The 55,475-nt window shown below is 71.9% G+C and carries 51 protein-coding genes and 1 riboswitch; of the genes, 35 read left to right on the forward strand and 16 right to left on the reverse strand.

Features of this window, described 5'->3' with window-relative positions; genetic code table 11:
• The first annotated feature begins 321 nt into the window (after nucleotides 1-321).
• The 5 genes from ACH4LD_RS04660 (at nucleotide 322) to ACH4LD_RS04680 (ending at nucleotide 4,929) form a co-directional block, all read left to right on the forward strand.
• Nucleotides 322-888, forward strand: coding sequence for a DUF1453 domain-containing protein (locus ACH4LD_RS04660; protein WP_398054537.1), 567 nt, complete (start codon nucleotides 322-324; stop codon nucleotides 886-888).
• The gene (locus ACH4LD_RS04665; protein ID WP_398054536.1) at nucleotides 885-2,036 is read left to right on the forward strand and encodes a sensor histidine kinase; all 1,152 of its coding nucleotides are present in this window, start codon (nucleotides 885-887) and stop codon (nucleotides 2,034-2,036) included. The genes ACH4LD_RS04660 and ACH4LD_RS04665 overlap by 4 nt, the downstream gene beginning before the upstream one ends.
• Nucleotides 2,033-2,722, forward strand: a complete 690-nt coding sequence (locus ACH4LD_RS04670) for a response regulator (RefSeq protein WP_398054535.1) — start codon at nucleotides 2,033-2,035, stop codon at nucleotides 2,720-2,722. Before ACH4LD_RS04665 ends, ACH4LD_RS04670 begins: the two co-directional genes overlap by 4 nt.
• Nucleotides 2,723-2,791: 69 nt before the next feature.
• Nucleotides 2,792-3,340 (forward strand): DUF485 domain-containing protein, encoded by a 549-nt coding sequence (locus ACH4LD_RS04675; RefSeq protein WP_398054534.1) that lies wholly within the window; start codon nucleotides 2,792-2,794, stop codon nucleotides 3,338-3,340.
• Nucleotides 3,337-4,929 (forward strand): cation acetate symporter, encoded by a 1,593-nt coding sequence (locus ACH4LD_RS04680; protein WP_398054533.1) that lies wholly within the window; start codon nucleotides 3,337-3,339, stop codon nucleotides 4,927-4,929. Before ACH4LD_RS04675 ends, ACH4LD_RS04680 begins: the two co-directional genes overlap by 4 nt.
• Nucleotides 4,930-5,122: 193 nt before the next feature.
• Here the strand turns inward: ACH4LD_RS04680 and ACH4LD_RS04685 are convergent, their stop codons facing one another.
• On the reverse strand, nucleotides 5,123-5,815 hold the full coding sequence (locus ACH4LD_RS04685; RefSeq protein ID WP_103815941.1) for a response regulator: 693 nt from the start codon (nucleotides 5,813-5,815) through the stop codon (nucleotides 5,123-5,125).
• A 159-nt stretch (nucleotides 5,816-5,974) separates the two neighbouring features.
• On the opposite strand from ACH4LD_RS04685, the gene ACH4LD_RS04690 reads away from it, so the two are divergent.
• The 3 genes from ACH4LD_RS04690 to ACH4LD_RS04700 all read left to right on the forward strand — a co-directional run bounded on the left by ACH4LD_RS04690 (nucleotide 5,975) and on the right by ACH4LD_RS04700 (nucleotide 8,764).
• A complete protein-coding gene (locus tag ACH4LD_RS04690) occupies nucleotides 5,975-6,790 on the forward strand; it encodes an ABC transporter ATP-binding protein (RefSeq protein WP_014675484.1) in 816 nt (271 codons plus the stop codon).
• The gene (locus ACH4LD_RS04695) at nucleotides 6,780-7,643 is read left to right on the forward strand and encodes an ABC transporter permease (protein WP_398054532.1); all 864 of its coding nucleotides are present in this window, start codon (nucleotides 6,780-6,782) and stop codon (nucleotides 7,641-7,643) included. The genes ACH4LD_RS04690 and ACH4LD_RS04695 overlap by 11 nt, the downstream gene beginning before the upstream one ends.
• A gap of 62 nt (nucleotides 7,644-7,705) precedes the next feature.
• Nucleotides 7,706-8,764 carry an ABC transporter substrate-binding protein gene (locus ACH4LD_RS04700; RefSeq protein ID WP_398054531.1) on the forward strand — a complete coding sequence of 353 codons (1,059 nt, stop codon included), beginning with the start codon at nucleotides 7,706-7,708 and terminating at the stop codon, nucleotides 8,762-8,764.
• Nucleotides 8,765-8,791: 27 nt separating this feature from the next.
• Here the strand turns inward: ACH4LD_RS04700 and ACH4LD_RS04705 are convergent, their stop codons facing one another.
• The 4 genes from ACH4LD_RS04705 to ACH4LD_RS04720 all read right to left on the reverse strand — a co-directional run bounded on the left by ACH4LD_RS04705 (nucleotide 8,792) and on the right by ACH4LD_RS04720 (nucleotide 13,565).
• Entirely contained in the window at nucleotides 8,792-9,472 is a 681-nt protein-coding gene (locus ACH4LD_RS04705; RefSeq protein WP_132783339.1) for a response regulator, read from the reverse strand.
• Nucleotides 9,469-11,148, reverse strand: coding sequence for an ATP-binding protein (locus ACH4LD_RS04710; protein ID WP_398054530.1), 1,680 nt, complete (start codon nucleotides 11,146-11,148; stop codon nucleotides 9,469-9,471). Before ACH4LD_RS04710 ends, ACH4LD_RS04705 begins: the two co-directional genes overlap by 4 nt.
• Before the next feature lie 164 nt (nucleotides 11,149-11,312).
• Nucleotides 11,313-12,254, reverse strand: a complete 942-nt coding sequence (locus ACH4LD_RS04715) for a sucrase ferredoxin (protein WP_398054529.1) — start codon at nucleotides 12,252-12,254, stop codon at nucleotides 11,313-11,315.
• Nucleotides 12,255-12,308: 54 nt separating this feature from the next.
• A complete protein-coding gene (locus ACH4LD_RS04720; protein WP_398054528.1) occupies nucleotides 12,309-13,565 on the reverse strand; it encodes a citrate synthase in 1,257 nt (418 codons plus the stop codon).
• 125 nt (nucleotides 13,566-13,690) lie between these two features.
• Between ACH4LD_RS04720 and ACH4LD_RS04725 the strand changes: the two genes are divergently transcribed.
• The gene (locus ACH4LD_RS04725) at nucleotides 13,691-14,857 is read left to right on the forward strand and encodes a citrate synthase (protein WP_398054527.1); all 1,167 of its coding nucleotides are present in this window, start codon (nucleotides 13,691-13,693) and stop codon (nucleotides 14,855-14,857) included.
• A 306-nt stretch (nucleotides 14,858-15,163) separates the two neighbouring features.
• Nucleotides 15,164-16,288 carry a CobW family GTP-binding protein gene (locus ACH4LD_RS04730; protein ID WP_398054526.1) on the forward strand — a complete coding sequence of 375 codons (1,125 nt, stop codon included), beginning with the start codon at nucleotides 15,164-15,166 and terminating at the stop codon, nucleotides 16,286-16,288.
• Between the two features lie 40 nt (nucleotides 16,289-16,328).
• On the opposite strand, the gene ACH4LD_RS04735 is transcribed toward ACH4LD_RS04730, so the two are convergent.
• Nucleotides 16,329-18,788, reverse strand: coding sequence for a DNA topoisomerase (ATP-hydrolyzing) subunit A (locus tag ACH4LD_RS04735; protein WP_398054525.1), 2,460 nt, complete (start codon nucleotides 18,786-18,788; stop codon nucleotides 16,329-16,331).
• A gap of 259 nt (nucleotides 18,789-19,047) precedes the next feature.
• Here ACH4LD_RS04735 and ACH4LD_RS04740 point away from each other — a divergent pair, with 259 nt between their 5' ends.
• The 4 genes from ACH4LD_RS04740 (at nucleotide 19,048) to ACH4LD_RS04755 (ending at nucleotide 23,887) form a co-directional block, all read left to right on the forward strand.
• Nucleotides 19,048-20,451 carry a M16 family metallopeptidase gene (locus tag ACH4LD_RS04740; RefSeq protein WP_398054524.1) on the forward strand — a complete coding sequence of 468 codons (1,404 nt, stop codon included), beginning with the start codon at nucleotides 19,048-19,050 and terminating at the stop codon, nucleotides 20,449-20,451.
• Complete coding sequence (locus ACH4LD_RS04745; RefSeq protein ID WP_398054523.1) at nucleotides 20,448-21,836, forward strand: M16 family metallopeptidase; 1,389 nt, start codon at nucleotides 20,448-20,450, stop codon at nucleotides 21,834-21,836. Before ACH4LD_RS04740 ends, ACH4LD_RS04745 begins: the two co-directional genes overlap by 4 nt.
• Before the next feature lie 236 nt (nucleotides 21,837-22,072).
• Nucleotides 22,073-22,234, forward strand: a riboswitch (cyclic di-AMP (ydaO/yuaA leader).
• Between the two features lie 12 nt (nucleotides 22,235-22,246).
• A complete protein-coding gene (locus tag ACH4LD_RS04750; protein WP_398054522.1) occupies nucleotides 22,247-23,002 on the forward strand; it encodes a M23 family metallopeptidase in 756 nt (251 codons plus the stop codon).
• A gap of 198 nt (nucleotides 23,003-23,200) precedes the next feature.
• The gene (locus ACH4LD_RS04755) at nucleotides 23,201-23,887 is read left to right on the forward strand and encodes a GntR family transcriptional regulator (protein ID WP_398054521.1); all 687 of its coding nucleotides are present in this window, start codon (nucleotides 23,201-23,203) and stop codon (nucleotides 23,885-23,887) included.
• A gap of 204 nt (nucleotides 23,888-24,091) precedes the next feature.
• Here the strand turns inward: ACH4LD_RS04755 and ACH4LD_RS04760 are convergent, their stop codons facing one another.
• Nucleotides 24,092-24,373: an HPr family phosphocarrier protein gene (locus ACH4LD_RS04760; protein ID WP_014675499.1), complete on the reverse strand. Its 282-nt coding sequence runs from the start codon at nucleotides 24,371-24,373 to the stop codon at nucleotides 24,092-24,094.
• Nucleotides 24,374-24,549: 176 nt separating this feature from the next.
• On the opposite strand from ACH4LD_RS04760, the gene ACH4LD_RS04765 reads away from it, so the two are divergent.
• The 4 genes from ACH4LD_RS04765 to ACH4LD_RS04780 all read left to right on the forward strand — a co-directional run bounded on the left by ACH4LD_RS04765 (nucleotide 24,550) and on the right by ACH4LD_RS04780 (nucleotide 30,284).
• The gene (locus ACH4LD_RS04765; protein WP_398054520.1) at nucleotides 24,550-27,360 is read left to right on the forward strand and encodes a GNAT family N-acetyltransferase; all 2,811 of its coding nucleotides are present in this window, start codon (nucleotides 24,550-24,552) and stop codon (nucleotides 27,358-27,360) included.
• A 425-nt stretch (nucleotides 27,361-27,785) separates the two neighbouring features.
• A complete protein-coding gene (locus tag ACH4LD_RS04770; RefSeq protein ID WP_030647492.1) occupies nucleotides 27,786-28,382 on the forward strand; it encodes a DUF5998 family protein in 597 nt (198 codons plus the stop codon).
• A complete protein-coding gene (locus tag ACH4LD_RS04775) occupies nucleotides 28,382-29,578 on the forward strand; it encodes an alkaline phosphatase family protein (RefSeq protein ID WP_398054519.1) in 1,197 nt (398 codons plus the stop codon). Before ACH4LD_RS04770 ends, ACH4LD_RS04775 begins: the two co-directional genes overlap by 1 nt.
• Before the next feature lie 46 nt (nucleotides 29,579-29,624).
• Complete coding sequence (locus ACH4LD_RS04780; RefSeq protein WP_398054518.1) at nucleotides 29,625-30,284, forward strand: thymidine kinase; 660 nt, start codon at nucleotides 29,625-29,627, stop codon at nucleotides 30,282-30,284.
• 4 nt (nucleotides 30,285-30,288) lie between these two features.
• On the opposite strand, the gene ACH4LD_RS04785 is transcribed toward ACH4LD_RS04780, so the two are convergent.
• Nucleotides 30,289-31,080 carry a VOC family protein gene (locus ACH4LD_RS04785; protein WP_398054517.1) on the reverse strand — a complete coding sequence of 264 codons (792 nt, stop codon included), beginning with the start codon at nucleotides 31,078-31,080 and terminating at the stop codon, nucleotides 30,289-30,291.
• Between the two features lie 238 nt (nucleotides 31,081-31,318).
• On the opposite strand from ACH4LD_RS04785, the gene ACH4LD_RS04790 reads away from it, so the two are divergent.
• On the forward strand, nucleotides 31,319-32,170 hold the full coding sequence (locus ACH4LD_RS04790) for a sulfurtransferase (RefSeq protein WP_398054516.1): 852 nt from the start codon (nucleotides 31,319-31,321) through the stop codon (nucleotides 32,168-32,170).
• Between the two features lie 57 nt (nucleotides 32,171-32,227).
• On the opposite strand, the gene sepH is transcribed toward ACH4LD_RS04790, so the two are convergent.
• On the reverse strand, nucleotides 32,228-33,268 hold the full coding sequence (sepH, locus tag ACH4LD_RS04795) for a septation protein SepH (RefSeq protein ID WP_398054515.1): 1,041 nt from the start codon (nucleotides 33,266-33,268) through the stop codon (nucleotides 32,228-32,230).
• 500 nt (nucleotides 33,269-33,768) lie between these two features.
• Between sepH and ACH4LD_RS04800 the strand changes: the two genes are divergently transcribed.
• Complete coding sequence (locus ACH4LD_RS04800; RefSeq protein WP_398054514.1) at nucleotides 33,769-34,548, forward strand: hypothetical protein; 780 nt, start codon at nucleotides 33,769-33,771, stop codon at nucleotides 34,546-34,548.
• Here the strand turns inward: ACH4LD_RS04800 and ACH4LD_RS04805 are convergent.
• Nucleotides 34,472-35,791 (reverse strand): D-arabinono-1,4-lactone oxidase, encoded by a 1,320-nt coding sequence (locus ACH4LD_RS04805; RefSeq protein ID WP_398054513.1) that lies wholly within the window; start codon nucleotides 35,789-35,791, stop codon nucleotides 34,472-34,474. The genes ACH4LD_RS04800 and ACH4LD_RS04805 overlap by 77 nt on opposite strands.
• Nucleotides 35,751-36,989, reverse strand: coding sequence for an MFS transporter (locus ACH4LD_RS04810; protein ID WP_398054512.1), 1,239 nt, complete (start codon nucleotides 36,987-36,989; stop codon nucleotides 35,751-35,753). The genes ACH4LD_RS04805 and ACH4LD_RS04810 overlap by 41 nt, the downstream gene beginning before the upstream one ends.
• Nucleotides 36,990-37,161: 172 nt before the next feature.
• Here ACH4LD_RS04810 and ACH4LD_RS04815 point away from each other — a divergent pair, with 172 nt between their 5' ends.
• Nucleotides 37,162-38,289: a ferrochelatase gene (locus ACH4LD_RS04815; RefSeq protein ID WP_398054511.1), complete on the forward strand. Its 1,128-nt coding sequence runs from the start codon at nucleotides 37,162-37,164 to the stop codon at nucleotides 38,287-38,289.
• 8 nt (nucleotides 38,290-38,297) lie between these two features.
• Nucleotides 38,298-39,113, forward strand: coding sequence for an inositol monophosphatase family protein (locus tag ACH4LD_RS04820; protein ID WP_398054510.1), 816 nt, complete (start codon nucleotides 38,298-38,300; stop codon nucleotides 39,111-39,113).
• A 73-nt stretch (nucleotides 39,114-39,186) separates the two neighbouring features.
• On the opposite strand, the gene ACH4LD_RS04825 is transcribed toward ACH4LD_RS04820, so the two are convergent.
• Entirely contained in the window at nucleotides 39,187-39,360 is a 174-nt protein-coding gene (locus ACH4LD_RS04825) for a hypothetical protein (RefSeq protein ID WP_023546087.1), read from the reverse strand.
• Between the two features lie 412 nt (nucleotides 39,361-39,772).
• Here ACH4LD_RS04825 and ACH4LD_RS04830 point away from each other — a divergent pair, with 412 nt between their 5' ends.
• From ACH4LD_RS04830 to ACH4LD_RS04845, 4 genes are all read left to right on the forward strand, one after another.
• Entirely contained in the window at nucleotides 39,773-40,426 is a 654-nt protein-coding gene (locus ACH4LD_RS04830; protein ID WP_003993508.1) for a response regulator transcription factor, read from the forward strand.
• Between the two features lie 5 nt (nucleotides 40,427-40,431).
• Nucleotides 40,432-41,688, forward strand: coding sequence for a HAMP domain-containing sensor histidine kinase (locus tag ACH4LD_RS04835; protein WP_132783316.1), 1,257 nt, complete (start codon nucleotides 40,432-40,434; stop codon nucleotides 41,686-41,688).
• A gap of 393 nt (nucleotides 41,689-42,081) precedes the next feature.
• Nucleotides 42,082-42,378, forward strand: a complete 297-nt coding sequence (locus tag ACH4LD_RS04840) for a DUF4193 domain-containing protein (RefSeq protein WP_003997302.1) — start codon at nucleotides 42,082-42,084, stop codon at nucleotides 42,376-42,378.
• 13 nt (nucleotides 42,379-42,391) lie between these two features.
• Nucleotides 42,392-43,306 carry a hypothetical protein gene (locus tag ACH4LD_RS04845; protein ID WP_398054509.1) on the forward strand — a complete coding sequence of 305 codons (915 nt, stop codon included), beginning with the start codon at nucleotides 42,392-42,394 and terminating at the stop codon, nucleotides 43,304-43,306.
• On the opposite strand, the gene ACH4LD_RS04850 is transcribed toward ACH4LD_RS04845, so the two are convergent.
• Nucleotides 43,307-43,771 (reverse strand): DUF3093 domain-containing protein, encoded by a 465-nt coding sequence (locus tag ACH4LD_RS04850; RefSeq protein ID WP_103815969.1) that lies wholly within the window; start codon nucleotides 43,769-43,771, stop codon nucleotides 43,307-43,309. It lies immediately after the preceding gene.
• Nucleotides 43,772-43,938: 167 nt separating this feature from the next.
• Between ACH4LD_RS04850 and ACH4LD_RS04855 the strand changes: the two genes are divergently transcribed.
• The 8 genes from ACH4LD_RS04855 (at nucleotide 43,939) to ACH4LD_RS04890 (ending at nucleotide 51,436) form a co-directional block, all read left to right on the forward strand.
• On the forward strand, nucleotides 43,939-44,523 hold the full coding sequence (locus tag ACH4LD_RS04855) for a PaaI family thioesterase (protein ID WP_398054508.1): 585 nt from the start codon (nucleotides 43,939-43,941) through the stop codon (nucleotides 44,521-44,523).
• Complete coding sequence (gene dut, locus ACH4LD_RS04860) at nucleotides 44,520-45,071, forward strand: dUTP diphosphatase (protein WP_103815971.1); 552 nt, start codon at nucleotides 44,520-44,522, stop codon at nucleotides 45,069-45,071. The genes ACH4LD_RS04855 and dut overlap by 4 nt, the downstream gene beginning before the upstream one ends.
• Before the next feature lies 1 nt (nucleotide 45,072).
• Complete coding sequence (locus ACH4LD_RS04865; RefSeq protein ID WP_014675519.1) at nucleotides 45,073-45,834, forward strand: DUF3710 domain-containing protein; 762 nt, start codon at nucleotides 45,073-45,075, stop codon at nucleotides 45,832-45,834.
• 186 nt (nucleotides 45,835-46,020) lie between these two features.
• Nucleotides 46,021-46,716 carry an ABC transporter ATP-binding protein gene (locus tag ACH4LD_RS04870; RefSeq protein WP_398054507.1) on the forward strand — a complete coding sequence of 232 codons (696 nt, stop codon included), beginning with the start codon at nucleotides 46,021-46,023 and terminating at the stop codon, nucleotides 46,714-46,716.
• 136 nt (nucleotides 46,717-46,852) lie between these two features.
• A complete protein-coding gene (locus ACH4LD_RS04875; RefSeq protein ID WP_398054506.1) occupies nucleotides 46,853-49,411 on the forward strand; it encodes an ATP-binding protein in 2,559 nt (852 codons plus the stop codon).
• Nucleotides 49,405-50,124, forward strand: coding sequence for a response regulator (locus ACH4LD_RS04880; RefSeq protein ID WP_398054505.1), 720 nt, complete (start codon nucleotides 49,405-49,407; stop codon nucleotides 50,122-50,124). Before ACH4LD_RS04875 ends, ACH4LD_RS04880 begins: the two co-directional genes overlap by 7 nt.
• A gap of 157 nt (nucleotides 50,125-50,281) precedes the next feature.
• Nucleotides 50,282-50,680, forward strand: a complete 399-nt coding sequence (locus tag ACH4LD_RS04885; protein WP_078629620.1) for an OB-fold nucleic acid binding domain-containing protein — start codon at nucleotides 50,282-50,284, stop codon at nucleotides 50,678-50,680.
• A 3-nt stretch (nucleotides 50,681-50,683) separates the two neighbouring features.
• Nucleotides 50,684-51,436, forward strand: coding sequence for a DUF3159 domain-containing protein (locus ACH4LD_RS04890; RefSeq protein ID WP_103815975.1), 753 nt, complete (start codon nucleotides 50,684-50,686; stop codon nucleotides 51,434-51,436).
• A gap of 131 nt (nucleotides 51,437-51,567) precedes the next feature.
• Here the strand turns inward: ACH4LD_RS04890 and ACH4LD_RS04895 are convergent, their stop codons facing one another.
• The 3 genes from ACH4LD_RS04895 to ACH4LD_RS04905 form a co-directional block, all read right to left on the reverse strand.
• Nucleotides 51,568-52,236 carry a TrkA family potassium uptake protein gene (locus ACH4LD_RS04895; RefSeq protein ID WP_014675525.1) on the reverse strand — a complete coding sequence of 223 codons (669 nt, stop codon included), beginning with the start codon at nucleotides 52,234-52,236 and terminating at the stop codon, nucleotides 51,568-51,570.
• Entirely contained in the window at nucleotides 52,236-52,907 is a 672-nt protein-coding gene (locus ACH4LD_RS04900; protein WP_014675526.1) for a TrkA family potassium uptake protein, read from the reverse strand. Before ACH4LD_RS04900 ends, ACH4LD_RS04895 begins: the two co-directional genes overlap by 1 nt.
• Nucleotides 52,908-52,970: 63 nt before the next feature.
• The gene (locus ACH4LD_RS04905; protein ID WP_167347930.1) at nucleotides 52,971-53,120 is read right to left on the reverse strand and encodes a hypothetical protein; all 150 of its coding nucleotides are present in this window, start codon (nucleotides 53,118-53,120) and stop codon (nucleotides 52,971-52,973) included.
• 161 nt (nucleotides 53,121-53,281) lie between these two features.
• On the opposite strand from ACH4LD_RS04905, the gene ACH4LD_RS04910 reads away from it, so the two are divergent.
• Complete coding sequence (locus ACH4LD_RS04910) at nucleotides 53,282-55,330, forward strand: APC family permease (protein WP_132783308.1); 2,049 nt, start codon at nucleotides 53,282-53,284, stop codon at nucleotides 55,328-55,330.
• Nucleotides 55,331-55,475 lie beyond the last annotated feature (145 nt).

A 55,475-nucleotide genomic window follows, 5' to 3' on the forward strand; every position in this document is an offset into this window, starting at 1 on the left:
GCCGCCAGCGGCCAGCCCGGCAGCTCGGCGGTCCGTCAGCCCGTCAGCTCGCCAACGGCGGCTGGCTGTCCGTCGGCCGTCGCGTCCATGGGCGACCCCTGGTGGCCACCGGCCCGATCACCCAGCGAGAGGCCACCCTGCCTCACGCCCAGCTGCTACACGGCCCCGAAGGTCTCTCCACCCCTGGGTGGAGGCGGGCCGGTACCGGATTCCACCCGTGATCCACCCGGGCTCCGATCCCGTGGCCTGCGGACTTCCGTAGCTTCGAAGGCGTCGGCAGCACTCGCTTCCGGCACCGCCCTTTCGCTCACGGAGGTCCAGATGCCCGGGCTCGTCAACGTGCTGGTGACCGTTGCCGTGGTCGCCATGGTGATAGCGCGGCAGTTCCGTGCCCGGGCGATCGACACGGACCGGCGATGGTGGCTGCTGCCCGTGATCCTGGCCGTCGTCTCACTGCGCGAGCCCGGCATCCTCGACGCCCACCACCGTGCCGAATCCGCCGTACTGCTCGTGGTGGAGTTGTTCATCGGCCTGGTCACCGGCGTCGGCTGGGGCTGGACCACCCGTATCTGGACCGCGCCGGACGGCGTCGTATGGACCAAGAGCAGCAAGGCGAGCGGCGCTGTATGGATCGTGGGCATAGCCCTACGAGTCGGCGTCTTCGCCCTCGGCTCCGCTCTCGGCGTGCATCAGGACAGCTCTGCGCTGATGCTCGGCGTCGCCGGCACCTTGTTGGTCCGCGGTGGAATCCTGGCCTGGCGAGCCCAGTCCGTCGGCGCCCCGAGCCGCCCTGCCCAAAGCCATCCCGCCCCGAGCCGTCCCGCCCCGAGCCGTCCGGCTCCGGCGTACGGTGACGACGAGCGGTCGGCGTGGAAGGAGCGCGTGTGACAGAGAACGCCTGGACGCGCTGGCCGTCACGCGAAGCGCTCGGCCGCTCGGGAACCACCCGTTCCCGGCGCATGCTCGTCTGGGCCGTCCGACTGCTCGTGCTGGCCATGCTCCTCTGGGGTGCCTTCCACCAGAGGCACGTCGGTCTCTGGGAAACACTCGCGGCAGCGGCGGCGATCCTCCTCGCCGCTCTCGTCTCCTGGGCTTTCTTCCGGACCACCTACGAGCACCGGCTGGTGCCCTCCCTCGCGCTCATGGGCGTGCTCCTGGGCATCGCGGTCGCCGCGGAGGCCACGGGATTCACAGGGCCGGCCCTCGTGATCTGGTGCGGCTGTGGCGTCGGCGCGCTGGAGCGGCTGCCGCTGGGGGCCGCGGTCCCCGTCGCGTCGGTGGCGCTGACCTCATACTCCGCGTTCACCAACGACGTCTGGCTGACCACGGCCGCCACCGTGGCCGGTATGGCCCTCGCCGGGTACGTCCTGCGGCTGGACGCGGAGGCCCGGGGCAGTGCGCAGCGGCTGCTCGCCCAGGAGCGCGCCGCCCGCGCGGCCGAGGCCGAGTCCGCCGCACTGGCCGAGCGTGCCCGTATCGCCCGGGAGATCCACGACGTGCTGGCGCACAGCCTCTCGGCGCAGCTCGTGCACCTGGAGGCGGCCCGGTTGTTGATCGAGAACGGCGCGGATCGTGAGCGGATCCTGGAGCGGGTGGTGGCCGCCCGGGGCATGGCCCGCGACGGCCTCGCGGAGACCCGGCAGGCGCTGTCCGCGCTACGCGGCGAGCTGACCCCGCTGGAGGACTTCCTCGCCGAACTCGTCAGCACGGCGGACGGCGCCGAGGTCACCGTCACAGGTGAACGCAGACCCCTGCCGGCCGAGGCGTCTCAAGCGGTGCGGCGGGTCGCCCAGGAGGCACTGACGAACGTGCGCAAGCACGCGCAGGGCGCCGAAGTGACCGTGCGGCTCGACTACGGCGAGCATGAAGTGACGCTGAACGTACGGGACTCGGGCGGCGAAGGGGGCGAACTGAACGGCTCCGGGGGCGGGTACGGTCTGCTGGGCATGCGTGAGCGCGCCGAACTGCTGGGCGGCTCGCTGGACGCGGGGCCGGACGAGGAGGGGTTCGTGGTGACGCTGAAGGTGCCCGTATGACGGAGAGGGAAGGGGAGAGGAAGCCCGCGCGGGTGGTGGTGGCCGACGATCAGACCGTGGTCCGTGAAGGCATCGTGATGTTGCTCGGGCTGTTGCCCGGCGTCGAGGTCGTCGGGGCCGCGGGAGACGGGGAGGAGGCGGTGCGGCTGGTCGGGGAACTCGCCCCGGACGTGGTGCTGATGGACCTCAGGATGCCCCGCTGCGACGGAGTGGAGGCCACCCGGCGGATCCGGGAGCGGTACCCACGCACACAGGTCGTGGTGCTCACCACCTACGCGGACGACGACTCGCTGTTCCCCGCGCTCAGAGCAGGGGCCCGGGGCTACCTGACCAAGGACGCGGGCGGAGAAGAGATCGTCCGTGCCGTGCACAGTGTGCTCTCGGGGGATGCGGGGCTGTCGCCGAGTGTCCAGCGGCGGTTGCTGGAGAGGCTGTCGCAGGCCGAGCCCGTGCCGGTGCCCGCGGCCGATGAGGCACCCGACGGGCTGACCACGCGCGAGACCGAGGTCCTTGTGCTGATCGGCGAAGGTCTCACCAATCAGGAGATCGCCCGTCGGCTGCATGTGTCGACCGCGACGGTGAAGACCCACATCAACAATCTCTTCGCCAAGACGGGTCTGAAGGACCGGGCGCAGGCCGTGCGGTACGCCTACGGCAAGGGGCTGGTGCGGCCACCCACCGGGTGAATCACCTGATGGGGTGAAGAGCCCGAGGAAGAAGAGTCAGGGATCTTCCCGTTCTGTCCATCCTTGGGCATGCAGTCAAGCAACGGTCGTCCTCGTGGAGTCGGGGACGGTCCCGAGAGATCGGCCGGGAACCAGGAAGACGACGGCGCGTCCTCCCGTGACGCGGCGTACGAGGACCCTTGGTACGACACGTCGGCCTCGGGCTGGGGAGAGCTGGACGGTGCGGGCATGCCGGCGCTGGCCGTGCCGCCCGCGCGCGCCGAGTCCGGCGCGGCGGCGGCGCGCGCCCGCGATGTGTACGTCGAGGTGCAGCGGAGCGAGGCGTTCCAGGAGGTGCGCGGAAGGTACCGGCGGTTCGTGGTGCCGGGGGTCATGGCCTTCCTGGTGTGGTACGTGGCCTATGTGGTCGCCGCGACGACCGCGCCGGGACTGATGGCCCGGCCCGTGGTGGGGGCGGTGAACGTGGCGATGCTCGCGGGGCTCGGGCAGTTCCTCACCACGTTCCTGTTCACGTGGGCCTACGCCCGGCACGCGCGGCTGCGTCGGGACCGGGCCGCGCTGGAGCTGCGCTGGGACACCCAGGAGTTGGCCCGCGGAGTGCAGGGAGGGGCCCCGTGACCGGTGATCACCAGACACTGGCGCTGCTGCTGTTCAGCGGGTTCGTGGCGGTCACCCTCGCGATCACGACGTGGGTGAGCCGCAGGCGGCACGGTTCGGCGGAGGAGTTCTACGCGGGCGGGCGGCTGTTCTCCCCGATGGAGAATGGTTTTGCCATCGCGGGCGACTACATGTCGGCGGCCTCCTTCCTGGGGATCAGCGGGCTCATCGCGCTGTACGGGTACGACGGTCTGCTGTACGGGGTGGGATTCCTCGTCGCGTGGCTGGTCGTGCTGTTCCTGGTCGCCGAACTGGTGCGCAACTGCGGGCGGTTCACGCTGGCCGACGTGGTGGCCGCCCGGATGAGCGAGCGGCCGGTGCGGATCGCCGCGGGAGCGTCCTCGGTCACGGTGTCCGTGCTGTACCTGGTGGCGCAGATGGTCGGCGCGGGGAGTCTGGTGGCGTTGCTGCTGGGGCGGACGAGCGGCGCGGCCCAGTCCTGGACGGTCATCGGTGTCGGTGCGCTCATGGTGATCTATGTGTCGTTGGGAGGGATGCGGGCCACCACGTGGATCCAGATCGTGAAGGCGGTCCTGCTGCTGAGCGGGACGGTCGTGCTGACCGTCCTGGTCCTGCTGCGTTTCCACGGCGATGTCGACCGGCTGCTGCTCACGGCGGCGGACCGCAGTGGTCATGGGAGGGCGTTCCTGGCGCCGGGGCTGAAGTACGGCGGGGACTGGAACGCCCGGCTCGACTTCATCAGCCTGGGGCTCGCGCTGGTGCTGGGCACGGCCGGGCTGCCGCACATCCTGTCCCGTTTCTACACCGTGCCGACCGCGCGGGCCGCCCGCCGTTCCGTGGTGTGGTCCATCGGTCTGATCGGCGGCTTCTACCTGATGACGATCGTCCTCGGCTTCGGGGCGGCGGCGGTGGTGGGGCCGCGGGCCGTACGCGGATCCAACGCGGCCGGGAACACGGCGGTTCCCCTCCTCGCCCTCGACCTCGGCGGCGGAGCGGGCTCGACCGGCGGCACCGTGCTGTTCGCGGTGGTCGCCGCCGTGGCCTTCGCCACGATCCTCGCGGTGGTCGCGGGCATCACGCTCGCCTCCTCGGCCTCGGTGGCCCACGACCTGTACGCGTCACTGCGCCGCCGGCGCGGCAAGCCCCGCAGTGAGGTGGCCGTGGCCCGGTGCGCGGCGGTCGGCATCGGTGTCGTGGCGATCGGGCTCGGCCTGCTGGCCCGTGATCTCAATGTGGCCTTCCTCGTCGGTCTCGCCTTCGCGGTGGCCGCCTCGGCGAACCTGCCGGTCCTGCTCTACTCGCTGTTCTGGCGCGGCTTCACCACGCGGGGCGCGGTGTGGGCGGTGTACGGCGGACTGCTCCCGGCGATCGGCCTCGTCCTGCTCTCCCCGGTGGTGTCCGGCAGCCCGGAATCCCTGTTCCCCGGCGTCGACTTCCAGTACTTCCCGCTGGAGAACCCGGGCATCGTCTCCATCCCGCTGGGCTTCCTCGCCGGCTGGCTGGGCACGGTGACCTCGGACGAGGTTCCGGACGAGGCCAAGTACGCCGAGACGGAGGTGCGCTCGCTGACCGGGGCCGGAGCCGTGTAGCCGGGTCGAGGCCCCGCTAGGTTCTGTCGTCAAACTCCCGTCTGCCGCGCGACGCCATGCACGCACTCTCGCCGCACCGGCCCCAGACCCGAGTACGCCCAGTACGAGGGCCTGTGGCCGGCACGGCGAGAGCACGCACCTGACGCCGCACGGCCCGCCCTCCGGGCGGACGACGGGAGTTTGACGACAGGACCTAGGGCGCCACCCAGGCGTACCGGTGTTCCGGGCGGCCGGTGTCGCCGTACTTCAGGGAGAGTCGGAGGCGGCCCGCCTGTTCGAGGTGGCGGAGATAGCGCTGGGCGGTGGAGCGGCTCAGGCCGGTGCGGGCGGCCACTTCGTGGGCCGAGAGCGGATGGTCGGCGCGGTGCAGGACGCCGCAGATGAGGTCGGTCGTGGGCTCGGAGTGACCGGTCGGCAGGCCGGGCGCGGAAGGGGCGGGGGCGGTGCGCAGGGCGCCGAAGATCCGGTCGACCTGTTCCTGTCCCGTCAGGCCCCGGCCGCCCACGCGGTCGACCGTGCGGCGCAGGGCGGCGTAGGAGTCCAGGCGGGTGCGCAGCGCGGCGAAGGTGAACGGCTTGACCAGATAGTGCAGGGCGCCCAGGCGCATCGCCTGCTGGACGGTCGTCACATCGCTGGCCGCAGTGATCATGATGACGTCGGTGCCGTGACCCTGCTCGCGCATGCGGTGCACGAGTTCGAGGCCGGTGTGGTCCGGCAGGTAGTGGTCGAGCAGGACCAGGTCGATGGAGCCGCGTTCCACGGCGGCCAGGGCCTGGGCGGCGCTGTGCGCGCGGGCGGCCACCCGGAAGCCGGGAACCTTTCCCACGTACTTGGCGTTGATCTCAGCGACACGGAAGTCGTCGTCGACCACCAGGACGTCAATCATCAGGCCTCTCCTTACAAGGCCGGCGAGCGTTCAGCCCGTGTTTCGGCTCCGCAGTTGTAGCGCGAGCAAAACGAGCACAACAGGTTCTTGCGAGCAAAAGAACGGCTTGTGCTCACAAGACTCCTGCTGTGGCCGGGGCCACACCTACCGTCCCGGCCCATGAGCGCACACACCAGCCCCGCCATCGAGCTGCGGGGCGCGAGCAAGACCTTCAGAACCCCGTCCGGGGGACTGCACACGGCGGTGCGCGGCCTGGACCTCACCGTGGAGCGCGGCGAGTTCGTGGCCGTCGTAGGACCGACCGGATGCGGCAAGTCCACGACGCTGACCCTGGTCAGCGGCCTGGAGGAGCCCACCGAGGGCGAGGTGCTGGTGGCCGGGGAACCGGTCGACGGGGTCGGCGACAAGGTCGGCTTCGTCTTCCAGCAGGACGCCACCTTCCCCTGGCGGACCGTGCTGTCGAACGTCATGGCGGGTCCGCGTTTCCGGGGCGTGCCCAAGGCGGAGGCCAAGCAGAGGGCCCGCGACTGGCTGGCCCGGGTGGGGCTCGCCGCCTTCGAGGACCGCTATCCGCACCAGCTCTCCGGCGGCCAGCGCAAGCGGGTGGCCCTGGCGGCCACCTTCGTCAACGACCCCGAGATCCTGCTGATGGACGAGCCGTTCTCGGCGCTCGACGTGCAGACCCGCGCGCTGATGTCGGACGAGCTGCTGGAGCTGTGGGAGGGCACCGGCGCCTCCGTCGTCTTCGTGACCCACGACCTGGAGGAGTCCATCGCGCTGGCCGACAAGGTCGTCGTGATGACCGCCGGGCCCGCGACCGTGAAGCAGGTCTTCGACATCGACCTGCCCCGCCCGCGCAAGGTCGAGTCGGTGCGGCTGGAGCCGCGGTTCATCGAGATCTACCGCGAGATCTGGGAGTCCCTCGGCGAAGAGGTCCGCATCACCCGCGAGAGGGGTGCCGCCCATGTCGCCTGACGTCCTCAGCACCCCGGTCGTGGACACCGTCAGGACACCCGATCGCGCGCAGACCCGCGCCCAGGCCGCACGCCGGCGCAAGCTCCTCGTCAACGTCGTGCGCCTGGTGCTCCTGGTGGCCGTCCTCGGGCTGTGGGAAGTTCTGTCCCGCGCCAAGGTCATCGACCCGTTCAACTTCTCGATGCCCTCGAAGATCTGGGACCAGATCTGGACCTGGGTGACCCATGGGACAGCGCTCGGCTCCCTGGGCGAGCAGATCTGGTACACGCTGTACGAGGCGCTGCTCGGCTGGGTCATCGGCGTGGTCGCCGGTGTGCTGCTCGGCATTGCGCTCGGGCGGATCAGATTGCTCGCCGAGGTTCTTGGTCCATACATCAAGGTGCTCAACTCGATTCCCAGGATCGTGCTGGCGCCCATCTTCCTGATCTGGTTCGGTCTCGGACCGTCCTCCAAGGTGGCCTCCGCCGTGGTGCTCGTCTTCTTCCCGGTGTTCTTCAACGCCTTCCAGGGCGCCCGCGAAGTGGACCGCAACCTCGTGGCCAACGCCCGCATCCTGGGCGCGAGCGACCGCAGGGTGACCCTCCAGGTGGTCATCCCGTCGGCCACCTCCTGGATCTTCACCAGCCTCCACGTCAGCTTCGGCTTCGCGCTCATCGGCGCCATCGTCGGCGAGTACATCGGCGCCACCAAGGGCATCGGCCTGCTCGTCTCGCAGTCGCAGAACACCTTCAACGCCGCCGGCGTGTACGCCGCGATGGTCATCCTCGCCGTCGTCGCCCTCGTCGCCGAGGGGCTGCTGACCTTCGCCGAGCGCCGCATCTTCCGCTGGAAGCCCACCGGTTCCGACAGCTGACCGGTCCCCTCGCCACCCCCCGCTCCTTCCCGCACCGCCCTCTCACAAGGACGTGAACCCGCATGCGCAAGACCGCCAGACACGCCTCACTGGCCGCCGCCGGACTGCTCGCCCTCTCCTCGCTCACCGCCTGTGCCAACGACGCGGCGAGCTCCACGGCCGACACCGGCAGCGGTGGGGGCGGCGGAAAGGGGGAGACCGTCAAGATCATGGTGGGCGGCCTGGACAAGGTCATCTACCTGCCCGCGATGCTCACCCAGCGCCTCGGCTACTTCCAGGAGGAGGGGCTGAACGTCGAGCTCCTCAGCGAGCCCGCCGGGGTCCAGGCCGAGACCGCCCTCGTCTCCGGGCAGGTGCAGGGAGCGGTCGGGTTCTACGACCACACCCTGGACCTTCAGGTGAAGGGCAAGTCGGTGGAGTCGGTCGTGCAGTTCTCGCACGCGCCCGGCGAGGTCGAGGTCGTCTCGAACAAGGCCGCCGGCGACCTCACCTCGCCCAAGGACTTCAAGGGCCGCAAGCTGGGCGTGACCGGCCTCGGTTCCTCGACCGACTTCCTCACCAAGTACCTGGCGGTCAAGAACGGGGTGAGGATCAGCGACTTCACGCCGGTCGCGGTGGGGGCCGGACCCACGTTCATCGCGGCGCTCCAGAAGGGCGCGATCGACGGCGGCATGACCACCGACCCGACCGTCGCGACGATCCTGGACAAGAAGGCCGGCAAGATCCTCATCGACATGCGCACCCCCGAGGGCTCGCAGGAGGCGCTGGGCGGGCCGTACCCCTCGTCAAGTCTGTACATGCAGACGGAGTGGGTGAACGGACACAAGGAGACCGTCCAGAAGTTGGTCAACGCATTCGTCAAGACGCTCAAGTGGATGTCCACGCACAGCGCCGACGAGATCGCCGCCAAGATGCCCGCCGACTACTCCCAGGGCGACAAGGCGTTGTACGCGCAGGCCATCAAGAGCACCCTTCCGATGTTCACCGACGACGGCGTGATGCCCCAGGGCGGTCCCGAGACCGTCGAAAAGGTCCTCAAGGCGTTCAACCCCAACATCAAGAACGCGAAGGTCGACCTGAACAAGACGTACACGACGGAGTTCGTCAAGGCGGTCAAGTGACCGCCGACGCGTCCATGTGAATCGCGCTCAGGCGCGGGTCGCCCACACGTAACGGTGTTCCGGGCGGCCCGCGTCGCCGTACTTCAGGGTCAACCGGGCCCGGCCCGTGCGCTCCAGGAGCTTCAGATACCGCTGGGCGGTCTGCCGGCTCACCCCCGTCCGCTCCGCGATCTCCTGGGCGGACAAGGGGCCTTCGGCGTTCAGCAGCGCCTGGCGCACCAGTTCGGCCGTCGTGGGGGAGTGCCCCTTGGGCAGCCCGGGCTCCGAGGGAGCGGACAGGGCGCCGAAGATGCGGTCCACCTCCGCCTGCTCGGCCTCCCCGCCGCCGTCCAAGGTGCGCCGCAGCTCGGCGTACGCCTCCAGCTTCGCCCGCAGACCGGCGAAGGCGAACGGCTTCACCAGGTACTGCAACGCGCCCTGCCGCATGGCCGCCTGCACGGTCGACACGTCCCGCGCGGCCGTCACCATGATGACGTCGGTCTGGTGGCCGCGCCGGCGCATCTCCTGGACCACCGCGAGACCCGTGTCGTCGGGCAGGTAGTGGTCCATCAGAACGAGATCCAGCCGGGGCAGCACCTCGACCTGGCGCAGCGCCTCGGCCGCGTTGTGCGCCTCGCCGGCGACATGGAAGCCGGGCACCTTCTCCACGTAGGCGGCGTTGACCCGGGCGACGCGGGTGTCGTCGTCCACCACCAGAACCTCGATCATCGCGCTTCCTCCTCGGCGACGGCAGCGGTCTCGACAGATCCCCCGGGCACCGCCGGTTCCAGTTCCGGCTCGGTCAGCGCCTCGGGCAGGACCACGGTGAACTCCGCGCCGCCGCCGGCCGCCGCGCCCACGGCCGCGCTCCCGCCCTGCCGTTCGGCCAGCCGGCGCACCAGGGAGAGCCCGATGCCCCGCTTGCCGTGCGCGGGCGGCTTCTTGGTGGACCATCCGTCCGTGAAGATCAGCTCCCGCTGGTCCTCGGGGATCCCGGGGCCCGTGTCACGTACCCGCAGCACGACCGTACGGCCCTCCGCGCGCAACTCGACCTCCACGCGCGCGTGCGGTGTGCCCGCGACCGCGTCGAGGGCGTTGTCCACGAGGTTGCCCACGACCGTGACCAGCCCCCGGGGATCGATCAGCCGGTCCGGGAGCCGGGTGCGCTCCGACACCCACAGGGCGACCCCGCGCTCGGCCGCCACGGTCGCCTTGCCCACCAGGAGCGCGGCCAGCAGCGGGTCCTGGATCTTCTCCGTGACCTGCTCGGCGGTGGCCCGGTGGTCCCCGACCACCTCGCCGACGAACTCCACGGCGTCGTCGTACATCTCCAGCTCCAGCAGCCCCAGCAGGGTGTGCATGCGGTTGGCGTGTTCGTGGTCCTGGGCGCGCAGGGCGTCGATCAGCCCGCGCGTGGAGTCGAGTTCGCGTCCCAGCTGCTCCAGCTCGGTGCGGTCGCGCAGGGTCGCCACCGCGCCGCCGTCGCCGGTGGGCATGCGGTTGGCGACCAGGACGCGATGGCCGCGCACGGTGAGCAGATCGGTGCCGGTCACCCGGCCGGCCAGCACGTCCGTCGTACGGCCCGCGCCGAGCGCCTCGTCCGGGGTCCGCCCGACCGCCTCGTCGCCGATGCCCAGCAGTCGCCGTGCCTCGTCGTTGAGCAGGCGGATACGGCCGCCCCGGTCGAGGGCGACCACACCCTCCCGGATGCCGTGCAGCATCGCCTCGCGCTCCGCCAGCAGCGCCGAGATGTCGGAGAAGGCCAGGTCCCGGGTCTGCCGCTGGACACGGCGCGAGATCAGCCAGGCGGCCAGCGCGCCCACAGCGAGCGCACCACCGGCGTACGCGAACAGGCCCGGGATCGCGCTGATCAGACGCGCCCGCACGCTGTCGTAGGCGATGCCGACGGAGACCGCGCCGACGATGCGGTGATCGGCGTCGTACAGCGGCACCTTGCCGCGCGCGGAGCGGCCCAGGGTGCCCCTGTCGATCTCCATGACCTCCTGACCGGCCAGGGCGTCGGTGGGGTCGGTGGAGACGCGCCGGCCGATCTCCGAGGCCGTGGGGTGCGACCAGCGCACCCAGTTCCGGTCCAGCACCACGATGTACTCGGCGTGCGTGGCCCGCCGGATCCGCTCGGCCTCTTTCTGTACCGGGCCGTTCCTGGTCGGCGGGGTGGTCAGGACGCCCTCGGCGATCTGTGGGTCCTGGGCCGTGGTCTCGGCGATGGCCAGCGCGCGGCGCATCGCCTCCTGGTCCAGCTGCTTGCTCAGCGGGGCGAGGAAGAGCCCGGTCGCGAGCACCGCGACCCCCGCGGCGATCGCCACCTGCATCAGCAGCACCTGGGAGAACATCCGCCGCGGCAGACCGAGGCGCAGCCGGCGGGCGGGGGGAGTGGGGCTCATACCCATGACGGTACGTGGGGCGGCCGGACGCACCCCAGCGGGTGTGGTGTGGATCTCTTGATCAATGCGTTGATCAAGGGTTGACGGCACCCCGGCCCCGGGGCAGCACCCGCCCTCAGGGCGGCTCCCGTGCTCAACACCCACCCCGGTGACGGCACTGCCGGCTAGCTCGCCAGCGCCGTCGGTCTCAGCTCGCGCACTTCGACCACGTCCATCCGCGCGGGCGTGCCGAGCACCGCCGCGCCGCAGCTCTCGGGGCGGGGCGGCAGTGACGTGCCCCGCGCCACGGTGACCCGCCACCGGCGGCCGTCGGCGTGCCGGACGGTGACCTCCCAGCCCGGGGCGGTGGCGTCGGTCCGTACGACGCTGAGCACACCCGCCCGGTACTCGCCCGCGGCCGACCGGACGGCCAGCTCGGCCGCCTGGCCGGGTCGTTCCCACGCGGAGCACCCCCGGCATCCCTCTACGACCACACGGCCCTCCTGGACGCCGTGCAGGGCCTCCTTGACGGTGTGCGTCTCGGCGCGGCCGTAGGCGTAGCCGTACGGCAGGACCAGCACCGTGGGCGCGAACCGATGTCCACCCAGATGGGTGACCTCCCAGACGCCGCGCACCCCCGAGGCGACCAGCTCCGTGGCGAGCGGGCGGCCCAGGAGGGCACAGCAGCGGTCGCGCTTGCCGTTCGTGCACACGAGCGCCAGCGGATCACCCTGGTGCGGCCGGCCACCGAGCACCGCTCCGAAGGAACGGTCGTCGCCCGCTCCGAGGCCGGCGAAGTCGAGGTCGAGCAGCCTCCGCGGATCGCGCGTGGTGGCGCCGTGCAGCCACACGCGTCCGGGCACGGTGTGCGCGGCGTACACCTGCCGGACCGGGGGCGTACCGGGGTCGGCGTGGCGCCCGGGACGCCGGATGAGGGCGATCCGCACGCCGGTTCCGTCGGCGGCGGCCTCCAGCGCCCGCCCCAGCGCCGGGTCCAGGTGACTGGACGTGAGCGCCTTGGCGCCCCAGGGGCCGGGCTGTTCCAGCAGCAGCCACGTCGTCGCCGTCGCCGCCGTACCGGACACCGGCTCGTCGAGGCTCCGGGAGACGGTCGCACACCTACTCACAGAGGTGAGCCTAACCTGACTCTCCCCGGGGCGACTTCCGGCCCGCCCCGTGTCCTACTCCGGGAGGGGCCGCGGCGGGCGCGGACCGACGTAGTGACCGCTGGGGCGCATGCGCAGCGGGCGCTCGCCGTACTCCTCCAGGGCGTGGGCGATCCAGCCCGCGGTACGCGCGACGGCGAAGATCGTCTCACCGGCCGTGGCCGGCATGCCGCTGGACGCGGTGAACACCGCCAGGGCCAGGTCGACATTGGCGTGCAGCGAGGTGTGCCGGGCGGTCGTCGCGACGATGTCACGGGCCGCGAGCAGCGCGGACTCCGCGCGCGGGACCTGCTCCAGGAGGCCGAACAGCACCCTCGCGCGGGGGTCCTCGCCGGCGTACAGCCGGTGGCCGAGACCGGGGACGCGGCGGCCGGCGCGCAGCTCGTCGGCGATCACCGGGACCGCCGTGCCCTGGTCGAGCACGTCCAGGAGCATCCGGTGGGCCAGGCCGCTGGCGGCGCCGTGCAGCGGGCCCTCCAGCACGCCGAGCCCGGCCGAGACGGCCGCGTACGCGTGCGCCCGGGCCGAGGCGGCGACCCGGACCGCGAGCGTGGACGCGGCCAGGTCGTGGTCGGCGAGCAGGGCGAGCGCGGTGTCCAGGACGCGCAGGGAGGCCTCGTCGGCCGGGTGACCGGTCAGCCGTCCCCACAGCCGCTGCGCCAGCGGCCCGCCGTCCTTGTGGTCGGCACGGACGGGAGGGAGCGCGGTGACGAGGGTCGGGATGAGGACGCGCGCCGTGTTCAGCACGGCGTCCTCGGACAGGTCGAAGCGCAGCGGGTCCTCGGCAGCCGCGGCGATCGCGGCGACCCGCAGCCGGTCGACCGGGGAGGCGTGTTCGGACAGGGCGTCCACCGCGCGGCGGGCGACAGCGACGGTGGGCCCGGGCGCGGAGAACGTCACCCCGGGGGTCAGCCGGCCGGTCCACAGCCACTCCGCGACCTCCTCGTAGGACTGGCGGGTGGCCAGGTCGACGGCGTCCACGCCCCGGTAGAAGTACCGGTCCTCTTCGATGAGCGTGATCCGGGTGCGGACGGACAGGTCCCCGCCGGAGCCCGGAGTCCCGGCCGCCTCGCGCCGGTTGCGGCGGGCGAGGGCCTCGACCTCCTTCGCCTCGAAGGTGCTGGACCGGCCGCCGGGTTCGCGTCTGCTGCTGAGCAGGCCGCGGCTCACGTACGCGTAGACCGTCTCGGGCTTCACGCCGAGCAGTTCGGCGGTCTCCTTGGTGCTCAGCCGGCGCCCGGGACGGTGGGGAGCGGTGTCGTGATCGCGCATGGGGGTCACGGTAGCCGCCTCTGCACATGTTGATGAGTTCATATTGATTGAATCAACATTGACAAAAGATCAGTCAAGCATGGACAGTCAGATCAAGTTCCGGGTGGAAACCAAGGAGGAGATCCATGGCCGTCAACACGCCCGCCACCCCGCTCATCGACGCCCCGCGCGGTCTCGCCGGCGTCGTGGTCGCCGAGACCGAGATCGGTGACGTCCGGGGCCGGGAGGGCTTCTACCACTACCGGCAGTACTCGGCCGTCGACCTCGCGCGCACCCGGAGCTTCGAGGACGTCTGGCACCTCCTGGTCCACGGCACCCTGCCGGACACCCGGCGCGGTGCCGCCTTCGCCGCCGAGACGGCCGCGCTGCGCAGCCTGCCCGAGGACGTCCGCGCGGCCCTGCCCGCCATCGCCGCGGCCGGGCGGCGCTCCGGACCGCTGGCCGGACTGCGCACGGCACTGTCCCTGCTCGGCGCGGCCCAAGGCTTCCGGCCGGTGTACGACACCGACGCCGACCAGCGCCGCGCCGACACCCTGGCCGCCTGCGCGGCCGTACCCACCCTGCTCACCGCGCTGTACCGGCTGGGCATAGGTCTCGACCCGGTTGAGCCGAGCGAGGACCTCTCGTACGCGGCCAACTACCTGTACATGTTGACGGGTTCGGAACCGGACCCACGCCGGGCGCGTGCGATCGAGCAATACCTGATCTCAGCCATTGATCATGGATTCAATGCGTCAACCTTCACCGCACGCGTCATCGCCTCCACGGGCGCCGACGTGGCGGCCTGCCTGACCGGTGCCGTCGGTGCCCTGTCCGGGCCGCTGCACGGAGGCGCGCCGAGCCGGGCCCTGGACACCCTGGACGCGATCGGCACGCCCGACCGGATCGACGCCTGGATCCGCGAGCGGGTGCTCGCCGGTGACCGGATCATGGGCTTCGGGCACGCCGTCTACCGCACGGAGGACCCGCGGTCCAGGATGCTGCGCGAGATCGCCCTCGGCTTCGGCGGCCCGCGGGCGCACTTCGCCGTCGAGGTCGAGCGCCGTGTGGAGGAGATCCTCGCCGAGCTGAAGCCCGGCCGCGAACTCCACACGAACGTGGAGTTCTACGCCGGGGTGGTCATGGAACTGTGCGGCCTGCCCCGGGAGATGTTCACCCCCACCTTCGCGGCGGGACGGGTCGTGGGCTGGAGCGCCAACATCCTGGAGCAGGCCGCCGACTCGAAGATCATCCGCCCGGTGGCGCGGTACGTCGGCCCGGAGCCGAAGGCCGCGGTGCCCACCGCCGAGTGAGCGCGATGGGCCCACGTCCCCTGCCGCCTGCTGCGGCGCCGTGCCCCCCGGCCCCCGCCGTGTCCTGCGCCGCCCACTGTGTCTCTGCGCCGCCCGCCGTGCCCCGTTGCCGACCTCTGTAGCGCCATGCCGCCCACCGTGTCCGCAAACCTCGCCGCCGCCGTGTCCGCAAGCAGACCTCCGTGGCGTCATGCCGCCCGCCACCCCGGCGTCCCCGTCCCGCTCGTATCCTTGACGCGCAGTCCATGCCCGTCCGCGCATCGCGACGCGAACCGGTGCGCCCTGGTACGTCAGAGAGGTCGCCCGTTGGGGAACAGCCTGGCACGCGGCGGCGGTCCGCAGCAGATCCCGGTCGTCGTGCTCGCCGGGTTCCTGGGCTCCGGGAAGACCACGCTCCTCAATCACCTGCTGCACCGCAGCGGAGGCAGCCGGATCGGGGCCATCGTCAACGACTTCGGGGCCATCGAGATCGACGCGATGGCCGTCGCCGGTGCCCTGGGCGACTCGACCGTGTCGCTCGGCAACGGCTGCCTGTGCTGTGCCGTCGACGCGAGCGAACTCGACCTCTACCTGGACCGGCTCGCCGCGCCCGGCGCCGGGATCGACGTGATCGTCATCGAGGCCAGCGGGCTGGCCGAGCCCCGGGAACTCGTGCGCATGGTGCTCGCCAGCGAGCACCCGGGCATCGTCTACGGCGGCCTGGTGGAGGTCGTCGACGCCGCCGAGTTCGACGACACGCGGGCGAGGCACCCCGAGATCGACCGGCACCTGGCGCTCGCCGATCTGGTCGTCGTCAACAAGCTCGACCGCACGGACGACGCCGAGCGGATGATGGGGGTCGTCCGTGCGCTCACCGACCGGGCCGCCGTCGTCCCCGCCACCTACGGCCGGATCGATCCCGAGTTCCTCTTCGACTGCCGGCCGAGCGAGGAGCGCCTCGGGCAGCTCTCCTTCGACGACCTGGACGACCACGACGCAGACGACCACGCCGCCGATGACCACGAGGCCGACGCCCCCCGCGCCGACGACCACGCCGGACATCTGCACACCGGCTACGACAGCCTGTCCTTCACCTCCGACGTGCCCCTGGAGCCCCGTCGGCTCATGCGGTTCCTGGACAGCCGGCCCGAGGGGCTGTACCGGATCAAGGGGTACGTCGACTTCGGGCCGTACGACCCGCTCAACCGCTACGCCGTGCACGCCGTCGGCCGGTTCCTGCGCTTCTACCCGGAGCCCTGGCCGTCCGGCGAGGACCGCCTCACCCAGCTCGTGCTGATCGGTGCCGGCATCGACGCGGACACCCTCGGCAAGGAGCTGGAGGCGTGCAGGGACGACGCCCCCCACGCCGACGAACACGGCATGTGGGGCGTCCTGCGCTACGTACAGGGCCCGGACAAGGCGGACGCCGACGTGGAGGATCCGCCCGCCTAGAGCCACCGGGCGGGCCTCAGGGGGCCCGCCCCAAGCCCGTCTACAGCACCGGCCCCGCCACGACAGCCACCGTCTTCGCCAGCGACGTGCCCGAGCCGTCCCGGCGCGGGTCCGGCTCCGGCAGGTCCGCCGGGGTGCCGTTCTTCTGCGCCGCGAGCGCGGGCGTCGGGCCCGCCCAGGCCAGCGACAGGCAGTCCTCGCCCTTCAGGAACCGCTGGCAGCGCACGCCGCCCGTCGCCCTGCCCTTGCGCGGGTACTGGTCGAACGGGGTGAGCTTGGCCGTCGTCTGCACCGAGTCGTCCAGCGTGCCGCGCGAGCCCGCGACCGTGAACACCACCGCGTCGACGGCCGGGTCGACCGCCGTGAAGGAGATCACCTTCGCGCCCTCGGTCAGCTTGATGCCCGCCATGCCGCCCGCCGGGCGGCCCTGCGGACGCACGATGGAGGCCTGGAAGCGCAGCAGCTGCGCGTCGTCCGTGATGAACACCAGGTCCTCCTCGCCGGTGCGCAGCTCCACCGCGCCGACGATCCGGTCGCCCTCCTTGAGGGTGATGACCTCCAACTCCTCCTTGTTGGACGGGTAGTCGGGCACCACGCGCTTGACGACGCCCTGCTCGGTGCCGAGCGCGAGACCGGGGGAGGACTCGTCCAGCGTGGTCAGGCAGACCACCGTCTCGTCGTCCTCCAGGGAGACGAACTCCGCCAGCGGGGCCCCTCCGGAGAGGTTCGGCGCGGTCGCCGACTCGGGCAGCTGCGGCAGGTCGACCACGTTGATCCGCAGCAGCCGGCCCGCCGAGGTCACCGCGCCGATCACCCCGCGCGCGGTCGCCGGCACCGCCGAGACGATCACGTCGTGCTTGACGCGCTTGGCGCCCGCCGCCTCCGGGAACGGCTCGGCGGTCGCCGTACGGGCCAGCAGCCCCGTCGAGGACAGCAGCACCCGGCACGGGTCGTCGGCCACCTGGAGCGGGACGGCGGCCACCGGGGCGCCCGCGGACTCCAGCAGGACCGTGCGCCGGTCGGTGCCGAACTTCTTCGCCACGGCTGCCAGTTCGGCCGAGACCAGCTTGCGCAGCTCCGCGTCCGACTCCAGGATCCGGGTCAGCTCCTCGATCTCCGCGGTGAGCTTGTCCTTCTCCGCCTCCAGCTCGATCCGGTCGTACTTGGTGAGCCGGCGCAGCGGCGTGTCGAGGATGTACTGCGTCTGCACCTCGCTCAGCGAGAAGCGCTCGATCAGGCGCTCCTTGGCCTGCGCGGAGTTCTCGCTGGACCGGATGATCCGGATGACCTCGTCGATGTCGACCAGCGCGGTCAGCAGGCCCTCGACCAGGTGCAACCGGTCGCGCCTCTTGCCGCGGCGGAACTCGCTGCGGCGCCGGACCACGTCGAAGCGGTGGTCCAGATAGACCTCCAGCAGCTCCTTCAGGCCCAGGGTGAGCGGCTGGCCGTCGACCAGGGCGACGTTGTTGATGCCGAAGGACTCCTCCATCGGGGTCAGCTTGTACAGCTGCTCCAGGATCGCCTCCGGCACGAAGCCGTTCTTGATCTCGATGACCAGGCGCAGGCCGTGCTCGCGGTCGGTGAGGTCCTTGACGTCGGCGATGCCCTGGACCTTCTTCGCGTTGACCAGGTCCTTGATCTTCGCGATGACCTTCTCGGGGCCGACCGTGAACGGCAGCTCGGTGACCACGAGGCCCTTGCGGCGGGCGGTGACCGTCTCGACCGAGACCGTCGCGCGCATCTTGAAGGTGCCGCGGCCGGTCGCGTACGCGTCCCGGATGCCGTCCAGGCCGACGATCCGGCCGCCGGTGGGCAGGTCCGGGCCCGGGACGTGCTTCATCAGCGCGTCCAGGTCCGCGTTCGGGTTCCGGATCAGGTGGCGGGCGGCGGCGATGACCTCGCGCAGGTTGTGCGGCGGCATGTTCGTCGCCATACCGACCGCGATGCCCGAGGAGCCGTTGACCAGCAGGTTCGGGAAGGCGGCGGGCAGCGCCACCGGTTCCTGCTCCTGGCCGTCGTAGTTCGGCGCGAAGTCGACCGTGTCCTCGTCGATCGACTCGGTCATCAGGCTCGTGGCCTCGGCCATCCGGCACTCGGTGTACCGCATGGCGGCCGGCGGGTCGTCGTTGCCCAGCGAGCCGAAGTTGCCGTGGCCGTCGACCAGCGGCACGCGCATGGAGAAGGGCTGCGCCATGCGCACCAGGGCGTCGTAGATCGACGCGTCGCCGTGCGGGTGCAGCTTGCCCATGACCTCGCCGACGACGCGGGCGCACTTCACGTAGCCGCGTTCGGGGCGCAGGCCCATCTCGTTCATCTGGTACACGATCCGGCGGTGGACCGGCTTCAGGCCGTCACGGGCGTCCGGCAGGGCGCGCGAGTAGATGACCGAGTACGCGTACTCCAGGTAGGAGCCACGCATCTCGTCCACGACGTCGATGTCGAGGATCCTCTCCTCGAACGAATCGTCGGGCGGCGGGGTCTTCGTGCTGCGGCGGGCCATCGCTGCCGGCTCCTTGCTGAAAGGATGGACGGAACTGACGCGGACCATTGTGGACCGACGCACTGACAACCTGTGCCGCGACCCGGTTCCACAGGACCTGCCGGGGCCGGGGGCCGGGCCCCGGCAGGGTGGCGATATCCGCTCTGGGCGTACGTGCCGCGGGAACTTCGCCGGGGCCCCGCACGCTTTGCATACAGTGGCAGGAACGGCAGGAAAACCGCGGTTTCCATCAACCGCCTCCGCTCGCGAAGGGACGTACATGCCCATGGGTCACACGACCACAGCCGAGGCAGGCTCCGGGGGCCTGACAGCGACCGAGCACCGCCTGGCCAACGGTCTGCGCGTGGTGCTCTCCGAGGACCACCTGACCCCGGTGGCGGCGGTCTGCCTCTGGTACGACGTCGGCTCCCGCCACGAAGTCAAGGGGCGTACCGGCCTGGCTCACCTTTTCGAGCACCTGATGTTCCAGGGCTCCGCGCAGGTCAAGGGCAACGGCCACTTCGAGCTGGTGCAGGGCGCCGGCGGCTCGCTGAACGGCACCACCAGCTTCGAGCGGACCAACTACTTCGAGACCATGCCCGCCCACCAGCTGGAGCTGGCGCTCTGGCTGGAGGCCGACCGCATGGGCTCGCTGCTGGCCGCCCTGGACGACGAGTCCATGGAGAACCAGCGGGACGTCGTCAAGAACGAGCGCCGCCAGCGCTACGACAACGTGCCGTACGGCACCGCCTTCGAGAAGCTGACCGCGCTCTCCTACCCGGAGGGCCACCCGTACCACCACACGCCGATCGGCTCGATGGCGGACCTGGACGCGGCCACCCTGGAGGACGCCCGCCAGTTCTTCCGCACCTACTACGCACCGAACAACGCGGTGCTCTCCGTGGTCGGTGACATCGACCCCCAGCAGACCCTCGCCTGGATCGAGAAGTACTTCGGCTCCATCCCGTCCCACGACGGCAAGCCCGCCCCCCGCGACGGCTCCCTGCCGGACGTCATCGGCGAGCAGCTGCGCGAGGTCGTCGTGGAGGAGGTCCCGGCGCGCGCCCTGATGGCCGCCTACCGGCTCCCGCACGACGGCACGCGCGCGTGCGACGCGGCCGACGTCGCCCTGACCATCCTCGGCGGCGGCGAGTCCTCCCGCCTGTACAACCGGCTGGTGCGCCGGGACCGGACGGCCGTCGCGGCCGGCTTCGGCCTGCTGCGCCTGGCCGGCGCGCCGTCCATGGGCTGGCTGGACGTGAAGACCTCCGGTGACGTCGAGGTGCCGGTCATCGAGGCCGCCATCGACGAGGAGCTGGCCCGCTTCGCCGCGGAGGGCCCCACGCCCGAGGAGATGGAGCGCGCCCAGGCCCAGCTGGAGCGCGAGTGGCTGGACCGGCTCGGCACGGTCGCCGGCCGCGCCGACGAACTGTGCCGGTACGCGGTCCTGTTCGGCGACCCGCAGCTCGCCCTGACCGCGGTCAAGCGCGTCCTGGAGGTGACCCCGGAGGAGGTCCAGGAGGTCGCCGAGGCACGCCTGCGCCCCGACAACCGCGCGGTCCTCGTGTACGAGCCGAAGTCCCCGGAGGCCGCCCCGGACGCCGGGGTCCCCGAGGACCCCGAGCACGAAGCGACCGTAGAGGCGGGCCGCGAAGAGACCGAGAACGAGGAGACGGCCAAGTGACCGAGCTCGCCACCATGGACTTCCACCCCCAGCCGCGGCCCGGCGAGGCCAAGCCGTGGGCGTTCCCGGCGCCCGAGCGCGGCACCCTCGACAACGGCCTGACCGTGCTGCGCTGCCACCGTCCGGGCCAGCAGGTCGTCGCCGTCGAGGTGCTGCTGGACGCGCCGCTGGACGCCGAGCCGGCCGGCCTGGACGGCGTCGCCACGATCATGGCGCGGGCCTTCTCCGAGGGCACTGACAAGCACTCCGCCGAGGAGTACGCCGCCGAACTGGAGCGCGCGGGCGCCACCCTCGACGCGCACGCCGATCACCCCGGCGTCCGGCTCAGCCTTGAGGTCCCGGCCTCCCGCCTGGCCAAGGGCCTCGGTCTGCTCGCCGACGCCCTGCGCGCGCCCGCCTTCGCCGCGAGCGAGGTCGAGCGGCTGGTCCGCAACCGCCTGGACGAGATCCCGCACGAGCTGGCCAACCCCTCCCGCCGGGCCGCCAAGGAGCTCTCCAAGGAGCTGTTCCCGGCGACCTCGCGCATGTCCCGTCCGCGTCAGGGCACCGAGGAGACGGTCGAGAAGATCGACGAGGCGGCCGTCCGCGCCTTCTACGACCGCCATGTGCGGCCTGCCACGGCCACTGTGGTCGTCGTCGGCGACCTGACCGGTACCGACCTGGACGCGCTGCTGGGCGACACCCTGGGCGCCTGGACGGGCACCCCGGGCGAGCCCCGTCCGGTGCCGCCGGTGACCGCCGACGACACCGGGCGTGTGGTGATCGTGGACCGGCCCGGCGCGGTCCAGACGCAGTTGCTGATCGGCCGGATCGGTCCCGACCGGCACGACCGGGTGTGGCCCGCCCAGGTGCTCGGCACGTACTGCCTCGGCGGCACCCTCACCTCCCGCCTTGACCGCGTGCTGCGCGAGGAGAAGGGCTACACCTACGGCGTGCGGGCCTTCGGGCAGGTCCTCAGGTCCGCGCCGGACGGCACGGGCGCGGCGATGCTCGCCATCAGCGGCTCCGTGGACACCCCGAACACCGGCCCGGCGCTGGACGACCTGTGGAAGGTGCTGCGCACGGTCGCGGCGGACGGCCTGACCGACGCCGAGCGGGACGTCGCCGTGCAGAACCTGGTCGGTGTGGCGCCGCTGAAGTACGAGACCGCGGCGGCCGTCGCGAGCACGCTGGCGGACCAGGTCGAGCAGCACCTGCCCGACGACTTCCAGGCGACGCTGTACCAGCAGTTGGCGGCCACGGGCACGGTGGAGGCCACCGCGGCCGTCGTGAACGCCTTCCCGGTGGACCGCCTGGTGACCGTCCTCGTCGGTGACGCCTCGCAGATCAAGGCGCCGGTGGAGGCGCTGGGCATCGGTGAAGTGACCGTGGTGGCGGCCGAGTAGACGCGACCGTGGTGGCGGCCGGATGACGGCACGCGCGCGTGGGGCCCCGGCGACCTACGGGTCGTCAGGGCCCCTCGTTGTTCCACTCGTCCCTCAGATGCCCGTTTTGGGGCGGAGGTTGCCTGTCTGCCCTGTGGGATGCGCTACAAAATCCGGGATGCGTTTGAGGATTGACAGCGCGCTTGCGTAGCTTCGTCCGGGCTGTTCGTCAGGCAGTGCGCCGCACCCGCGGCACCGGACAGTCATCGCCGAGTCCCCGTACGGCGCGAGCCAGGGGAGCCGGGGACCCACCGTCCCTGGGGTGAATCGGGCGCCCGCGCGATGCGCGAGGGGGCCCGTAGGAGACCTTCCTGCTCCGAACCCGTCAGCTAACCCGGTAGGCGAGAGGGAAGGAAAGGACCAGCCACTTCATGGCGTTCATGTGCGCCACCGGGAAGCACCGCAAGCCCGGCCGGGTCAAGCGGACCACCGTTCAGGCGGCCGGCGTCGCGGCCCTCACCACCACCGGTGTGATCGGCACCCTCGCCGCCTCCCCGGCGCTCGCCGCCGAGAACTCCACGGAGCAGACCGGCCTCACCCCGGTCGTCGCCGTGTCCGAGGACGTCGCCGACGAGATCGGCGCGCAGGCCGCCGCGCAGCAGGAGGCCGCCGAGCAGAAGGCGGCCGAGGAGGCCGCGGTGAAGGCGGCGGCCGAGCGGGCCCAGGAGATCCGCGCCGCCGAGGCCCGGGCCGCCCGCGAGGCCGAGCGCAAGCGGCTGAACATGTTCGTCGCCCCGATCGCGCACTCCTACGTCTCCACCGCCTACCAGGCCAGCAGCTCCCTGTGGTCCTCCGGTTCGCACACCGGCATCGACTTCCACGCGGCCAGCGGCACGGCCGTCCACGCGGTGGGTTCCGGCACGGTCGTCTCGGCGGGCTGGGGCGGCGCGTACGGCAACCAGGTCGTGATCCGCATGGCCGACGGCATGTACACCCAGTACGGGCACCTGTCGTCCATCGGGGTCACGGTGGGGCAGAAGGTCGTCGCGGGCCAGCAGATCGGCCTGTCCGGTGCCACCGGCAACGTCACCGGCGCGCACCTCCACTTCGAGGCGCGCACGACCCCCGAGTACGGCTCGGACGTCGACCCCGTCGCCTACCTCCGCAAGCACGGCGTGCGCGTCTGACACCGACCGCACGTCTGTCCGAGGCCCCGGCTCACCGAGCCGGGGCTTTCGCCGTTTTCCGCGGTGTCCGCCGGATCCGCTGTCCAAAAAATAGCCATGGATTAGGGCCCGGCGTCGGAAATTCCGGTTCGTTGGAATAGAGTCACGGAACACACGTCCATCGTCGACGTTTCACGGGGATTAAGACGGAGGTCGGTCATGCGTATTCCGGCGCACTCGGTGTGCACGGCCATCCGGGACGACATCGTCGCGGGTGTCCACGAGCGCGGCAGCCGCCTCACCGAGGAGGTCCTGGCCCGCCGCTACGGCGTCTCGCGCGTCCCCGTGCGCGAGGCCCTGCGCACCCTGGAGGCCGAGGGCTTCGTGGTGACGCGCCGGCACGCGGGCGCGTGCGTGGCCGAGCCGACCGAGCAGGAGGCCGCCGACCTGCTGGAGATGCGGACGCTGCTGGAGCCGCTGGGCGCCGCCAGGGCCGCCCAGCGGCGCACCGAGGCGCATCTGAAGGTGCTGCGCGGTCTGGTCCGGCTGGGCCAGGAGCGGGCCCGCAGGGGCAGCAACGAGGACCTGCGTTCGTTGGGCGGCTGGTTCCACGAGACGCTCGCCCAGGCCTCCGGCAGCACCTCGCTGACCTCGATGCTCACCCAGTTGCGGCACAAGATCGCCTGGATGTACACGGTGGAGGCACCGACCGGCCCGGTGGAGTCCTGGGCGGAGCACGGTGCCATCGTGGACGCGGTGGCGCGCGGCGACGCGGAGCGCGCGCGGGCGCTCACGGCCCTGCACGCCGAGCGTGGGACGGGCGCGCACCGGTTGCGGTTTTCTCCCGCCGCGGAGCGGGTGAGGACTTCGCAACATGCCGTAAACATGTCGGGCCCGCGGCATTAACAAGCGCACCGTATACAAAGAAGAGGTATTTCCGGGCGGCGTATTTCCTGCTGCCCGAATTCACTCGTGCCGAAATTCCCCGGAGTTCGCCGGGCGCCGGCGGGCGGTAAATCCACGGCACGCCGGGCCGCGTGCGTCCGGATACGGCGAAGCCGCGCCGCCCCGAAAGGCGAACGCGGCTCCGGCGCTCTGTGCGGTGGTCGCTCAGACGGTCTCGGGCAGCTCTTCCAGGCCCTCGGAGACCAGCTTGGCCAGACGGTCCAGGGCGGCGTCGGCGCCCTCGGCGTCGGAGGCGAGGACGATCTCCTCGCCACCCTGGGCACCCAGGCCCAGGACGGCCAGCATGGAGGCCGCGTTGACGGGGTTGCCCCCGGCCTTGGCGATCGTCACCGGGACGCCTGCGGCCGTGGCGGCTCGGACGAAGATGGAGGCGGGGCGGGCGTGGAGGCCCTCGGCCCAGCCGACGTTGACGCGGCGCTCAGCCATGTGTTGCTGCCCTTCGGTGTTCAGGTTGTCTAGACCAGTTTCCCATATCGTGAAGCGTGTCCGGAGCGGACGTCCGTCCCCTCCGGTGTGGCACCGGACCGCGGCCTCGGTCCGGCTTCCCGTCCTCCACAGACTGCCTCGCGACGTTGTCCGACGCGAGCCGTACTCTGGGGCCCATGCAGACCTCGGCGGACCGGCAGGACCGGCACCAGTACCCCGCCCACTGGGAGGCGGACGTGGTGCTGCGCGACGGTGGCACCGCGCGCATCAGGCCCATCACCGTTGATGACGCCGACCGCCTGGTCAGTTTCTACGAGCAGGTCTCGGACGAGTCGAAGTACTACCGCTTCTTCGCGCCGTACCCACGGCTCTCCGCCAAGGACGTCCACCGCTTCACGCACCACGACTTTGTGGACCGGGTGGGACTCGCGGCCACCATCGGCGGCGAGTTCATCGCCACCGTACGCTATGACCGCATCGGCACCGACGGCATGCCCGCGACCGCGCCCGCGGACGAGGCAGAGGTCGCCTTCCTGGTGCAGGACGCCCACCAGGGCCGCGGGGTCGCCTCCGCCCTGCTGGAGCACATCGCGGCCGTCGCGCGCGAGCGGGGCATCCGCCGCTTCGCCGCCGAGGTGCTGCCCGCCAACACCAAGATGATCAAGGTGTTCACGGACGCGGGCTACACCCAGAAACGCAGCTTCGAGGACGGCGTCGTCCGCCTGGAGTTCGACCTCGAACCCACCGACCGCTCCCTCGCCGTGCAGCGCGCGCGGGAGCAGCGCGCCGAGGCCCGTTCCGTACGGAGGCTCCTCGCGCCCGGCTCCGTCGCGGTCGTCGGTGTCGGCCGTGCCCCCGGCGGGGTGGGCCGCGGCGTCCTCGGCAACCTCCGCGACGCCGGCTACCCCGGCCGCCTGTACGCCGTGAACAAGGCCTTCCCGGAAGACCTCAAGGAGGTCGACGGGGTGCCCGCGCACCGCTCGGTGCGGGACATCGACGGGCATGTCGACCTGGCCGTCGTCGCCGTACCGGCCGCGCACGTGCCCGCCGTGGTCGCCGAGTGCGGGGAACACGGCGTCCAGGGGCTGGTCGTGCTCTCCGCCGGCTACGCCGAGAGCGGGCCCGAGGGACGCGAACGGCAGCGGGCCCTCGTCCGGGCCGCGCGCGCGTACGGCATGCGGATCATCGGCCCGAACGCCTTCGGGATCATCAACACCGCCCCGGACGTCCGGCTGAACGCCTCCCTCGCCCCGGAGATGCCCCGGCCGGGCCGCATCGGGATGTTCGCCCAGTCCGGCGCCATCGGCATCGCCCTGCTCTCCCGGCTGCACCGGCGCGGCGGAGGCGTCACCGGCGTCACCGGCGTCTCCACCTTCGTGTCCGCCGGCAACCGCGCCGACGTCTCCGGCAACGACGTCCTCCAGTACTGGTACGACGACCCCGAGACCGACGTCGTCCTCATGTACCTGGAGTCCATCGGCAACCCCCGCAAGTTCAACCGCCTGGCCCGGCGGACAGCGGCGGCGAAGCCGCTCGTGGTGGTGCAGGGGACCGGCACGGCACCGCAGGGCCACGCGGTACGGGCCACCCGGCTGCCGTACGAGACCGTCTCCGCGCTCCTCCGGCAGGCCGGTGTGATCCGGGTCGACACGATCACCGAGCTGGTCGACGCGGGCCTGCTGCTCGCGCGGCAGCCGCTGCCCGCCGGACCGCGCGTGGCCATCCTCGGCAACTCCGAGTCGCTGGGCGTGCTGACGTACGACCGGTGTCTCGCCGAGGGACTGCGGCCCGCGCGGCCGGTCGACCTGACGACCGGGGCGACGGCCGAGGACTTCCACCGGGCGCTCGCCGCCGCGCTGGCCGACGGCACGAACGACGCCGTCGTCGTCACGGCGATCCCCGCGATCGGGGAGAGCTCGCCGGGGGACGCCGAGCTGGCGGAGGCGCTGCGGTCGGCCGCGGCGGCGGTGCCGGGCAAGCCGGTGCTCGTGGTGCACGTGGAGCTGGGGGGACTGGCGGAAGCGTTGTCGGCGGCGGCGAGCACCGCACCGGGAGCCGTCGACAGGGCGCCCGGCACCGAGGGAGCCGTGGCCCCCGCCCCGCTGACCACCCCGCCGGAAGGCACCCACCTCATCCCCGCCTACCCCGCCGCCGAACGTGCCGTCCGCGCCCTCGCCGAAGCCGTGAAGTACGGGCAGTGGCGGCGGGACGCGGCCGATCCCGGGAAGGTGCCGGAGTACGACGACATCGACGAGAAGGGGGCCGCCCGGCTCATCGGCGAGCTGCTCGCGCGCGGGCAGGGGCTCACCATCTCCGACGCGCAGACCTGCGAACTGCTCGCCAAGTACGGCATATCCGTGCGCCGCGCCCTGCCCGCCCTCACCCCGGACGCCGCCGTCGAGGCCGCCCGCGCGCTCGGTTACCCGGTCGCCCTCAAGGCCACGGCCCCGCACCTCAGGCACCGCGCCGACCTGGGCGGCGTCCGCCTCGACCTCGCGGACGAGGAGCAACTGCTGAGGGCGTACGCCGAACTGACCGAGCTGTTCGGACAGCCGGAGGAGCTGCGGCCGGTGGTGCAGGGCATGGCGCCGCGCGGGGTCGACACGGTCGTACGCGCGGTGATCGACCCGGCGGCCGGGGCCGTGCTGTCCTTCGGCCTGGCCGGAGCCGCCTCGCAGCTGCTCGGGGACATGGCCCACCGGCTGGTCCCCGTCACCGACCGGGAGGCGACCTCGCTGGTGCGGTCGATCCGGACGGCACCGCTGCTGTTCGGCTGGCGCGGCTCCACCCCGGTGGACACCCCGGCCCTGGAGGAGCTGCTGCTGCGGGTGTCGCGGCTGGTCGACGACCACCCGGAGGTGGTCGCGGTCACGCTGGAACCGGTCGTCGTCGCCCCGCACGGAGCCGGCGTGCTCGGCGCCACCGTACGGCTCGCGCCGCCGCCCGCCCGTGACGACCTCGGCCCGCGCACCCTGCCGGCCTACTGAGCGGGACGGGGGGCGCATGGAGATCGCCGGACGGAAGCTGCCCGGGGGCAGCCGGTGGCACCGGGAGACCACCGCGGGGCAGCCGCGCCTGGCCGCCGGGTACGGCCTCACCCGTCACGAGGGCGGCCCGGAAGCGATCTTCCCCGCCCCGCTCCCGGTCTGCTGCCCGCCGAGCTTCCAGGACTCCGTCTCCCGTCCGCCCACGCCCGAGGAGACGGCACGTCTCGACGGCGGCCCGGGGGACGACGCACCCCTCGCCGTCGCCTTCGATGCGGACGCCGGGGGCCGGGCGGCCGTCTCCCCGTCCGGTCGCCGCCGAAGGCCCGGAGGTCCCGCAGGGATTCGTACCGGGGCCCCCGCGCGCGGGCGCACAGGCCGCCCCGGTCCGCGCGACTGGCCCGGACCCCCCTTGCCCACGGATTAGGATGGACGCCATGGCCAAGACCAGTACGACGACCCAGGGGCTGCGCGCGGCGATCGAGCGCAGCGGCTACTACCCGGCCCTCGTGGCCGAGGCGGTGGAGGCCGCTGTGGGCGGCGAGCCCATCCGGTCGTACCTGGTCCACCAGGAGACCACGTTCGACCAGAACGAGGTGCGCCGGCACGTCACGGTGCTCGTTCTGACCGGCAACCGCTTCATCGTCAGCCACACCGACGAGCAGGCCGCCGACAGCACGTCCCCGACGCCGTACGCCACCACCTCCACCGAGTCCGTGAAACTCGACCGGATCTCCTCGGTCGTGGTGAGCCGGGTGGTCGCGAACCCCGAGCAGTACACGCCGGGCACGCCGCCCCGCGAGGTCGTGCTGACCATCGGCTGGGGCGCGGTCAGCCGCATCGACCTGGAGCCCGCCGCCTGCGGCGACCCCAACTGCGACGCCGACCACGGCTACACGGGCAGCTCCACGGCGGACGACCTCAGCCTGCGCGTCAGCGAGGCCGGGGACGGCCCGGAGACGGTGCGCCAGGCGCTCGCCTTCGCGCAGGCCATCTCGGAGGCGACCGCGGACGTCACGCGCTGATGTCCCAGCTCTCCGCCTGGGACCACCCGGAACCCCTCGCCCTCGACACCGCGCCGCTGCCCGAGTACGGCAGCGGCTCCCTCGCCGACCTGCTGCCCACCCTGGCCGCCGGCATGGGCGTGCCCGGCCTGACCGCCACGATCGGGGAACTGACCCCCGCCGACCGGGTCTGCGTCTTCCTGATCGACGGCCTCGGCTGGGAGCAGCTGAAGGCCCACCCGGACGAGGCCCCGTTCCTGACCTCCCTGCTCGGCAGCTCGCGCGGCGGCACCGGCCGCCCGCTCACCGCCGGCTACCCGGCGACCACCGCCACCTCCCTCGCCTCCGTCGGCACCGGCCTGCCGCCCGGCGCCCACGGCCTGCCCGGCTACACCGTGCGCAACCCGGACACCGGCGCGCTGATGAACCAGCTCCGCTGGCAGCCGTACACCGAACCGCGCCCCTGGCAGCCGTACCCCACCGTCTTCCAGCTGGCCCACCAGGCCGGGGTGCACGCCGCCCAGGTGTCCTCGCCCGCCTTCGAGCACACCCCGCTCACCAAGGTGGCGCTCAGCGGCGGCAGTTTCCACGGACGGCTCACCGGCGAGGAGCGCATGGACCTCGCGGCCGAGCAACTGGCCGCCGCGGACCGCGCCCTGGTGTACACGTACTACGCCGAACTGGACGGCTCCGGACACCGCTACGGCATCGCCTCCGACACCTGGCGCGGCCAGCTGATGTACGTCGACCGGCTCGTCCAGCGCCTCGCGGAGCAACTGCCGCCGCGCAGCGCCCTCTACGTCACCGCCGACCACGGCATGGTCGACATCCCGTTCGACGAGCGGCACCGCATCGACTTCGACGAGGACTGGGAACTGCGCGCCGGGGTCGTCCTGCTCGGCGGCGAGGGCCGGGCCCGGCACGTGTACGCGGTGCCAGGCGCCGAGAACGACGTGCTGACGGTGTGGCGCGAGGTGCTCGGGGAGCAGTTCTGGGTGGCCTCGCGGGACGAGGCGATCGCGGCCGGCTGGTTCGGGCCGCCCGGCGCATGCGACGAGCGCGTGTACCCGCGGATCGGGGACGTGGTCGCCGCCGCGCACGACGACGTCCTGATCATCGCCTCCGAGCGGGAGCCCAAGGAGTCGGCGCTGGTCGGCAACCACGGCTCGATGACCCCTGCCGAGCAGCTCGTCCCGCTGCTCGAAGTACGCTCCTGAACCGTCCCCCGTCTTCAGCGACTCGCCGAAAGGTGCTCAACTCCTCATGCCCGAGCTGGTGTTCTTCTCCGGAACGATGGACTGCGGGAAGTCGACGCTGGCTCTGCAGATCGAGCACAACCGCTCCGCGCGCGGACTGGCCGGCATGATCTTCACGCGGGACGACCGCGCCGGCGAGGGCAAGCTGTCCTCGCGGCTGGGCCTGGTCACCGACGCGGTCGAGGTCGAGGACGGCCAGGACCTGTACGTCTATCTCGTGGACCATCTCTCGCGGGGCGGCCGGGCCGACTATGTGATCGCGGACGAGGCCCAGTTCCTCGCCCCCGAGCAGATCGACCAGCTCGCGCGCGTGGTGGACGATCTCGGGCTGGACGTGTTCGCCTTCGGCATCACCACCGACTTCCGCTCCAAGCTGTTCCCCGGCTCCCAGCGGCTGGTGGAGCTGGCCGACCGGATCGAGGTGCTCCAGGTGGAGGCGCTGTGCTGGTGCGGCGCCCGCGCCACGCACAACGCCCGCACGGTAGACGGCGAGATGGTGGTCGAGGGCGCCCAGGTGGTCGTCGGCGACGTCAACCAGTCCGGGGGCCAGGTCGGCTACGAGGTGCTGTGCCGGCGCCACCACCGGCGCCGGATGACCGCGGCGACGGCCCGCGCGGCGGCGCTGTCCCCGGACGTGCTGCCCGTCCCGTCCGCCGGGACCCCCTGAGCGCTCAGCGCGGATCCTGGACCACGGAGAACTCGGCGCCCTCCGGGTCCGCCACCGTCGCCAGCCGCCCGTGCGCGCTGTCGTGGGCCGGCTTGAGGATCCGGCCGCCCAGGCCGGTGACCTGCCGCAGCGCTTCGGCGAGGTCGGCGACCTCGAAGTACGTCCGCCAGTAGGGCCCCCGGTCCCGGGGCAGTCCGTGGCCGATGCCGTGCAGCCCGGCCACCGGACGGCCGTCGAGACGCAGGGTCAGATAGTCGAGGTCGGCGGAGACCACCGGCTCCTCCTCGTAGCCGAACACGCTCTTGTAGAACTTGGCGACGCTCTCCGTCTCGTAGGTGACCAGTTCGTTCCAGACGGGCGTGCCGGGTACGCCGGTGATCGACGTGCCGAGGTGCGCGGAGCCCTGCCAGATCCCGAACACCGCTCCGGAGGGGTCGGAGGCGATCGCCATCCGCCCCGCCTCGGCCGCGTCCAGCGGCCCGACGGCCGGCGTGCCGCCGCACAGCCGTACGGTGTCCACGGTCTGGTCCACGTCGTCCGAGGCGAAGTACGGCGTCCAGGCGACCGGCAGCCGGCGGTCCGGCGGCAGCTGGCCCATGCCGGCGACCTGCCGCCCGTCCAGCAGCGCCCGCACATAGGGCCCGAGCTGCTGCGGGCCCGGCAGGAACTCCCAGCCGAACAGCTCACCGTAGAACTGCTCGGTGGCGTCCAGCGCGTGCACCATCAGGCTCACCCAGCAGGGCGTGCCGGGCACGCGCCGCGCGTGCGGACCGGCCGACTCCTGTTCCTCGGTCATCGATCACTCTCTCCCCGGCCCTTCGTGGTGGCCGTGTCGCTTCCGCTCCCCGGAAGGGTGTACCTCCGGGAGGATGCCTGATCTGCCGTCTTTCGCCGCTTCATGGCGATGGCCGGCGGGTGTCCGTCGGCTGTACAGCGCGTGCTCGGTCACGTACGTCGGGTGATCGAGCGTGTCCGGCCGAGCAGAGTAGCGGGACCTGGACGCCGCGGCCACCCCTGGCGTATGGATGGACGCCATGACAGCCATCATCACCGCATCCGAACTCGCACACGAGCTGACCGGCGGCAACCCGCCGGTGCTGCTGGACGTGCGCTGGCAGCTGAGCACGGCGAAGGCGGCGGGCGCGCCCGCCTTCGACGGGCGGGCCGAGTACACGGCCGGCCACATCCCCGGCGCGGTCTTCGTCGACCTGGACCGGGAGCTGGCCGCCGCGCCCGGCGCGCACGGCCGGCATCCGCTGCCCGACCCGGCCAAGTTCGGTGCCGCGATGCGCCGCGCGGGCGTGTCGGCGGGCCGGCCGGTCGTCGTGTACGACGGCGGGCAGGGCTGGGCGGCCGCGCGCGCGTGGTGGCTGCTGCGCTGGACGGGTCACCCGGACGTGCGGGTGCTCGACGGCGGGTTGCCGTCCTGGGAGGGCGAGCTGTCCACCGGGACGCCGGCCCCGGCCGAGGGTGACTTCGAGCCGGCGCCGGGCGCAGCGGGGCTGCTGGACGCGGACGGGGCCGCGGCCCTCGCCCGCACGGGTGTGCTGCTGGACGCGCGCGCGGGGGAGCGGTACCGCGGTGAGGTGGAGCCGATCGACCGGGTCGGCGGGCACATCCCGGGCGCGGTGTCGGCGCCGACGGCGGAGAACGTGGGCCCGGACGGCCGCTTCCTGCCCGCGGCGGAACTGAGGGACCGCTTCAAGGCCCTGGGGGTGTCCGAGGACACCGAGGTGGGCGTGTACTGCGGTTCGGGCGTCTCCGCCGCCCACGAGGTGCTCGCACTGGCGGTGGCGGGCATTCCGGCGGCCCTGTACGTCGGTTCCTGGTCCGAGTGGTCAGCGGACCCGTCCCGGCCGGTGGCGGTGGGAGCGGATCCGCAGTGACCGGGCAGCCGGAAGAGGGGCACGCGCGCGTGCCCCTCGTCCGGCGGTAGGACCGTGCTACTCCTGCTTCTTGCGGCGCGTGCCGAACACGATCTCGTCCCAGCTCGGTACGGCGGCGCGGCGGCCGGGGCGGACGCCGTCGGCCTCGGCCTGGCGGTCGGTCGCGCCGATGAGCCGGTCGCGGTGGCTGCCCACGGAGCGCGGCATCAGGACGTCCGCGTAGGCGGAGCCGGCGGACGCGGCGGGTGCGGGCGGCTCCTCCGCGGCGGACTCCTCCTCGGTGTCCTCGGAGGGTTCCGACGGGCGTTCCGGGACCACCAGGTCGCCCCGGAAGCTCGGCACGGCCTCCAGCAGGCTGGTCAGCGAGTCGCGTTCGCCCGTGCTCTCCTCGGCCGGCTCCGACGACTGCGCGGGCAGGCTGGGCCGCTCGCGGTCGCCCCGGTCGAGAGCGCGGTCCATGGTGCGCTCGCGCGGCAGCCGGGCGATCCTCGGGACGAACGGGAAACTCGGCTCCGGTACGGCCAGGTCGTCGGACTCGCCGATCAGCGAGCGCGCCTCGTCGTCGACGGCCTGGACGAGCCGCCGCGGCGGGTCGTACGTCCAGCTCGCCGAGTGCGGTTCGCCCGCGACCCGGTAGACGAGGAGGACCTCCCAGGTGCCGTCGTCGCGGCGCCAGGAGTCCCACTGCACGGTGTCCTTCTCGGCGCCGCGCAGCAGCAGCCGTTCCTGCACGGCCTCGCCGAGCAGCGGGCCGGAGTTCTCGCCGGGGCGGCGGACCGGGGTCTTGCGGGCCCGCTCGGCCATGAAGGCGCGCTCGGCCAGTACCGGCCCCTCGAAGCGCCGTACCCGGTCGACGGGGATGCCGGCGAGCTGCGCGACCTCTTCCGCCGTGGCACCGGCTCGTATCCGCGCCTGGATGTCGCGCGGGCGCAGATGGCTCTCGACCTCGATCTCGATCTGGCCGAGGCGGGGCCGGTCGCCGCGGACGGCGGCGCGGAGCCGTTCGTCGATCGGAAGCGTGTACTCCGTAGAGTCGGCAGCCTTCAGCACCAGCCGTGTGCCGTCATTCGAGACGGCCACGACACGCAGTTCGGGCATGGGGACCTCCCGGGTGGTGCCTGCCGACGTCACGTGCGTCGCTGCTTCCGCTAGTCGAGTGTGGCCTGCCCGGGTGCAGCCTGCCACAACCTTGCCGAGTTGCCCGGCGTGTCGGGCACGGGCCCGGGACCGCCGTTATGGCACGGTTACCTGTTCGCAACGCTAAGTGACCAACTCCGTCACCCTGTGCAACTAGCCCCCTCCCGGCGATCCTGCAAGGTCGTGGGCACCCTGGTGGGAGACCGGACCCAGGGCTCGCAACAGTACTCCATTTGGACCACGTGCGTGGATTGGCGCGCCGCCCAACTTCTGGCAAGGGGTGCGACTTGGCCGTCCGCAACCGGTTTTGTGGATCATGAACGTGGCGAACTTCACGCAATCGCCAGAAACGGAACTAATGGTTTCGTCCGTACGTCCCCTTCTCGTGCAGTCGGCCGACCAATGTCGGCAACTGCGGCAAGTGCTCCATGAGGTGCGGGAAAGGCAGGCAAGTTCCGGGTATGCGTGAGACGCCCGATACGGGTCGGAAGCGGATCGACCTGAGCGTCCCCCAGGTCGCGGGCAGCGCCCTCGCGGCGGTGGTGGCGGCCAAACTGGCTTCGTACTTCGGGGTGTACGGCACGATCGTCGGCGCCGGCGTCGTCAGTGTCGTCGCCACCTGTGGCGGCTCGGTCTTCCAGCACTTCTTCAAGCGGACCGGGGAGCAGCTGCGGGAGAAGACCGCGGTGGCGGCCCGGCCGCCACAGAAGCGGGAAGCGCGGCCACGGGGACGGCGGGCGTCCCCGCCGCCGGGCGAGTTCACCGAGGGCACCGTCTACCGCGCGCGGGCCGGGAGCCGGCGCCGCCCGCTGGTCGCCGCCGCCCTGGTCTTCGGGGTCACGCTGGCCGGCATCACGGCGTACGAGCTGGTCTCCGGGAACAGCTTCAGCGGCGGTACGGGTACGACGGTCAGCGACGCCGTCACCGGCCGGGGCTCCTCCGGTGCCACGTCCGACCGGACACCCGCCCCTTCGGGCACCACGTCTCCGGAACGCACGCCCTCGACCGGTGACGGCACGAGCCACAGTGCGCCCCCGGCGCCCGGCGGCTCACCGAGCGGCCGGCCGACCGGGCAGCCGGACTCCGGGCGGAGCGGGGAACCGAGCGGCGAGCCGGCCACCCCGGTCCCCACGCCCAGTGCCCCCGGCGCGTCCGCCACGACGCCTACGCCCCCAGAACCCTCCGCAGATAGTCGTTCTGGAACAGCCGGTCCGGGTCCAGACGGTCCCGCAGCGCCGTGAACTCGCCGAAGCGCGGGTACACCCGGGAGAAGTACTCCGCGTCCCGCGTGTGCACCTTGCCCCAGTGCGGACGCCCCTCGTGCGCGGTGAAGATCCGCTCGGCGGCCGTGAAGTACGCCTGGTACGGCGTGCCCCGGAACAGGTGCACGGCGATGTAGGCGCTGTCCCGGCCGGAGGCGGTGGACAGGGTGATGTCGTCGGCCGGGGCGGTGCGCACCTCGACCGGGAAGCTGACGCGCAGCCCTGAACGGTCCACCATGGCCTTCAGCTCGCGCAGCGTCTCGCCCAGGGCCGCGCGCGGGACGGCGTACTCCATCTCCACGAAGCGCACCCGGCGCGGTGAGGTGAAGACCTTGTAAGGGATGTCCGTGTACGTCCGCGCGGACAGGGCCCTGCTGGAGACCTGCGCGATCGCCGGAACGGTCGCCGGGACCGTGCGGCCGACCCACTGGGCCACCTGGAAGACGCCGTTGGAGAGGAACTCGTCCTCGAACCAGCCCGCGAGCCGCCCCACCGGCTGCTCGGGGCCGGCGCTGCGGTTGTTCCGCTTGGTGTTGGTGTTGCCCGTGTGCGGGAACCAGTAGAACTCGAAGTGTTCGTTCTCGGCCCACAGCTGATCGAACTCGGCGAGGACCCGCTCGAAGGACATGGGTTCCTCGCGCGCGGTGAGCAGGAAGAGCGGCTCCACGGCGAAGGTGATCGCGGTGACGACGCCCAGGGCGCCGAGGCCGACGCGGGCCGCCGCGAAGACCTCCGCGTTCTCCTTCTCGGAACAGGTGAGCACGGAGCCGTCGGCCGTGACCAGCTCCAGCGCCTTGATCTGGGCGGCGATGGAGCCCGACGTGCGGCCGGTGCCGTGCGTGCCGGTGCTGGTGGCCCCGGACACGGTCTGCTCCATGATGTCGCCCATGTTGGTGAGCGAGAGGCCCTCGCGTGCGAGAGCGGCGTTGAGCCTCTTGAGCGGGGTGCCCGCCTCCACCGTGACCGTCATGGACGCCCGGTCGATGGTGCGTATACCGGTCAACAGTTGAGGGCGTATCAACACACCGTCGGTGGCGGCGATCGAGGTGAAGGAGTGCCCGGTGCCGACCGCCTTCACCTTCAGGCCGTCCTCCCGGGCCCGGCGCACCGCACCGGCCAGCTCCTCCACGGAGGCCGGCGCGACCTGCCGGGCGGGCCGGGCGGAGACATTGCCGCCCCAGTTACGCCACGTGCCGTTCTTCCCGCTCGCTGTGCTGCTCAACGGTGCCTCCCCGACCCGCGGCCGGCCTGCGCAGCCGGCGGTACCCGAGGAAACCGACCGCGACCGCGACGGCCCCGGACACGGCCGGAACCCCGTACCCGGCCCGTGCCCCGGCCGCGTCGATCACCCAGCCGGCCACGGAGGAGCCGGCCGCGATGCCGACGGCGAGGCCGGTGCTCACCCAGGTCATGCCCTCGGTGAGCTGCGCGCGCGGTACGTGCTCTTCGATGAGGGACATCGTCGTGATCATCGTCGGCGCGATGGACAGCCCCGCAACGAACAGCGCCACGGCCAGAAGCGGCAAGTTTCCGACCAGTAGGAGGGGGATCATACTCACGGCCATCGCCGCCACGCCCAGCAACCAGCGACGTTCCGGCGCACCGCTGAGGCGCAGCAGTCCGAAGACCACGCCCGCGACGCACGAACCGGCCGCGTACAACGCCAGGACCAGGCTCGCGGCGCCCTTGTGGCCGCGCTCGTCGGCGAAGGCGACGGTGACCACGTCCACCGCTCCGAAGATCGCGCCGGTCGCCGCGAAGGTCGCCACCAGCACCTGGAGCCCCGGCGCGCGCAGGGCGCTGCCGCCGCCCCGCCGCTCGCGCGGATGCGGTTCCGGCTCGGTGGCGCGCTGGGAGGTGAGCCACAGGACGCCGGCCAGCAGGAAGCAGGCGGCGAGCAGCGGGCCGGCCTCCGGGAACCAGGCCGTGGACAGGCCGATGGAGATGATCGGCCCGAAGATGAAGCACACCTCGTCGACGACCGACTCGAACGAGTAGGCGGTGTGCAGCTTCGGGGTGCCCCGGTACAGCGCGGCCCAGCGGGCCCGGATCATGGCGCCCAGACTCGGCACCGAGCCGATCCCGGCCGCACAGACGAACAGCACCCAGTCCGGCCACCGGAAGTGCGCGGCGAGCAGCAGCCCGGCGGCCGCGAGCAGGGCCACCAGGGTCGCGGGGCGCAGCACCCGGCGCTGCCCGTGCCGGTCCACCAGCCGGGAGATCTGCGGGCCGATCGCGGCGGCGGACAGCGCGATGGCGGCCGACAGGGCGCCCGCGAGGCCGTAGCGCCCGGTGAGCTGGGAGACCATCGTGACGACGCCGATGCCCATCATCGACAGCGGCATCCGCCCGAGGAACCCGGCGGCGGAGAAGGCCTTGGTGCCGGGCTCGGCGAACAGGGCTCTGTAGGGGCTGGGCACGTGGTCTCCGAAGCGGCTCAGTAAGGCGCGAATGCGGCTGATACAGCTTACGAGTTAGGCGACCCTAATCGCACTCGGTTTGACACCCGGACAAATCTGTCTAAACAGACTGGAAGCCGACTCTTCACCCCGCTGTTTCCCCGCTGTCGGTGCCGGGTGGCAGGATCGACTCATGCCAGACGCGCTCGATCCCACCCCGTACGACGCCCTGCTCCTGCTCTCCTTCGGCGGCCCCGAAGGCCCGGACGACGTGGTCCCGTTCCTGGAGAACGTCACGCGCGGGCGCGGCATCCCCAAGGAACGCCTCAAGGAGGTCGGGCAGCACTACTTCCTGTTCGGCGGGGTCAGCCCCATCAACGCCCAGAACCGCGCCCTGCTGGACGCGCTGCGCAAGGACTTCGCCGACCACGGCCTGGAGCTGCCGGTCTACTGGGGCAACCGTAACTGGGCGCCGTACCTGACGGACACCCTGCGCGAGATGGTCGCCGACGGCCGCCGCCGCATCCTGGTCCTCGCCACCAGCGCCTACGCCTCCTACTCGGGCTGCCGCCAGTACCGGGAGAACCTCGCCGACGCGCTGGCCGCCCTGGAGGCCGAGGGCCTGGAGCTGCCGAGGATCGACAAGCTGCGGCACTACTTCAACCACCCCGGCTTCGTCGAACCCATGACCGACGGCGTGCTGCGCGCCCTCGCCGACCTCCCCGAGGACGTCCGCGCGGGCGCCCACATCGCCTTCACCACCCACTCCATCCCCACCTCCGCCGCCGACACCTCCGGCCCCGTCGAGGCCCACGGCGAGGGCGGCGCCTACGTCGAGCAGCACCTGGACGTGGCCCAGCTGATCGCCGACGCCGTCCGCGAGCGCACCGGCGTCGACCACCCCTGGCGGCTCGTCTACCAGTCCCGCTCCGGAGCCCCGCACATCCCCTGGCTGGAGCCGGACATCTGCGACCACCTGGAGGAGCGGCACGCCGCCGGTGTCCCGGCCGTCGTCATGGCCCCCATCGGCTTCGTCTCCGACCACATGGAGGTCCTCTACGACCTCGACACCGAGGCGACGGCCAAGGCCGGGGAACTGGGCCTGCCGGTGCGCCGCTCGGCCACCGTGGGCGCCGACCCGCGGTTCGCCGCGGCCGTCCGCGAGCTGGTCCTGGAGCGGGCCGCCGTGGAGCGCGGCCAGGAGGTCACCCCCTGCGCCCTGGGCGCGCTCGGCCCCAGCCACCACCTCTGCCCGGTCGGCTGCTGCCCGGCCCGCGCCCCGCGCCCCGCCGCCGCGGGCGCCGACAGCCCCTACGCGTGAGGAGACCCGTGACCGACGCCCTGCACCGGGACCTGCTCGAACTGGCCCAGGAGGCCGCCCGCCGCGCCGGCGAACTGCTGCGCGACGGCCGCCCCGCCGACCTGGCCGTGGCGAAGACCAAGTCCAGCCCCATCGACGTCGTCACCGAGATGGACATCGCGGCGGAGAAGCTGATCACCGACCTGATCTCCGGGCAACGCCCCGACGACGGCTTCCTCGGCGAGGAGGGAGCCTCCGTCGACGGCACGAGCGGCATCCGCTGGGTGATCGACCCGCTGGACGGCACCGTCAACTACCTGTACGGCCTGCCGACCTGGGCGGTGTCCATCGCCGCCGAGCAGGACGGCGAGACAGTGGTCGGGGTCGTCGCGGCACCGATGCGCGGCGAGACGTACCACGCGGTGCGCGGCGGCGGCGCCTGGGCCACGGGCGCGTGGCAGGGCGAGCGAGCGCTCGCCTGCCGCCCCGCGCCCCCGCTCGACCAGGCCCTGGTCTCCACCGGCTTCAACTACGTCACCGAGGTCCGCGCCCACCAGGCCGGGATCGCCGCCCGGCTGCTCCCCGTGCTGCGGGACATACGGCGCGGCGGTTCGGCGGCGATCGACCTGTGCGACGTGGCCTGCGGCCGGCTCGACGGGTACTACGAGCGGGGACTGCACGCGTGGGACTTCGCGGCGGGGGACCTGATCGCACGGGAGGCCGGTGCGCTGACCGGTGGACGGCCCGGTGAGCGGCCGTCACCGGATCTGACCGTGGCCGGGTCGCCGGGTGTCTTCGAGCCCCTCCAGCGGCTGCTGGAGGACTTCGGCGCCTGGCACGACTGACCCCGGGCGAGCGGGCACGCAAAGGGACCCCGGCGCTGGATTCGCCGGGGTCCCCTCTTGCGCTTCGGGCCGATCAGACGCGTGACGCGCCGACCTCCACACCGTGTTCGGCGGCGAGGCGTCGCAGGTCGTCGAGCTCTGCCTGCTCCACCTCGACGAGGAAGTCGTCGCCCTCGTCACGAGCCCGCGACAGGTCGGACTCGGTCGCCCTTATGCGCTGCAGAAGTCCTGCGGTGAAAGCGTCCATGCTGCGCCCCCTCGTCCAGGGTCGTGGGTCGGTGGCACGGGGGTGTGCCGTAGGGAAGGGGCGATCACGTCTCTCGCAGGTGCCCAGCGCTGCCCGGCCGGGCGGCGACGGTGCCGGACACCCACGCCCGCTCTGCCAAGCGGAGGCAGAAGTACCGCATGGTGCTGCGGCACATGCAGAGCGTGATCGCGGGGTGTAAAGCCGTCCTCCCCCCGCTCCCCTCCGCGGAAACCTCAACCGGAGCAGAAATTCTCGTATTCCCGCCCGCGGACCCCGGTCTCTGCGGTCCGGACACCGCCTTACAGCCGACTTATGGCCGAAAAGGGCAGGATGGGGGTCACATCCACGGACACCCCTGCCCGCACGCGCCCACGGCGCGTCCTCGCGGGTGGACACAGGAAGGACAAGCGACGTGCGCGTACTCGTCGTCGAGGACGAGCAGCTGCTCGCCGATGCGGTGGCCACCGGACTGCGCCGGGAGGCCATGGCCGTCGACGTCGTGTACGACGGTGCGGCCGCCCTGGAGCGCATCGGCGTCAACGACTACGACGTGGTCGTCCTCGACCGCGACCTCCCGCTCGTCCACGGCGACGACGTCTGCCGCAAGATCGTCGAGCTGGGCATGCCCACGCGCGTGCTCATGCTCACCGCCTCCGGTGACGTCAGCGACCGCGTCGAGGGCCTGGAGATCGGCGCCGACGACTATCTGCCCAAGCCGTTCGCGTTCAGCGAGCTGATCGCGCGCGTGCGCGCCCTCGGCCGCCGGACCAGCGTGCCGCTGCCGCCGGTCCTGGAGCGCGCCGGCATCAAGCTCGACCCCAACCGCCGCGAGGTCTTCCGCGACGGCAAGGAGGTCCAGCTCGCGCCCAAGGAGTTCGCGGTGCTGGAGGTGCTGATGCGCAGCGAGGGCGCGGTCGTCTCGGCGGAGCAGCTGCTGGAGAAGGCCTGGGACGAGAACACCGACCCGTTCACCAACGTGGTGCGCGTGACGGTGATGACCCTGCGCCGCAAGCTGGGCGAGCCGCCCGTCATCGTCACCGTCCCCGGCTCCGGCTACCGGATCTGATCCCCGTGGCCACGACACCCGCGCCGCCCCAGGCGCCCCCCAAGCCGACCTGGGACCCCAGGAGGCCGCAGCCGCCCTTCCCGTGGCTGCGCCCGACCATCCGCATACGGCTGACCCTGCTCTACGGCGGCATGTTCCTGATCGCCGGCATCCTGCTGCTGTCGATCATCTACCTGCTGGCCGCACAGGCGATCAGCACCGGCAACCAGCCGCTGTTCAAGATCGTCAGCGGTTCGGCGATCAAGGTCACCAGCGACAACTGCCCCGCGGTCACCGCGATCAACTCCGGCCCGGTGCCGCTGTCGGACTTCAACGAGGCCATCGCCCACTGCGTGGACCAGCAGCGCCAGGCGGCCCTGGACAACCTGCTCAGCCGCTCCCTGCTGGCACTGCTGGGCCTCGCCGTGATCGCCTTCGCGTTCGGCTACGCGATGGCCGGCCGTGTGCTCTCCCCGCTCGGCCGCATCACCCGTACCGCCCGCCAGGTCGCCGGCTCGGACCTCTCCCGCCGGATCGAGCTGGACGGCCCGGACGACGAACTGAAGGAGCTGGCCGACACCTTCGACGACATGCTGGAGCGGCTGGAGCGGGCCTTCACCGCCCAGCAGCGCTTCGTGGGCAACGCCTCGCACGAGCTGCGCACCCCGCTCGCGATCAACCGCACCCTCCTCGAAGTGCACCTGTCGGACCCGAACGCGCCGATGGAGCTCCAGCAGCTGGGCAAGACCCTGCTCGCCACCAACGAGCGCAGCGAACAGCTGGTCGAGGGGCTGCTGCTGCTCGCCCGCAGTGACAACCAGATCGTCGAGCGCAAGCCCGTCGACCTGGCCGAGGTCGCCACCCAGGCCGTCGACCAGGTGCACGCCGAGGCCGAGGCCAAGGGCGTGAAGATCCGCGGCGAGCGCAAGCCCGCCGTGGTGCAGGGCAACGGCGTGCTGCTGGAGCGCATCGCGCTGAACCTCGTACAGAACGCCGTGCGGTACAACGTGCCGGAGGACGGCTGGGTCGAGGTGGACACCGAGATCCAGCACGGGCAGGCGGTGCTGACCGTCACGAACACCGGGCCGGTCGTGCCGGCGTACGAGATCGACAACCTCTTCGAGCCCTTCCGGCGGTTGCGTACCGAGCGGACGGGCAGTGACAAGGGGGTGGGCCTCGGCCTGTCCATCGTCCGGTCCGTGGCCCGCGCGCACGGCGGTCACATTCTGGCCCAGCCCCGGGAGGGCGGCGGTCTGGTGATGCGCGTCACCCTGCCGTTGTGACCAGAGACCGACACACGCGGGGGATGTTCGCTTTGCGCGGAATTTTTGGACCGCTGTACATGGTTCTTCCTGTGTGATCGATCACATGGGCGGATTTCCGGCCATGTACGCACGGTGATCATGACAGAAGGTGGAAAGCCGGGAAAGTCCGGGTTTTCAGGGCTCTTGATCACGGGAAGTACACGGTGAGGCGCCTTTGAGGTGCGGCATTCAAACCGTGTACGGTCCTCACCGCCATCCAAGCCGATCACTCTTGAGGGGTCGGGTTGGGTGTCGATTGAGTAACAGACCTTGATGTGAGGCAAAATCTCCGCCTCAGGTCGGGCACAAGTCCGGCCTCTCACGCGTTACGTGCGCTGGAGACACCGCAGACACCCAGAGGGGGAGAGCGATATGGCAACCGATTACGACACTCCACGCAAGACCGACGACGACGTCGACTCGGACAGCCTTGAAGAGCTGAAGGCCCGGCGGAACGACAAGTCCACCTCGTCGGTGGACGTCGACGAGTTCGAGGCCGCCGAGGGTCTCGAACTGCCCGGAGCCGACCTCTCGAACGAGGAGCTGGCCGTCCGGGTGCTGCCGAAGCAGCAGGACGAGTTCACCTGCATGAGCTGCTTCCTGGTGCACCACCGCAGCCAGCTGGCCAGGGAGAAGAACGGCCAGCCGATCTGCCGCGACTGCGACTGAGGACGGGTCGGCCGTGTCTGGCTCGACCCCTCCCCGGAAGCGCCGCTTCCCTTTGCGGAAAGCGGACCAAGGGCCGCTCGGCGGCCCGCACGGCGCGCGTGACGGCGAGCGGGGCTCACCGATGACGGGAGCCCCGCTCGAACCGGCGGCCGACCGGGAGAACCTGCCCGCGTCGGCGCAGAACCCCGCACCCGTCGCCCGGCGCCGGGCGGCGGTGATCCGTGAGAAGGCCCGGGATCTGGCCCGGGAAGGCGCCCGTAAGGGCGGCAGCCGGGCTCGCGCGGGGCTGGCGTACCTCGCGGACCGGATCATCGAGATCGCCCCGCGCATCCCCGTACGCGACCTCGCGACCCTGCGGGGCCAGTTCCCCGGCCTCGGACCCGAGGAACTGGCCGACAAGCTGGTGGCGGGTGCGGCGGCCGGCACCTCGACGGTCGGAGCCGGGATCGGAGCGGCGGCCATGCTGCCGGTGCCGCCGGCCATGCCGACCGAACTGGCCGCGGAGATCACCGGGGTCGCCGCGATCGAGCTGAAGCTCATCGCCGAACTGCACGAGGTCTACGGCGTACGCCCGCCCGGGAACCTCAAGACCCGCTCCGCCGCGTATCTGTCCTCCTGGTCGGGGGAGCGCGGGATCGACGTGATGAAGCCGTCGACGTACGACACGGCCATGGGCGGCCACATGAAGCGCCACCTCCGCCAGCAGATCATGAAGCGGATGGTGCGCGACCTGCCCAACCTGATGCCGTTCATGGTCGGGGCCACGGTCGGGGCGGTCATGAACCGCCGGGACACCAAGAGACTCGCGACCCGTATCCGGGCCGATCTGCGCAAGATCCAGGTGCCCTGGGACGAGCTGCCGGAGCTGCCGCCGCTGGAGAAGCCGGCGCAACCGCTGAGACTGCGCGAGCTGCCCGACGGACTCTGACTAGGCGTGCGCCTTGCGTGCCGCCTCGATCGCCGCGGCCAGCTTCTCCGGCTCCCGCGTCGACAGGTACAGGTACGGCGTCGGGTCCTGCGGGTCCGTGACCTCCACGCGCAGTGCCGTCGGGATGTAGGCGCGCAGCAGCAGGAACGCCCGGGTGTCGGCCTTGTACGTCCGCCAGGCGCGGGCCTCCTCCGCGTCCAGGATCTGCGCCTCGCCCAGCGCCGCCACGGGGATCTTCGCCTCGCCCGCGATCAGGGAGTCGCCCACGACCCGGATCCGCGGGGAGCCGTAGGCGCTGGCCACCACCGCCGCCGCGGCCGTACCGCCGACCAGGCCGCCGAGCAGCGGCAGGGTGCCGAAGGGCAGCAGTATCAGGGCGAACGAGACCCCCACCAGGAAGCTGATCAGCCACCACGAGCGGGGGGCGGTGAGGCGTTCTTCGTACGGGGTGGCGGAGAGCTGCATGAAGCCAAGCTTGGCACGGGATCCGCACACCACCGGAGCCGGGGCGCTCGGCGCGAAGCGCTGTCGAGTAGGGCGGTGGTGGGTGGCGGGCGGGTTGGGCTGTCGGCGCGTAGCGCTGTCGAGCAGGGCGGTGGTGGGTGACGGGCGGGCGGGTAAGGTCTGCGGCTGTGAGTGGTAGTTCCGCAGCTCTTCAGCCTCCCGCCGACGCGGTGAAACCGGTACGGCACCCCGACGCGCCCGCGCCCGGGGAACTCCTCGGCGCCCACTACGAACACTGTTTCGGGTGCGGCCCCGGGCAGCCACACGGACTGCACCTGGAGGCCCGCGCCGGCGAGGGCGTCTCGCTGACCGCCGAGTTCACCGTGCAGCCCGCCCACCAGGGCGCCCCGGGCCTCGCGCACGGCGGAGTGCTCGCCACGGCCCTGGACGAGACCCTCGGCTCGCTGAACTGGCTGCTGCGCACCATCGCCGTCACCGGACGGCTGGAGACCGACTTCGTACGGCCCGTGCCCGTCGGCACCACGCTGTACCTGGAGGCCGAGGTCACCGCCGTCGCCGGGCGGAAGATCTACTCCACCGCCACCGGGCGCATCGGCCGCCCCGACGGGCCGGTGGCCGTCCGCGCCGACGCCCTCTTCATCGAGGTCAAGGTGGACCACTTCATCGACCACGGCCGCCCGGCGGAGATCCGGGCCGCCATGGACGACCCGGACCAGATCCGGCGCACCCGCGCCTTCGAGGTGAACCCGTGAGCCGAGACCCGCTGAACGTCCTGATCCGGCGCGTCGACGCGGACGTACCGCTTCCGGCGTACGAGCATCCCGGGGACGCCGGAGCCGATCTGCGCACCACCGAGGCGTGCGAGCTGGCGCCCGGAGAACGGGCCGTCCTCCCCACGGGTGTGTCGATCGCCCTGCCCGAGGGGTACGCGGCCTTCGTACATCCGCGTTCCGGTCTCGCCGCCCGCTGCGGTGTCGCCCTCGTGAATGCCCCGGGGACGGTTGATGCCGGGTACCGTGGGGAGATCAAGGTGATCGTGGTGAATCTCGACCCGCGCGAGAGCGTGCGGTTCGAGCGCTTCGACCGGATTGCCCAACTGGTCGTCCAGCAGGTCGAGAAGGTCCGCTTCCAGGAGGTCGCGGAACTTCCCGGCTCGGCGCGGGCCGAAGGGGGCTTCGGGTCCACCGGTGGCCATGCCGCGGTGGGCGGCGAGAGCGGCACAAGCGGTCAGGCCGCCGAGGGCGGTCCGACGGGTGGGAATCGATACGCTTCGGTCGTATCCGACCGGGAAGGACAGTGACGTGTTCGGACGTCGCAAGAAGAAGGGTGCCGCCGAGGACGCGGCCGGCGAGGCCGAGCAGGTCGTCGACAGCGTCGACACCGAGGCGGACGAGGAGGAGGCCGAGCGCGAGCGCGTCCGGCTGGAGCCCGGACCGCGGCCCGACGGGCCGTGGGACAGCAGCGAGGTGCGCGACCCGGCCGAGGGCCGCGTGGACCTCGGCGGTCTGTTCGTACCGGGCGTCGACGGCATGGAACTGCGGGTCGAGGTCGCCGGTGACGCCATCGTCGCCGCGACCGTCGTGCTGCGCGACAGTGCCATCCAGCTCCAGGCGTTCGCCGCGCCCAAGCGCGAGGGCATCTGGGGCGAGGTCCGTGAGGAGATCGCGTCCGGCATCACCCAGCAGGGTGGCATCGTCGACGAGGTCGAGGGCCCGCTGGGGTGGGAGCTGCGCGCGCAGGTGCCGGTGCAGCTGCCGGACGGCACCGGCGGCTTCCAGGTCGTCCGGTTCGTCGGCGTGGACGGCCCGCGGTGGTTCCTGCGCGGGGTGATCTCCGGCCAGGGCGCGGTGCAGCCGCAGGCCGCCGGGCTGCTGGAGCAGATCTTCCGGGACACCGTCGTGGTCCGCGGCGAGGGCCCGATGGCCCCGCGCGACCCGATCGTCCTCAAGCTGCCGAACGACGCGCAGATGGTCCCCGAGGGGGTCCAGCAGGAGGAGGGCTCGCGGTTCTCCGGGGGGATGGGGCAGTTGCAGCGGGGTCCGGAGATCACGGAAGTCCGCTGACGGCTTCAGCAGCGATACACGGGCCGTGCCCCTCGGGGGTGCGGCCCGCTTTGTGCGGGGTCGCGCGGATGAGGATCCGCCGTTGCCGGGCGCGGGTCCGTCGTGGTCGCTCGCGCAGTTTCCCGCGCCCCTTTCGGGGCGCTGTCCCCTCCGGTGATACTGGCGGCCGGTCGATGGGGGAGGGGCATGAGCGGTCAGGTGGTCACCGAGACCATGGTGCGGGTCGAGGGCGTGCACAAGTCGTACGGCGTGGGGGCCGGCGCCGTGCACGCGTTGCGCGGGGTGTCCTTCGAGGTGCCCCGGGGGGAACTCGTGGCCCTGAAAGGGCGGTCGGGGTCCGGCAAGACCACCCTGCTGAACATCGTCGGCGGGCTGGACACCCCCGACCAGGGGCGGGTGGAGGTCGAGGGGCGGGATCTCGCCCGGCTCGGCGAGAGCGAGCTGCTGCGGCTGCGGCGGGACCGGGTCGGGTTCGTGTTCCAGTCCTTCGGGCTCATCCCGATCCTCAGCGCCGCCGAGAACGTCGGCGTACCGCTGCGGCTGCGGCGGGCCGACCCGCGCGAGCGCGAGGAGCGGGTCGAGCTGCTGCTCTCCCTCGTGGGGCTGGCCGGGCACGCGGCCCAGCGGCCCGGTGAGCTGTCCGGCGGCCAGCAGCAGCGGGTCGCCATTGCCCGCGCCCTCGCCAACCGGCCCGCCCTGCTCATCGCCGACGAACCCACCGGCCAGCTCGACGCCGAGACCGGACACGCCGTCATGGAGCTGCTGCGGGCCGTCGTCCACAGCGAGCAGGTCACGGCGCTGGTCGCCACGCACGACGCGACCCTGCTGGACCTGGCCGACCGGGTGCTGGAGCTGCGCGACGGGGAGATCACCGAGCACTGAGCCGTGCGGCCCGCGGTGGGCTCATCAGGGTTCCGTCAAAGTTGCCCCCTGCTCGCACTCCCCGTCCCGTTCGCCGTGATCGTGGACCGTAAGGTCGACGCTGCGTAGACGACAGGCACGGGAAGACAATGGGGCCATGGCACGCGGCAAGCTACGGATCTACCTCGGTGCGGCACCGGGCGTGGGCAAGACCTACGCCATGCTCTCCGAGGCGCACCGCCGGGTCGAGCGGGGCACCGACTGCGTCGTCGCGTTCGTGGAGTGCCATGGCCGGCCGCGCACCGAGGTGATGCTGCACGGTCTGGAGCAGGTACCGCGCAAGGAGCTGGAGTACCGGTCCGCCGTCTTCGGCGAGATGGACGTCGAGGCCGTCCTGCGCCGGGCGCCCGCCGTCGCGCTCGTGGACGAGCTGGCCCACACCAACGTCCCCGGCTCCCGCAACGCCAAGCGCTGGCAGGACGTGGAGGAACTGCTGGCCGCCGGCATCGACGTGGTCTCCACCGTCAACATCCAGCACCTGGAGTCACTCGGCGACGTGGTCGAGTCGATCACCGGGGTGCGGCAGCGGGAGACCGTCCCGGACGAGGTCGTGCGCCGCGCCGACGACATCGAGCTGGTCGACATGTCCCCGCATGCCCTGCGCCGCCGCATGGCCCACGGCAACATCTACCAGTCGGACAAGGTCGACGCGGCCCTGTCCAACTACTTCCGCCCCGGCAATCTCACCGCCCTGCGCGAGCTGGCGCTGCTGTGGGTGGCCGACCGGGTCGACGCGTACCTGAACGCCTACCGCAGCGAGCACCGGGTCTCGACGATATGGGGTTCCCGGGAGCGGATCGTGGTGGGCCTCACCGGGGGCCCCGAGGGGCGCACCCTGATCCGCCGGGCCGCCCGGCTCGCCGAGAAGGGCGCCGGCGGTGAGGTCATGGCCGTCTACATCGCCCGCAGCGACGGGCTGTCCTCGGCCTCCCCGAAGGAGCTGGCCGTCCAGCGCACCCTGGTCGAGGACCTCGGCGGAACGTTCCACCATGTGGTCGGTGACGATGTCCCCGCCGCCCTGCTCGACTTCGCCCGCGGGGTGAACGCCACCCAGATCGTGCTCGGCTCCTCCCGCCGCAAGACCTGGCAGTACGTCTTCGGTCCCGGCGTCGGCGCCACGGTCGCCCGGGACTCCGGCCCCGACCTGGACGTGCACATCGTCACCCACGAAGAGGTCGCCAGGGGCCGGGGACTGCCCGTGGCCCGGGGCGGCCGGCTCGGGCGGGCCCGGATCATCTGGGGCTGGGCGGTCGGTCTGGCCGGTCCCGCGATCCTCGCGGTGCTGCTGAACGCCGTCGACCTCGGCCTCGCCAACGACATGCTGCTGTTCCTGGCCGTCACCGTCGCGGCGGCCCTGCTCGGCGGTCTGCTGCCCGCCCTGGCCTCGGCGGCCTTCGGCTCCCTGCTGCTGAACTACTTCTACACCCCGCCGCTGCACCGGCTGACCGTCGCCGACCCCAAGAACATCGTCGCCATCGCGATCTTCTTCGGGGTGGGGATGGCGGTCGCCTCGGTGGTCGACCTCGCCGCCCGGCGCACCCACCAGGCCGCCCGGCTGCGCGCGGAGTCCGAGATCCTCTCCTTCCTCGCCGGGAACGTGCTGCGGGGCGAGACGAGCCTGGAGGAGCTGCTGGAGCGGGTCCGCGAGACCTTCGCGATGGAGTCGGCCGCCCTGCTGGAACGCGCGAGCGACGTGGCGCCCTGGACGTGCGCGGGCCGCGCCGGCTTCGGGCCGCCGCTGGAGCGCCCCGAGGACGCCGACGTCGACATGCCCGTCGGCGACCACATGGCGCTCGCGCTCACCGGCCGGGTGCTGCCCGCGGCGGACCGCCGGGTGCTCGCCGCGTTCGCCGCCCAGGCCGCCGTCGTGCTGGACCGAAGGCGCCTGAAGGAGGAGGCCGACCGGGCCCGCACGCTCGCCGAGGGCAACCGCATCCGCACCGCCCTGCTGGCCGCCGTCAGCCACGACCTGCGCACCCCGCTGGCCGGCATCAAGGCCGCCGTGTCGTCCCTGCGCTCCGACGACGTCGCCTGGTCCGAGGAGGATCAGGCGGAGCTGCTGGAGGGCATCGAGGAGGGCGCCGACCGGCTCGACCACCTCGTCGGCAACCTCCTGGACATGTCCCGCCTCCAGACCGGCACGGTCACCCCGCTGATCCGTGAGATCGACGTCGACGAGGTGGTACCGATGGCGCTGGGCGGCGTGCCCGAGGACAGCGTGGAGCTCGACGTGCCCGAGACGCTGCCCATGGTCGCCGTCGACCCCGGGCTGCTGGAGCGGTCGGTGGCCAACCTGGTGGAGAACGCAGTCAAGTACAGCCCGCCCGGGCGGCGCGTCCTGGTGGCCGCGAGCGCCATCGCCGACCGCGTGGAGGTGCGCGTGGTGGACCGCGGCCCGGGCGTCCCGGACGAGGCCAAGGACCGCATCTTCGAGCCCTTCCAGCGGTACGGTGACGCTCCGCGCGGTGCCGGCGTGGGGCTCGGCCTCGCGGTCGCCCGGGGCTTCGCCGAGGCCATGGGCGGCACCCTCACCGCCGAGGACACGCCGGGCGGCGGGCTCACCATGGTGCTGAGCCTGCGCGCGGCAGGACAGCGTCCCGAGCCGCTCCCTCGCGGGGAATCCCGTACCGAACCGGAAAGGCAGGCCACATGGTGAGCCCGGCTGGGGGGTCCCCCCAGACCTCCACGAGGGTGCTCGTGGTCGACGACGAGCCGCAGATCGTGCGCGCCCTCGTGATCAACCTCAAGGCGCGCAAGTACGAGGTCGACGCGGCCCCCGACGGCCGGACCGCGCTCGAACTGGCCGCCTCCCGCCACCCCGACGTGGTCGTCCTCGACCTGGGCCTGCCCGACATGGACGGCGTCGAGGTGATCAGGGGCCTGCGCGGCTGGACCCGGGTGCCGATCCTGGTGCTGTCCGCCCGCCACTCCTCCGACGAGAAGGTCGAGGCGCTGGACGCGGGCGCCGACGACTACGTGACCAAGCCGTTCGGCATGGACGAGCTGCTGGCGCGGCTGCGGGCCGCCGTGCGCCGGGCCGAGCCGGCCGGGCCGGGCGAGGACGACGTGACGACCGTGGAGACCGAGGGCTTCACCGTCGACCTCGCCGCCAAGAAGGTCAACCGGGGCGGCAAGGACGTCCGGCTCACCCCGACCGAGTGGCATCTTCTGGAGGTGCTGGTCCGCAACACCGGCCGGCTGGTCAGCCAGAAGCAGCTCCTCCAGGAGGTGTGGGGGCCGTCGTACGGCACCGAGAGCAACTACCTGCGGGTGTACATGGCCCAGCTGCGGCGGAAGCTGGAGTCGGACCCGTCGCACCCGAAGCACTTCATCACCGAGCCGGGGATGGGCTACCGGTTCGAGACATGAGCCGAGCCATGGGCCGCGCCTTGGGCGTGGGCCGAGCCACAGGCATGGGCCGCCACGGGGAGGGGCCGCCGCGGGACGAGCCGCGCCGCGGAGAGCGGCGGGAGGCGGAAGTGAGCTGCGCTACGGCCCTGTCGGCGCACCCCGGTACGCTTCAGGTATGACTGCTGTTCCTCGTTCCGAAAAGCCGGCCGGCCGGTTCCGGCGCATGCTCGACCGGCTCTCCTCGTCGCAGGAGGACCTGGAGTCCGAGGAGCTGCGCGAGGACGCGGAGACGGCCGGGTGCACGAAGATCGGTGACTGTCACGACCGACAGATCGTCACCGTAACTGGTACCTTGCGCACGGTCACCCTGCGCCCGCGCGCCGGAGTCCCGGCCCTGGAGGCCGAGCTGTTCGACGGCTCCGCGGCGCTGGACGTGGTGTGGCTCGGCAGGCGCTCCATCGTGGGGATAGAACCGGGGCGCAAGCTGATCGCATCGGGCCGGATCTCGATGAGCCGGGGCCGCCGGGTGCTGTTCAACCCCAAATACGAACTGCGACCCCTCGGACGGGAGTAGCCGGTGACGTCCCTCGACAAGCCGACCCAAGACACCGACCAGACTCAGCCCGACGACGCCCGCGCGGTGACCGAGGCGGCGCTGTTCGAGGCCTTCGGCGGGGTCCGCGGCATGGTCGAGACGGTCCTGCCGGGCCTGCTCTTCGTCGCGATCTTCACGGTCAACAAGAACCTGCACATGGCGGCGATCGCCGCGCTGGCCCTGTCGCTGATCCTGGTCGTCGTCCGGCTGGCGATGAAGGACACCGTCAAACACGCCTTCAGCGGTGTGTTCGGCGTGGCCTTCGGTGTCGTGTTCGCGATGTTCACGGGCAACGCCAAGGACTTCTACCTCCCCGGCATGCTCTACACGCTGGGCATGGCGCTGGCGTACATCATCACGACCCTGGCCGGTGTGCCACTGATCGGTCTCATCCTCGGCCCGATCTTCAAGGAGAACCTCTCCTGGCGCACCCGTAACCCCGGCCGCAAGAAGGCGTACGCGAAGGCCAGTTGGGCCTGGGGCCTGATCCTGCTCGCCAAGTGCGCGATCCTCTTCCCGCTGTACTGGTGGGCCGACACCGCGCAGCTCGGCTGGGTCCTGGTCATCCTGAAGATCCCGCCGTTCCTGCTGGCGGTGTGGCTGACCTGGGTCTTCCTCGCCAAGGCGCCCGCGCCCATCGACGTGTTCGCGGAGATGGAGGCGGAGGAGAAGGCGGCCGAGGAGAGGAAGGCCGCCGCCGAGGCGGCCGGCGGCCGGCACCGCCGGGAGGGCTGAGCCGCACCGCCGGGAGGGCTGAGCCGCACCGCCGGCGGAAGCCGCTCAGGCTTCGCCGGGGGGATGCTGGGCCGGGCTCACGACGACGAAGGGCGCCCTTGGCGACAAGGGCGCCCTTCGTCGTGGCGCGGTCAGTCCTCCCGCCGCACCGACAGCAGGTCCTCCAGCTGCTCCTCCCGGGCCTGCGCGGCCACGAAGAGGAGTTCGTCGCCCGGCTCCAGGGAGTCCTCCTTGGAGGGCGTCAGCACCCGGGTGCCGCGGATGATCGTGACCAGGGAGGTGTCCTCCGGCCACTGCACGTCCCCGACCTGGGTGCCGGCCAGCGCCGACTCCTCCGGCAGGGTGAGCTCCACGAGGTTGGCGTCGCCGTGGCTGAAGCGGAGCAGCCGGACCAGGTCGCCGACGCTCACCGCCTCCTCGACCAGGGCGGACATCAGGCGCGGGGTGGAGACGGCGACGTCGACGCCCCAGGCCTCGTTGAACAGCCACTCGTTCTTCGGGTTGTTCACCCGGGCCACGACGCGCGGAACGCCGTACTCCGTCTTGGCGAGCAGCGAGACGACCAGGTTCACCTTGTCGTCGCCGGTCGCGGCGATCACGACGTTGCAGCGCTGCAACGCCGCCTCGTCCAGGGAGGTGATCTCGCAGGCGTCGGCGAGCAGCCACTCCGCCTGCGGGACGCGCTCGACCGAGATGGCGGTCGGCGCCTTGTCGATCAGCAGGACCTCGTGGCCGTTCTCCAGCAGCTCGCCCGCGATCGAGCGGCCGACGGCGCCGGCCCCGGCAATGGCGACCCTCATCAGTGACCGCCCTCCTCTTCCGGGCCACCGGCGAACGCCGCCTCGACCTTGTCCACGTCGTCCGTCCGCATCATCACGTGCACGAGGTCGCCCTCCTGCAGCACCGTCTGCGAGGTGGGCAGGATCGCCTCGCCCAGGCGGGTCAGGAACGCCACCCGGACGCCCGTCTCCTCCTGCAGCTTGCTGATCTTGTGGCCGACCCACTTCGGGGAGGCGTGCACCTCGGCCAGCTGTACCCCGCCGGTGGGGTCGCGCCACAGCGGCTCGGCCCCGGAGGGCAGCAGGCGGCGCAGCATCTGGTCGGCGGTCCAGCGCACCGTGGCCACGGTGGGGATGCCCAGGCGCTGGTAGACCTCGGCACGGCGGGGGTCGTAGATACGGGCCGCCACGTTCTCCACGCCGAACATCTCGCGTGCCACGCGCGCGGAGATGATGTTGGAGTTGTCGCCGCTGGAGACGGCGGCGAAGGCACCGGCCTCCTCGATGCCCGCCTCGCGCAGGGTGTCCTGGTCGAAGCCGACGCCGGTGACCCGGCGACCCCCGAATCCCGGGCCCAGCCGACGGAAGGCGGTGGGGTCCTGGTCGATCACGGCGACCGTGTGTCCCTGTTGCTCCAGGGTCTGGGCAAGAGCGGAACCCACTCTTCCGCAGCCCATGATGACGATGTGCACGACCGTCCTTCCGGTGTCCAAAAGCTACTGCTCAGCATCAGGGTCTCAGACCGACGCCCAAAGCTACACACGGGCGCCGCGCGGTGGGCACCCCTGTGCCGCGGGCGGGGGCGGGAGCCGTCGGCGAGTGATGCTGCGCACGCTGCACAGGGTCAGGATTCCGAGGCCGCCGAGGGCCAGCAGCGCCCCGATCAGCTCCGCGGTCGCTGGCATGGAACCTCCGAAGTGCGATGACAGGCGGGGTTTGCCATCTAGGCACGGCGGGCACACGAAGCACGGATTCCGTAGTTCCGTGCGCCCCCGATTTCACTCGTGAGGCAGATCCAGCACGCCGGGTGGGCGGGTGCCAGTTCGAAGGCTTACGATCCTCTCTCGTGTCCAAACTGACCGACGTGCCCAAACGGATCCTGATCGGGCGCGCACTGCGCAGTGACCGGCTGGGTGAAACGCTCCTGCCGAAGCGCATCGCACTCCCAGTCTTCGCTTCCGACCCGCTGTCCTCCGTCGCCTACGCGCCGGGGGAGGTCCTGCTGGTCCTGTCCATCGCGGGCGTGTCGGCCTACCACTTCAGCCCCTGGATCGCGGTCGCGGTCGTCGTGCTGATGTTCACGGTGGTCGCCTCGTACCGGCAGAACGTGCACGCCTACCCGAGCGGTGGCGGCGACTACGAGGTCGCGACCACCAACCTCGGCCCCAAGGCCGGCCTCACCGTGGCCAGCGCGCTGCTCGTCGACTACGTCCTCACCGTCGCCGTCTCCATCTCCTCCGGCATCGAGAACCTCGGTTCCGCGATCCCCTTCGTGGTCGAGCACAAGGTGTTCTGCGCCGCCGCCGTGATCGTGCTGCTGACGCTGATGAACCTGCGGGGCGTGAAGGAGTCGGGCAAGCTCTTCGCCATCCCGACGTACGTGTTCGTCGGCGGCGTCTTCATCATGATCGCGTGGGGCGCCTTCCGAGGCCTGGTCCTCGGCGACACCATGCGGGCGCCGACGGCGGCCTACCACATCAAGGCCGAGCACCAGGGTCTCGCGGGCTTCGCGCTCGTCTTCCTGCTGCTGCGCGCCTTCTCCTCCGGCTGTGCCGCCCTCACCGGCGTCGAGGCCATCTCCAACGGCGTCCCGGCCTTCCGCAAGCCCAAGTCGAAGAACGCGGCCACCACGCTCGCCATGATGGGCCTGCTGGCCGTCACCATGTTCTGCGGAATCATCGCGCTCGCCATGACCACCAAGGTCCGCATGGCCGAGAAACCGGCCACCGACCTGCTGCACAACGGCGTCCCGCTCGGCTCCGGCTATGTCCAGAACCCGGTGATCTCCCAGGTCGCCGAGGCGGTCTTCGGCAAGGGCAGCTTCCTGTTCGTGCTCCTCGCCGCCGCCACCGCGCTCGTCCTGTTCCTGGCCGCCAACACGGCGTACAACGGCTTCCCCCTGCTCGGCTCGATCCTCGCCCAGGACCGCTACCTGCCGCGCCAGCTCCACACCCGTGGCGACCGGCTCGCCTTCTCCAACGGCATCGTGCTGCTCGCGGGCGCCGCGATGCTGCTGGTGTTCATCTACGGCGCCGACTCCACCCGACTGATCCAGCTGTACATCGTCGGCGTGTTCGTGTCCTTCACGCTCAGCCAGACCGGCATGGTCCGGCACTGGAACCGCCACCTCCGGGTCGAGAAGGACCCGGCCAAGCGCAGCCACATGATCCGCTCCCGGGCGATCAACGCGTTCGGCGCCTTCTTCACCGGCCTGGTGCTCGTCGTCGTCCTGGTCACCAAGTTCACGCACGGCGCCTGGGTGGCCCTGCTCGGCATGTGCATCTTCTACGCGACGATGACCGCGATCCGGAAGCACTACGACCGGGTCGCCGAGGAGATCGCCGCGCCCGAGGGCCCGGCCGACGACATGGTCCGCCCCTCGCGGGTGCACTCGGTGGTGCTGATCTCCAAGATCCACCGTCCGACGCTGCGCGCCCTCGCCTACGCCAAGCTGATGCGCTCGGACACCCTGGAGGCGCTGACCGTCAACGTCGACCCGGCCGAGACCAAGGCGCTGCGCGAGGAGTGGGAGCGGCGCGGGATCGACGTACCGCTCAAGGTCCTGGACTCGCCGTACCGCGAGATCACGCGGCCGATCATCGAGTACGTCAAGGGCCTGCGCAAGGAGTCCCCGCGCGACGCGGTCTCCGTGATCATCCCCGAGTACGTGGTCGGCCACTGGTACGAGCACCTGCTGCACAACCAGAGCGCGCTGCGCCTCAAGGGCCGTCTGCTGTTCACACCCGGCGTGATGGTCACCTCCGTCCCCTACCAGCTCGCCTCCTCGGAGGCCGCCCGGGCCCGCGCCCGCAAGCGGCAGGAGTGGAACGCACCGGGCGCCGTCCGGCGCGGTCCGGCGGTGGTGCGGCCGAAGGAGCCGTCGGGCAAGGAGTGAGCCGTCGCGGGGCGGGGCGTCGGCGTCGGCGTCGCGTTGAAGGCGGACTCGGAGTCGGCGTCGTGTCGGCGTCGGTGTCGAAGCCGGCGTCGCGTGGGAGTCGGAGTCGGACTCGGCGTCGTGTCGGTCGGACTCGGCGCCGCGT

The organism is Streptomyces sp. NPDC017676 (genome assembly GCF_044329325.1).
GTDB lineage: Bacteria > Actinomycetota > Actinomycetes > Streptomycetales > Streptomycetaceae > Streptomyces.

What these genes read in the sequence shown, in the direction of transcription:
- ACH4LD_RS04660 (WP_398054537.1), top strand. Translation starts at nt 322, where the DNA reads ATGCCCGGGCTCGTCAACGTGCTGGTGACCGTTGCCGTGGTCGCCATG.
- ACH4LD_RS04670 (WP_398054535.1), top strand. Translation starts at nt 2,033, where the DNA reads ATGACGGAGAGGGAAGGGGAGAGGAAGCCCGCGCGGGTGGTGGTGGCC.
- ACH4LD_RS04675 (WP_398054534.1), top strand. Translation starts at nt 2,792, where the DNA reads ATGCAGTCAAGCAACGGTCGTCCTCGTGGAGTCGGGGACGGTCCCGAG.
- ACH4LD_RS04685 (WP_103815941.1), bottom strand. Translation starts at nt 5,815, where the DNA reads ATGATTGACGTCCTGGTGGTCGACGACGACTTCCGTGTCGCTGAGATC.
- ACH4LD_RS04690 (WP_014675484.1), top strand. Translation starts at nt 5,975, where the DNA reads ATGAGCGCACACACCAGCCCCGCCATCGAGCTGCGGGGCGCGAGCAAG.
- ACH4LD_RS04695 (WP_398054532.1), top strand. Translation starts at nt 6,780, where the DNA reads ATGTCGCCTGACGTCCTCAGCACCCCGGTCGTGGACACCGTCAGGACA.
- ACH4LD_RS04700 (WP_398054531.1), top strand. Translation starts at nt 7,706, where the DNA reads ATGCGCAAGACCGCCAGACACGCCTCACTGGCCGCCGCCGGACTGCTC.
- ACH4LD_RS04705 (WP_132783339.1), bottom strand. Translation starts at nt 9,472, where the DNA reads ATGATCGAGGTTCTGGTGGTGGACGACGACACCCGCGTCGCCCGGGTC.
- ACH4LD_RS04710 (WP_398054530.1), bottom strand. Translation starts at nt 11,148, where the DNA reads ATGAGCCCCACTCCCCCCGCCCGCCGGCTGCGCCTCGGTCTGCCGCGG.
- ACH4LD_RS04720 (WP_398054528.1), bottom strand. Translation starts at nt 13,565, where the DNA reads ATGCGCGATCACGACACCGCTCCCCACCGTCCCGGGCGCCGGCTGAGC.
- ACH4LD_RS04725 (WP_398054527.1), top strand. Translation starts at nt 13,691, where the DNA reads ATGGCCGTCAACACGCCCGCCACCCCGCTCATCGACGCCCCGCGCGGT.
- ACH4LD_RS04735 (WP_398054525.1), bottom strand. Translation starts at nt 18,788, where the DNA reads ATGGCCCGCCGCAGCACGAAGACCCCGCCGCCCGACGATTCGTTCGAG.
- ACH4LD_RS04740 (WP_398054524.1), top strand. Translation starts at nt 19,048, where the DNA reads ATGCCCATGGGTCACACGACCACAGCCGAGGCAGGCTCCGGGGGCCTG.
- ACH4LD_RS04750 (WP_398054522.1), top strand. Translation starts at nt 22,247, where the DNA reads ATGGCGTTCATGTGCGCCACCGGGAAGCACCGCAAGCCCGGCCGGGTC.
- ACH4LD_RS04755 (WP_398054521.1), top strand. Translation starts at nt 23,201, where the DNA reads ATGCGTATTCCGGCGCACTCGGTGTGCACGGCCATCCGGGACGACATC.
- ACH4LD_RS04760 (WP_014675499.1), bottom strand. Translation starts at nt 24,373, where the DNA reads ATGGCTGAGCGCCGCGTCAACGTCGGCTGGGCCGAGGGCCTCCACGCC.
- ACH4LD_RS04765 (WP_398054520.1), top strand. Translation starts at nt 24,550, where the DNA reads ATGCAGACCTCGGCGGACCGGCAGGACCGGCACCAGTACCCCGCCCAC.
- ACH4LD_RS04770 (WP_030647492.1), top strand. Translation starts at nt 27,786, where the DNA reads ATGGACGCCATGGCCAAGACCAGTACGACGACCCAGGGGCTGCGCGCG.
- ACH4LD_RS04775 (WP_398054519.1), top strand. Translation starts at nt 28,382, where the DNA reads ATGTCCCAGCTCTCCGCCTGGGACCACCCGGAACCCCTCGCCCTCGAC.
- ACH4LD_RS04780 (WP_398054518.1), top strand. Translation starts at nt 29,625, where the DNA reads ATGCCCGAGCTGGTGTTCTTCTCCGGAACGATGGACTGCGGGAAGTCG.
- ACH4LD_RS04785 (WP_398054517.1), bottom strand. Translation starts at nt 31,080, where the DNA reads ATGACCGAGGAACAGGAGTCGGCCGGTCCGCACGCGCGGCGCGTGCCC.
- ACH4LD_RS04790 (WP_398054516.1), top strand. Translation starts at nt 31,319, where the DNA reads ATGACAGCCATCATCACCGCATCCGAACTCGCACACGAGCTGACCGGC.
- sepH (WP_398054515.1), bottom strand. Translation starts at nt 33,268, where the DNA reads ATGCCCGAACTGCGTGTCGTGGCCGTCTCGAATGACGGCACACGGCTG.
- ACH4LD_RS04800 (WP_398054514.1), top strand. Translation starts at nt 33,769, where the DNA reads ATGCGTGAGACGCCCGATACGGGTCGGAAGCGGATCGACCTGAGCGTC.
- ACH4LD_RS04815 (WP_398054511.1), top strand. Translation starts at nt 37,162, where the DNA reads ATGCCAGACGCGCTCGATCCCACCCCGTACGACGCCCTGCTCCTGCTC.
- ACH4LD_RS04825 (WP_023546087.1), bottom strand. Translation starts at nt 39,360, where the DNA reads ATGGACGCTTTCACCGCAGGACTTCTGCAGCGCATAAGGGCGACCGAG.
- ACH4LD_RS04840 (WP_003997302.1), top strand. Translation starts at nt 42,082, where the DNA reads ATGGCAACCGATTACGACACTCCACGCAAGACCGACGACGACGTCGAC.
- ACH4LD_RS04850 (WP_103815969.1), bottom strand. Translation starts at nt 43,771, where the DNA reads ATGCAGCTCTCCGCCACCCCGTACGAAGAACGCCTCACCGCCCCCCGC.
- ACH4LD_RS04870 (WP_398054507.1), top strand. Translation starts at nt 46,021, where the DNA reads ATGAGCGGTCAGGTGGTCACCGAGACCATGGTGCGGGTCGAGGGCGTG.
- ACH4LD_RS04875 (WP_398054506.1), top strand. Translation starts at nt 46,853, where the DNA reads ATGGCACGCGGCAAGCTACGGATCTACCTCGGTGCGGCACCGGGCGTG.
- ACH4LD_RS04880 (WP_398054505.1), top strand. Translation starts at nt 49,405, where the DNA reads ATGGTGAGCCCGGCTGGGGGGTCCCCCCAGACCTCCACGAGGGTGCTC.
- ACH4LD_RS04885 (WP_078629620.1), top strand. Translation starts at nt 50,282, where the DNA reads ATGACTGCTGTTCCTCGTTCCGAAAAGCCGGCCGGCCGGTTCCGGCGC.
- ACH4LD_RS04895 (WP_014675525.1), bottom strand. Translation starts at nt 52,236, where the DNA reads ATGAGGGTCGCCATTGCCGGGGCCGGCGCCGTCGGCCGCTCGATCGCG.
- ACH4LD_RS04905 (WP_167347930.1), bottom strand. Translation starts at nt 53,120, where the DNA reads ATGCCAGCGACCGCGGAGCTGATCGGGGCGCTGCTGGCCCTCGGCGGC.